Source organism: Streptomyces parvus, assembly GCF_014648875.1.
Lineage (GTDB): Bacteria > Actinomycetota > Actinomycetes > Streptomycetales > Streptomycetaceae > Streptomyces > Streptomyces parvus.
On the sequence record NZ_BMRY01000004.1, the window covers coordinates 57,299 to 114,969 of the forward strand.

The window sequence follows — 57,671 nt, forward strand, 5'->3', positions numbered from 1 at the left end:
GGATCGTGAAGACGTACCGGAAGGCCGGCGAGGACAACAACTACTTCGCCTCTCCCGCGGACGCCGAGATCTTCGAGCACGAGCTGGCCTACGCCCTCCTGCACCAGGTCTTCAGCTTCAACTCGCCGGTCTGGTTCAACGTCGGCACGCCCCAGCCGCAGCAGGTCTCCGCCTGCTTCATCCTGGCCGTCGACGACTCCATGGAGTCGATCCTCGACTGGTACAAGGAAGAGGGCATGATCTTCAAGGGCGGCTCCGGCGCCGGCCTGAACCTCTCCCGTATCCGCTCCTCCAAGGAGCTCCTCTCCTCCGGCGGCAACGCCTCTGGACCGGTCTCGTTCATGCGCGGCGCCGACGCCTCCGCCGGAACGATCAAGTCCGGCGGCGCCACCCGCCGTGCGGCCAAGATGGTCATTCTCGACGTCGACCACCCCGACATCGAGAACTTCATCGAGACCAAGGTCAAGGAGGAGGAGAAGATCCGCGCGCTGCGTGACGCGGGCTTCGACATGGACCTGGGCGGCGACGACATCACGTCCGTCCAGTACCAGAACGCCAACAACTCCGTCCGCGTGAACGACGAGTTCATGAAGGCCGTCGAGTCGGGCGGCAAGTTCGGGCTGCGCGCCCGGATGACCGGTGACGTCATCGAAGAGGTCGAGGCCAAGTCCCTCTTCCGCAAGATGGCCGAGGCCGCCTGGGCCTGCGCCGACCCGGGCATCCAGTACGACGACACCATCAACGCCTGGCACACCTGCCCGGAGTCCGGCCGGATCAACGGCTCGAACCCGTGCAGCGAGTACATGCACCTGGACAACACCTCGTGCAACCTCGCCTCGCTGAACCTGATGAAGTTCCTCAAGGACGACGGCCTGGGCAACCAGTCCTTCGAGTCCGAGCGCTTCGCCAAGGTCGTCGAGCTGGTCATCACCGCGATGGACATCTCGATCTGCTTCGCCGACTTCCCCACGCAGAAGATCGGCGAGAACACCCGCGCCTTCCGCCAGCTGGGCATCGGTTACGCCAACCTCGGCGCCCTCCTGATGGCGACCGGCCACGCGTACGACAGCGACGGCGGCCGCGCGCTCGCCGGCGCCATCACCTCGCTGATGACCGGCACCTCGTACAAGCGCTCCGCCGAACTGGCCGCGGTCGTCGGCCCGTACGACGGCTACGCCCGCAACGCCGAGCCGCACCAGCGCGTCATGAAGCAGCACGCCGACGCCAACGCCAAGGCCGTCCACATCGACGACCTCGACTCCCCGGTCTGGGCCGCCGCCACGGAGGCCTGGCAGGACGTGATCCGGCTCGGCGCGAAGAACGGCTTCCGCAACGCGCAGGCCTCGGTCATCGCGCCCACCGGCACCATCGGTCTCGCGATGTCCTGCGACACCACCGGCCTGGAGCCCGACCTCGCCCTGGTCAAGTTCAAGAAGCTGGTCGGCGGCGGCTCCATGCAGATCGTCAACGGCACGGTGCCGCAGGCGCTGCGCCGCCTCGGCTACCAGCCCGAGCAGATCGAGGCGATCGTCGCCCACATCGCCGAGCACGGCAACGTGGTCGACGCCCCCGGCCTCAAGACCGAGCACTACGAGGTCTTCGACTGCGCGATGGGCGAGCGCTCCATCTCCGCGATGGGCCACGTCCGGATGATGGCGGCCATCCAGCCGTGGATCTCCGGCGCGCTCTCCAAGACGGTGAACCTCCCCGAGAGCGCCACCGTCGAAGACGTCGAAGAGGTCTACTTCGAGGCGTGGAAGATGGGCGTCAAGGCGCTCGCCATCTACCGCGACAACTGCAAGGTCGGCCAGCCCCTCTCCGCCAAGACCAAGGAGAAGGAGAAGGAGGAGGTCGCGGCCAAGGCCGAGGAGACCATCCGCGAGGCGGTCGAGAAGGTCGTCGAGTACCGCCCGGTCCGCAAGCGTCTCCCCAAGGGCCGCCCCGGCATCACCACCTCCTTCACGGTGGGCGGCGCCGAGGGCTACATGACCGCCAACTCCTACCCGGACGACGGTCTCGGCGAGGTCTTCCTGAAGATGTCCAAGCAGGGCTCGACCCTCGCGGGCATGATGGACGCCTTCTCCATCGCCGTCTCGGTCGGTCTGCAGTACGGCGTCCCGCTGGAGACGTACGTCTCGAAGTTCACCAACATGCGCTTCGAGCCGGCCGGCATGACGGACGACCCGGACGTGCGGATGGCGCAGTCGATCGTCGACTACATCTTCCGCCGCCTGGCGCTGGACTTCCTGCCCTTCGAGACCCGCTCGGCCCTCGGCATCCACTCCGCCGAGGAGCGTCAGCGCCACCTGGACACCGGCAGCTACGAGCCGTCGTTCGAGGCGGACGGCCTGGACGCGGACAGCCTGGCCCAGTCGGCCCCGGTCCACGCCGAGCCCCTGAAGGCGGTCCCGGCTCCCGCGGAGCCCGCGGCGAAGGCGGCCCCGAAGACGGCGCACACCTCGGCCGAACTGGTCGAGATGCAGCTCGGCATCAGCGCCGACGCCCCGCTCTGCTTCTCCTGCGGTACGAAGATGCAGCGCGCCGGCTCCTGCTACATCTGCGAGGGCTGCGGCTCGACGAGCGGCTGCAGCTGACCGGACGCGGAAGCGTGTGCGGAACCGCATAAGGCGTAACTGACCCGCGGTTCACGAAGGGGACCGGCCACCGGCCGGTCCCCTTCGGCATGCCACCCCGGGTTGTCCGGAACTGACCGTTGTCAGCCTTCGGCGGCCCGGCTTCCCATCGCCGCGGCGAACGTGTCGGGGTCGCCGTCGTAACCGCGTACGGCCCGCCGGAAGCCCCAGGGGCCCGAGCCGTCCCGGGTGAACTCTCCGACGACCGCCGCGGTCGCCCAGGCCACGTCGGAGAAGTCGTTCTCCGCCAGCTTCGTGTAGCCCTCGGCGATCTCCATCGCCGTGCTCCCTATGGCGCCGAAGGTCTTGTGACCGTCGCGCTGCTGGATGGCGACCCCGACCACCACCCGCCCGTACCGCTCGGCCAGCCGGTTCAGCTCGATGGTCATGACCTCGTCGAAGCCGAAACCCTGGCCGGTCCGGCTGTCCCGGTTCAGCGTGATGGTGCCGTCGGGGGAGCGGCTGTCGAAGTGGACCAGGTAGGCGGGGGTGCCGTACGGATCGTCGGCCGCGTACGTCGCCGCGATGATGTCGAGGTCGTTGGCCGCAGCCCCGTGCGGGCTGGGGTCCCATTTGACCCGCACCTCGACCTTCTCGATGTCCTTGTTCGGAGTGCTCAAGAAACTCCCCTCCCGGCCGACGGCCCACAGACCGTCCTCATCACCCGATACACGACTGACCCGATCATGTACGGAACCGGCCGCCGAACCAACTGCCCCGGAACCGGACGGCGGATTCGGGCCATCCGACGGCCGTGCCCGCGTTCTCAGTGGGGGATCCTGCGCGGCGGGCGCTGCCGGACCCCCTCGCGGAACACCTCGATCGCACTGCTGACCTGGCGCATCAGGTGCGTGTTCTCGATCCGGTCCAGATAGAGGCACCGGCCGGCCAGCCCGTCGAGTTCGAAGGCGAAGTAGAGGGCCATCAGCGGGTTGACGAAAAGCTCGCTCCCTTTGGTGCGCGAGGTGAACTGCACGTCCCCGAACTCCCCCCGTACGGCCGCCGCTATGGAACCGTTGACGATGCTGGGGTGTTCCGGTGTCTGTTCCTGGGCATGCGCGACCGCGTCGAGGAACAGGGCGCCCTCCCGGCTCGTACGGGGCACGGAGAACGCCCCCAGATACGCGCCCGCGCGCTCCAGTGCCGCGATGTTCTCCAGGACCAGGCCATGGCTGACCCCGTGGTAGGCGTCGACCCCGAACCCGATGGACACGACGAGACGTTCGGGCCCCTCGATCCCGGCGAGCGCGGCGACGCTGGTGAGATCCTCCTCCGGGGTGCCGAGTCCCGACTCGTCCCCGCGCATCAGGATGTCCGTGCCCCCGTCCACGAGGACGACCGCTTCGATGTCGTACCGCTCGATCAGCGCCCGGTAGGCGGCGCGCAGCGGCTGGACCCCGACGCGGGCCAGCGCGTGCACCGTGCCCGGGTAGCCGTGCCGGGTGAGCCAGCGGGCGAGGGCACGCTCGGGGAAGTACGGCTGGTGCGGGGAGGTGTCCGGGGTGATCACCGCCAGGTCGGGGGCCGCCCAGGACTCCAGTGGCAGGCCCTCGACCGCGCTGAAGGTGAGATTGGCGAGCTGGACTTCTTTGCCCTGGTGCATCAGCGAGAGCGCCAACGGTAGCCCGGCATAGATGTCGAAGCCCCCTCCCGCACCCGCGACGAGGATGCGCCGGGCGGAGGCGAGCCGGTCGAACAGGGGATGAGCGTGCAGCGTCGTCATGGTGATCATTGTGGGAGCGGAACGACCGGTTCGGGTGCACTCCCCGGGACCGTGACGCGTGCCACGTTCCGCGCCGTACGATGGCGCGGTGCTGGTGAAGTGGATTCGCTGTTCCGTGGTGGACCGTCATGGTTTCGAGCGGGGGCAGCGGAAGTGGGCGGGGCTGGTCGGTGAGCCGGGATTCCGGGGACAGAGCGGCGGGTGGAGCCGAACGCGCCCCGAAGTCGCCCACGTCTTCGCGTTCTGGGAGAACCGCGTCTTCTACGACTCCTTCATGGCCCGCGGGCACGACCGGCTGGCGGCCGGGCAGTCGGGCATGTTCCGTGACATACAGGTCACGCTCTTCGAGCGCCGCTTCGACGTGAAGACGGGTTTCGAGCCCCACTTCGCGGAGGCGGACGTCGTCAGGGTCGCGCACAGCCGGGTGCACGAGGACCGTGCCGAACACTTCATGCTGATGCAGCAGCAGGTCTGGAATCCCGCGATGGCCGGATCGCCCGGCATGCTGCGCGGCGTCTTCGGCGAGGCGCCGGGCAACGAGTTCCTCGCGCTGTCCCTGTGGAAGTCGAGCGCCGAGCGCGGCAAGTACCGCGCGGCCGGGGCCGACCGGCTGGCGGCCCGCGCGCAGACCGAGACGGACGTGATCGAGCTGACGGGCGACGTCGTGGAGCTGGAACCGTCCTGGACGGTGTGACCCGCGCGGTCCCTTGGACGGTGTGATCGCGCGGCACCCCCCCGCCGCCCCGACCGGTCGTGCGGGTCCGATCCGTTCTAGGCTCGGGACATGGCACGACCGCAGCGCATCGTCCTCGTCCGGCACGGCGAGTCCGAGGGCAACGCCGACGACACGGTTTACGAGCGCGAGCCCGACCACGCGCTCCGGCTCACCGCCACCGGTCTGCGGCAGGCCCGGGAGACCGGGGAGGAACTGCGCGAACAGTTCGGCGACGAGCGGGTGAGCGTCTACATCTCGCCCTATCGCCGCACCCACGAGACGTTCCGGGCCTTCGATCTCGATCCGGCACGCGTCCGGGTCCGCGAGGAGCCCCGGCTGCGCGAGCAGGACTGGGGCAATTGGCAGGACCGGGACGACGTACGGCTGCAGAAGGCCTACCGGGACGCCTACGGGCACTTCTTCTACCGCTTCGCCCAGGGCGAGTCCGGCGCGGACGTCTACGACCGGGTCGGGGCGTTCCTGGAGAGCCTGCACCGGAGCTTCGAGGAGACGGAGCACCCGGAGAACGTCCTGCTGGTCACCCACGGACTGACGATGCGGCTGTTCTGCATGCGCTGGTTCCACTGGTCGGTCGCGGAGTTCGAGTCGCTGTCCAATCCGGGCAATGGCGAGACGCGGACCCTGCTGCTGGGTGAGAACGGCCGCTACACCCTCGACCGGCCCTTTCAGCACTGGCGGACCCCTGAACCGTACGGCCGCACCGGTTAGAGTGGCTGTGCGATGACCGCTGATTCTGCTTCCGCGCGGCGCTTCGAACGCGCCCTGGCCAGCCTGCGTGGGCTGTCCGTGGGAGACGCCCTGGGCTCCCAGTTCTTCGTTCCGGCCAACTACCCCCTGCTGAAACAGCGGGCCCTGCCGCCCGGGCCCTGGCAGTGGACCGACGACACCGAGATGGCCTGCTCCGTCCTCGCCGTGCTCGCGGAGCACGGCCGTATCGACCAGGACGCGCTCGCCCGTTCCTTCGCCGAGCACCACGACTTCGACCGCGGCTACGGCCCCGCCGTCAACCGGCTTCTCCGGCTCGTACGGGAGGGCGGCGACTGGCGGGAGCTGTCCGCGGCGCTGTTCAAGGGCCAGGGCTCCTGGGGCAACGGTTCGGCGATGCGCATCGCCCCGCTCGGCGCCTGGTACGCGGACGATCCGGAGCAGGCGACCCACCAGGCCGAGATCTCGTCGTACCCCACCCACCAGCACCGCGAGGCCGTCGTCGGGGCGATGGCCGTGGCCGCCGCCGCGTCGCTCGCCGCCGCTCCCGGCGGGCCGCCGAGCCCCGAGGACCTCCTCGACGGCGTCATCGCGCTCGTGCCCCGCAGCGCCGTCGGCGCGGGGTTGCGCCGGGCCCGCGACATGCTGGACTACCGGGACGCGGGGACGGTCGCCGCGGTCCTCGGCAACGGCCGCCGGACCAGCGCCCACGACACCGTGCCGTTCGCGCTCTGGTCGGCCGCCAGGAGCCTCGGGAACTACGAGGAGGCCTTCTGGGTGACGGCCCAGGCGGGCGGCGACGTCGACACGACGTGTGCCATCGTCGGCGGTGTCGTCGCGTCCGGCGAGACGGGAGCGCCGCCCTCCGGCTGGCTGGCACAGACCGAGGAGCCACCGGCGTGGCTGACCCCGTCCCCGCGCTGACCCATCCGCTCTTCTGCTGAGGACTCCTCTGTCACGGTCCTGCCACAGGATCACTCTGCGTATCTGCGAACGCGAGTTCGGGACTACTCTTTCGGCCACGCCGCCCCTGGTCGATCTTGAGGGCGCGCGCCGAATGAGACACCGGGCCGGGGGTACGGCTGTGGGCCGCGCCCGGAACCGGTGGGGGAGGGGTCCCATGTCAGACCAGCCGTCCGAGGCGCCCAGACCGCCGGAGCGGTCACCGGAAGCCGACACACAACCGGAGCCGCAAGCACCGGCGCCAACCGAGACCACCGAGACGGCCAAGGCCGCCGCGACCGCCGAAACCGCCGCGACCGCCGAAACCGCCAGGACCGCCGAAACCGCCGAGGCCGCCCGAACCACCGCGCCCGCCAGAGCCACCGCGACCGCCGGCACACCGGCAGGCACCCGTACACCGGCAGGAGGGCCCGCCAATCCCTGGCAGCACGGGGCGGGGGCACCCGGAGCCAAGAACAGCACGGGCGAAGGCGTGACAGCCCGGCTCCGGCCACCCCCTCCGCCTCTGATCCGACCCGCCGTGCTCTGGTCGGTCCTGGCCACCAGTGTCCTGAGCGCACTCTTCCTGGGCGACGGACTCGGGGTGAACCTGCTGATCGTGGCGGTGCCCGCCGCGCTGGCGGCGTTCTTCGCCGCACGGTCGGCGGGCCGCCGGCTGCGGCCCTGGACCGTGACCTGGGCGGTCGGCGGCCTCGCGCTGCTCGCCGTCCCCGCGCTCCGCGACGCGGGCTGGCCCACCTTCCTCGCTGTGGTCTCCGCCTTCGCGCTCGGCTCGCTGGCGCTGCACGGCAGCCGGAGCTGGCTGGGTGTACTGATCGGCTCGCTCGGCCTGTTCGACGCGATCGTCCCGGGCATCATCTGGGGTGTACGGGGGATACGCGCCCGCGCCGACGGCTCCCGGGCGCGCTGGGGCGCGGCCCTGCGCACCACGGCGGTGGCCGTCGTGCTGCTGGTGGTCTTCGGAACGCTTTTCGCGAGCGCGGACGCCGCGTTCGCCGATCTGCTGGGCGGCCTCATGCCCGACGCCTCGTTCGCCGAGGGGCCCTGGCGGATCTTCCTGTTCGCGCTGGGTCTGGCCGGCGCGCTCGCCGCCGCGTACACCGCGGCCGCCCCGGTGCGCTGGGACGGGATCACCGTATCGCCCGGAAAACCGCGGGGACGGATCGAGTGGGCCCTTCCGCTGATCGTGCTCAACCTGCTCTTCGCCGCGTTCATCGCCCTCCAGCTCGTCGTCCTCCTCGGCGGCTACGAGAAGGTGCGGGCGGAGACCGGGCTCGACCACGCCGAGTACGCCCGACAGGGCTTCTGGCAGCTCCTGTGGGCCACCCTGCTCACCCTCCTCGTCATCGCCCTGGCCCTGCGCTGGGCCCCGCGCGGCGGCAGCCGGGACCGGACGCTGGTGCGCGCCGTCCTCGGCACCCTCTGCGTGCTCACCCTCGTCGTCGTCGCCTCCGCGCTGCGCCGCATGGACCTGTACGTCGACGAGTACGGCCTGACCCGGCTGCGGATATCCGTGGCCGCGATGGAGCTCTGGCTCGGGGTGGTGCTGGTGCTGATCCTGGCGGCCGGGGTCTTCGGGGCCCGGTTCCTGCCACGGGCCATCGCGGTGAGCGCGGCGGCCGGGGTCCTGGCCTTCGGGCTGCTCTCGCCGGACGGACTGATCGCCGAGCAGAACGTCCAGCGCTTCGAGGCCCGCGAGTCGGCCGGTATCGACATCGACTACGTCAAGGACCTCTCCGCCGACGCCGTACCGGCCCTGGACCGGCTGCCCGAACCGGAACGCTCCTGCGCGCTGCGGATCGTCCAGCGCGAGGTTCTCCACGGCGACACCCCCTGGTACGCGACCAGCTGGGGTGAGGCGCGGGCGAAGGAGATCCTGGAGAAGCGCCCCGTGCAGGGCGACGGCCGTGACTGCTACCGCCTGGGCACGGACGGGGTCCGCGACGGTTACGAGCCGGACGACGACGGCTACGACCCGTACTGAGCAACGGCCTTGGGAGCGGCGGCGCCGCTCCGGCCGGACGCGCCCTCTGAGCCCGCGGGCCCTTCGGGTCCCATGGGTTCAGAGGGCCCGAGGGTTCCCTGAACCTGCTCCTGAACCCGCCCTCGATGGCCGATTCGCAGTACGCACGGCGCCCCGGGGTGTTGCTGCCGTGGCTCTCGGCGTACGCTGGCTGGCGCCATGCCGTACGAACCACCCACGCACACCGTCGAGCGCTCGATCCGCGCTACCACCGGTGCCAGGACCGTCGCCGGTGTCGATGAGGTCGGACGCGGCGCTTGGGCCGGACCCGTCACCGTGTGCGCGGCGATCACCGGTCTGCGTCGGCCGCCCGAAGGTCTCACCGATTCCAAGCTGTTGACCCCGCGGCGGCGCGCCGAACTCGACCCCGTGCTGCGGAGCTGGGTCACCGCCTACGCGCTGGGCGACGCCTCGCCGCAGGAGATCGACGACCTCGGGATGACCGCCGCTCTCCGGCTCGCCGCCGTGCGCGCCCTGGAAGGGCTGCCCGTCCGCCCCGACGCGGTGATACTCGACGGCAAGCACGACTACCTGGGCGTTCCCTGGAAGGTCCGCACTGTGATCAAGGGCGATCAGTCCTGCATCGCGGTCGCGGCGGCCTCGGTGATCGCCAAGGTGCACCGTGACCGGATGATGGCCGAGCTCGGTGCCGCGTCCGAGGACTGCGGCGACTTCGCCTTCGACGCCAATGCGGGATATCCCTCGCCCGTGCACCGGGCCGCGCTGGAGGAGCGGGGGCCCACGGCCCACCACCGCCTTTCCTGGTCGTACCTGGACGCGCTGCCCCGGTGGCAGCACCTGAAGAAGGTCCGTATTTCCGCCGAGGCGGCCGCACTCGAAAGCGGGGGCCAGCTCGGCTTCGAATTCTGATCGCGCACACGCGCCCTTTTTCCCGGCGCCGACGACCTCGGCGTCCGACACCCAGACCACCGTCATGCCTCTGATCTCCGAGGAGCCTCAGATTCCCGAGAGCGCCCAGGGTCCCCGCGTCACTCCGGCCGCCGGCCGCACCACGCCGACCCCTCGTCCCGTACCCGGCCCGCGTTCAGCGGCCACCCCGCGTCCCGGCCGTCCGGGCCCCGGCCCCGCGCGTCCCGCGCCCCCGGCGCAGCGCGCCCACCCCGCCCCCGCTGCTCCGGCCCCCGCCCGTCCGAAGCCGGCGGATAACCCCTCCGCACCGCAGATCCAGCTGATCCCGGCCCCGGTGGCCGGTGCGCTCGACGCTGCTGAGGAAGCCGTCGACCTGCTGCTGGAGTCCGGTCGCGCACCGGGCGACATCCTGGTGCTCACCACCGGCGAACAGCACCCGTGGGCCGCCCACGAGCTGTCCTTCGGCGAAGCCGCGTACTGGGCCCAGCACGACGCCGGCGACGACGTCTTCTTCGCCGATGTCTCGGCGGCCGACCGGGCGGGGGCCCGGCCCGTGGTCGTCGTCGCGGTCAACGGCGACGCCGACCCGACCGTGGCGCGCACCCTGCCCGTCGCCCGTGACCGCGCGGGCGCGCTGTTGATCGTCTGCGGAGACCCGCAGACGATCAACTCCGCACTCGGCGCCGGGGTCTGAAACACACCCCGTCGGTGCCCCGCCCGCCCGTGTGCGGTCGGACCGGGGCACCGGTGAGGGCTGTCAGCGTGCCGCTGTGCGACGCAGTGCCTCCACGGCTCCGCCGCCCGACCGGGTCGGAGCGCTCCGGTGGTCGCTGACGGCGACGGTGTCGGCCAGGAGCGAGGGCTCCGACAGCGAACTGGGCCGCCGCCCGCCCCGTCCCTCGCCGAGCACCTGCCAGCCCCCGCGGGTCAGCGTGATGTACGCGCCGCAGCGCAGGCCGTGCAGGGTGCAGGCGTCACGGAGGCCCCACATCCAGGCGCCGTCCTCCTCGGTCCACCGTTCGTCGCCGTCACGGCAGTAGAGAAGTACCGCCGTACGGACCGGAGTACGGCGGCGCAGATCGTGCGGGACGACCCGCCGCAACTGCGCCAGCAGGGCGTTGCGGAACTCCCAGCCGTCCGCGGCCACCGCCGGCCGGCGGGCGAACGAGGCGCTGGCGGTGAGCCGTTCCTCATGGTCCAGGACCGCGACCACCGCGGTGGCCGGAGTCGGGTGGTGCCGCGAGTGCAGCCCGCTCACGACCTCCCGGGGACTGCGCAGCAGGGGGATGCCCGCCGACGCCCACTCCGCCGGCTCCAGCATCCGGGCAAGGCGGTTGACGGAGTCGGCGGAAACCGAGGACGCCGATGTCGACGTGGCTGAGGACGGGGCGAATCCGAAGGTCACGGTCCTCCCTTCGCTACGCGCCCACGGTGCGGGCAGGGTCGAGTGAGGGCGCGCCGCGGCACAGCCCTTCCGGGCCCGACGAGAACTGTGCGGGGGCGCTTCCCATCCTCCCTGGCCTACCGGCAGGCGGCAACGAGCAATTACCGAGGCTGACGGGAATCAGCCGGAATGACACTGATATCCCTGCCCAGACCTGCCCGGGATGACTCCCCTGTCACCCCTGAACCGCGAGGACCAGCGGAAACACCCCCGGAGCTCCGGCCCGCCGCAGCAGCCGCCCCGCCACCGCCAGGGTCCAGCCGGTGTCCGACAGATCGTCCACCAGCAGAACAGGGCCGTCCGCCGCAGCCAACGCCGCCGCCAGATCCGGCTCCACGACCAGCGTCTCGTGCAACGCCCGCACCCGCTGCGCGCTGTTGGTCTGGGACATCCGCACCTCCTCGGAGCCCGGCGCGTAGGACACCGTCCCGAGCAGGGGCATCCGGCCGATCTCGGAGATGCGCCGGCCGAGCGACTGGACCAGCTGCGGCCTGCGCCGTGAGGCGACGGTCACCACACCGACCGGCCGCGGAGCCGCGTCCGCCGATCCGGAGGCCCAACCGCCCGGCCCCTTCGCCCAGTCGGCGAGCACAGTGACCACGGCGTCCGTGACATCGTCCGGCACCGGAGCGTCCTGAGCCTGTGCCGCCAGCATGGGGCGCAGCCGGTTGCCCCAGCCGATGTCGGAGAGCCGGCCGAGTGCCCGGCCGGCGAAGGACAGTTCGCCCGCGGGGATACGTCCCTTGAGATCGACGCCCACCGCGGGCAGGCCGGTGGGCCACATCTTGCGGGGATCCACTTCGACACCGGGCCGGCCCAGTTCGTGGCGCGCCCCGTCCAGGGCGGCGGTGGAGACCTTGTCGTCGAAGCGGGCGCCCGCGCAGTTGTCACAGCGTCCGCAGGGCGCGGCCGCCTCGTCGTCCAGGCGCAGCCGCAGGAACTCCATCCGGCACGCCGTCGTCGAGGCGTAGTCGCGCATCGCCTGCTGCTCGGCCTCCCGCTGCCGGGCGACCCAGGCGTAGCGCTCGGCGTCGTAGACCCAAGGAGCGCCCGTGGAGATCCAGCCGCCCTTGACGCGCTTCACCGCACCGTCGACGTCCAGCACCTTGAGCATCGTCTCCAGCCGGGTCCGGCGCAGATCGACCAGAGGCTCCAGGGCGGGGAGCGAGACCGGCCGCTCCGCGTGGGCCAGCACATCCAGGGTGCGCCGCACCTGCTCCTCGGGAGGGAAGGCGACGGAGGCGAAGTACTGCCAGATCGCCTCGTCCTCCTTGCCGGGGAGCAGCAGCACCTCGGCGTGCTCCACACCGCGCCCCGCACGCCCGACCTGCTGGTAGTAGGCGATGGGGGAGGAGGGCGAGCCCAGGTGCACGACGAAGCCGAGGTCGGGCTTGTCGAATCCCATGCCCAGCGCGGAGGTGGCGACCAGGGCCTTGACCCGGTTCGCCAGCAGATCGTCCTCGGCCTGCTGCCGGTCGGCGTTCTCGGTCCGCCCGGTGTACGAGGCCACCGCGTGCCCGTTCTGGCGCAGATAGGCGGTGATCTCCTCCGCCGCCGCCACGGTCAGCGTGTAGATGATCCCGGAGCCGGGAAGCTCGCCGAGATGGTCGCCCAGCCAGGCCAGCCGGTGTGCGGCATGGGGGAGTTGCAGCACGCTCAGGCTCAGGCTCTCCCGGTCGAGCGGCCCCCGCAGAACCAGCGCGTCCGTGCCGGCGCCGGTGCCCAGTTGCTCCGCGACGTCCGCCGTCACCCGGGCGTTGGCCGTGGCGGTCGTGGCGAGCACCGGGACACCGGCCGGCAGATCGGCGAGCATCGTCCGCAACCGCCGGTAGTCGGGCCGGAAGTCGTGCCCCCAGTCGGAGATGCAGTGGGCCTCGTCGACCACCAGGAGCCCGGTCGCCGCCGCCAGCTTCGGCAGCACCTGGTCGCGGAAGTCGGGGTTGTTGAGCCGCTCGGGGCTCACCAGCAGGACGTCGACCTCGCCCGCCGCCACCTCGGCCTGGACGCTCTCCCACTCCTCGGTGTTGGACGAATTGATCGTGCGGGCGGTGATCCCTGCCCGGGCCGCCGCCGCGACCTGGTTGCGCATCAGCGCCAGCAGCGGTGAGACGATCACGGTCGGGCCGCTGCCCTGCGCGCGGAGCAGCGAGGTCGCCACGAAGTAGACGGCGGACTTGCCCCAGCCGGTGCGCTGCACCACCAGGGCTCTGCGCTTGTCGGCGACGAGCGCCTCGATGGCCACCCACTGGTCCTCGCGCAGCACGGCCGTACCGCTGTCGTCGCCCACCAGGCGGGCGAGGACGGAGTCGGCCGAGGCCCTGAGCGCTGCACGGTCTGCGTTGGTCATGCACCCATGCAACCCGATGACCACGACAAACCGCGAACGGCGGCGCGAGCCTGTGGATAACGTTATCCACAGGGGTCGCGCGATTCGGCGGCTCGCGGGACCGTCGAGCCATGAACAAGCACCACGAATCCACCGGCCCCGCCGGGGAGCAGCAGATCACCCTGCGCGGCCCCGCCGACCTCGCCGACGCCCTCCCGTATCTCATGGGCTTCTACCCCAACGACAGCGTCGTGATGGTGGCCCTCCACGGCGGCCAGGGCCGGTTCGGCGGCCGCCTCCGCCTCGGAATTCCGCAGGCGCCCGGTGAATGGGGGCCGGTCGCCGACCAGTTGGCCGAGTGCCTGGTCTCCGGGAGCGAGCGGCGCGAAGGACGGCCCGACGCGATCGTGATCTTCCTCTGCCAGGACTCGCCGGACGGTGCGAGCGGCCGGCTGACCATGGAGCGGCTCAGGCCCTTCGCGCAACGTCTGCGCACGGCGTGCGGAGCGCTCGACGTCCCCGTCCTCGAAGCGCGCTGCCTCTCCGACGGCCGCTACTGGTCCTACTGCTGCCCCGACGCACGGTGCTGCCCCGACCAGGGAAACCCCCTGGCCATGCCCGGTACGACGGTGATGGCCGCGGCCGCCACCTACGCGGGCGTCCACGTCCGGGGCACGCTGCGCGACATGGAGGAGCGGCTCCGGCCCTGGCAGGCCCCGGCAGCCGTGCGGGTGCAGGAGAAGGCCCTGGACACGGCCGGACCGGCGCTGCTGCCGAGGCTCCTCGACGAGCGGGCCAGGCGGGAGGTCACGGCTGAGACCCTCCGGCTGGCGCGCAGGCTCATGGACCGGATCGAGGACGCGCAGCCCGCGCCACCCGCGCTCGCGGACGCCGGGGACGACCAGCTGATCGGTTCCGACGAGGCCGCCGCCGTCATCCTCGGGCTCCAGGACCGCGAGACCCGGGACAAGGCGGCTGCCTGGATGGAGGGGCCGGAAGCGCAGTCCGCCCTGCGGTTGTGGCGGACGCTGGCACGGCGCTGCGTCGGACCGTACGGGGAGCATGCCGCCGCCCCGCTCACCCTGGCCGGCTGGGTCTCCTGGTCCACCGGCGACGAACCGGGCGCCCGGGTCGCCCTGTCGCTGGCGCTGCGCGCCGATCCGGACTACACGTTCGCGCAACTGCTGCACCGGGCCTGCAACGAAGGGCTCGATCCGGAGGCCCTGCGCCGGTGCCTGCGCGAGGCGGCCGACGCCGACGCTGATGCCGATGAGGAGCAAGCGGGCGCCCGCGCCGAAGCGACGGAGGTGATGGAGACGACCGCGGGGGCAGGCGCCGGCCGGGGTGCCACCCCTCTGCACGTCCGCAGGGTCCGCGCGCTGCCCGACGGCGGACGGCGGCGGGCGCGCGCTCCGAGGCCTCCGGGCGTGGAGCGGCGGAAGGCGTCACCCGGCTCGACCCGTCCCCGGGTCCCGGCGGCCGGGCGGCGGACGCGCGATGCCCGGCGGTACGGCCGACGCGGCAGCAGGGCGCGGCGGCATGACTGACCGTCCCCTCGACAACGCGCCCCGACCGCACCGGAGTGCCCAGTGCCCCGGCGAATCCGAAGCCGTGGCACCCGGACTGATCACGAGCATGCTGAAGGGAGTGTTTATCGTCAGGCAGACGACTATGATCGCGACATGCCGCCCTACGACCCGTCGACCTTCCCGCCCTTCGCAGTCACCGTCGACCTGGTCGTGCTCACAGTGCGCCGTCACGCGCTCTGCGCGCTGGTCGTCCGTCGCGGAGAGACCCCCTTCCAGGGCCGATGGGCACTGCCCGGTGGTTTCGTCAGGCTGGACGAGGACCTGGGCTCCGCGGCGGCGCGCGAACTCGTCGAGGAGACCGGCCTCTGCGCGCACGATCCGGCGAAACCGGCCGTGGGCAACGGAGCGCATCTGGAGCAGTTGGCCACCTACGGGGATCCGGCGCGCGACCCCCGGATGCGGGTGGTCAGCGTCGCCCATCTCGCCCTCGCACCCGACCTGCCCGCGCCCCGGGCCGGCGGCGACGCCAACAGTGCGCGCTGGGCGCCGGTCGAGGATCTGCTGCACCCGGGCACCGGGCGGGAGGGCGAACAGGCGGCGCCGCTGGCCTTCGACCACGCGCGGATCCTGGCCGACGGGGTGGAGCGGGCCCGCTCCAAGATCGAATACTCTTCGCTGGCCACGGCGTTCTGCCCGCCCGAGTTCACCGTCGGCGAGCTGCGCCGGGTGTACGAAGCGGTGTGGGGCGTGGTCCTCGATCCCCGTAACTTCCACCGCAAGGTCACCGGGACCCCGGGATTCCTGGTGCCGTCCGGCGGGACGACCACGCGTCAGGGCGGACGGCCCGCGCAGCTCTTCCGGGCCGGGGCGGCCACAGTGCTCAATCCGCCGATGCTGCGGCCCGAGGTCTGAGCCACCGGGCGTTCCCCCGTGCCGGGGCCGCGGAACGCCCGTCGGTCCAGCCCTGCACCAAAAGTCTAAAATGTCGCGTTATCTTGCTGCGGTACCCCCTTGCCGCCGAGCGGTCTCACCGTCCGCGAGAGACGCGAGAGAAGCGATGCTCCAGGCCATCGGACTCACCAGCACCCCCCGTCGCGACGGACCGCCCGTCGTGAACGATCTGACCTTCGAGGCCCCTCCCGGCCGGGTCACGGCCCTGCTGGGCGCGCCCGGCTCGGGCAGGACCACGGCCCTGCGGCTGATGCTCGAACTGGACGCCGGGCGGGGCGTCGCCTACTTCCGGGGGCGGCCGCTGCACCGCATCGCCCACCCGGCACGGGAAGTGGGCGTGCTGCTCGGCGATGTGCCCGGCCATCCCTCCCGGACCGTCCGGGGGCAGCTTCGAATGCTCTGCGCGGCCACGGGCGTACCCGCCACCCGGGCCGACGAGGTGCTGGAGGTCGTCGGTCTGGCCGGGCTCGGGGACCAGCGTCTGGGAACCCTGTCGGTGGGGATGGACCGCCGGCTCGGCCTCGCCTCCGCGCTGCTGGGAGACCCGCACACCCTGATCCTGGACGAGCCGGCGGAAGGGCTGTCCCCACGGGAGAACAGCTGGCTGTACGGGCTGCTGCGCGCGCACGCGGCCCAGGGCGGCACGGTCCTCCACACCACCGGCGACCCCAAGGAGGCGGCCCGCACCGCCGATCGCGTCGTCACCATCGGCGGTGGACGCCTCGTCGCCGACCAGGACGTCGCCGACTTCGCCCGCACCCGGCTCCGGGCCCGCGTCGTCGTCCGTACCCCGCACGCCGCCCGGCTGGCGGCCGTGGTCAGCCGGGAGGCCCGAGCGGCGCAGCGCTCCGTCGAGGTGGTCGAGGAGGCGGGCGGGCGGCTGACGGTGTACGGCAGCAACTGCGCGGAGATCGGTGACACCGCCTACCGGCACGGCGTCCCCGTGCACCGGCTCGCCGACGAGATCGGCGACACCGGGCCAGCCGAACCGGCGGCCGGGGGAGCGGAGCGGGGCGACGCGGCCGCCGCCCTCTCCGAACTGCCGCCCCCGATCCGCGTGCGGCCCGCGCGCGGCCCGCTGCGCCCGCTCCGGTACGAACTGCGGCGCTCCCTCGGCGTCCGGACGACGACCATGATCATGGCGGCCGTTCTGGTGGTGTCGGCCGCGATGTCCGTCCTGCTCGCCCGCACCGACGGCACCGCCCTTCCCCGTGTGCTCGCGGCCTGGCCGGCTCTGCTGCCGCTCCCTCCCGCCGTGCTCGGCGCGGGTCTGCTCGGGGCGCTGTCCTTCGGGGACGAGTTCCGCTATCCCGCGCTCGCCGCCGCTCGCGGCACCGTGCCCCGGCGGCTCGGGCTGCTGCTGGCCAAGCTCACCGTGACCGCGACCTTCGCCCTGCTGCTCGCCGCCCTCACCGTGGTGGGCGGAGCGCAGAGTCTCCGGCTCGTGTACGGACCGGACTTGATCGAGATCCCTTCGAACGCCTTCGCGCTGGGAGCGAGTTGGGCCGGTCTGACGGTCGGCTGCGCCTGGGCGGGGCTGCTGGCCGCCGGCGTCTTCCGGGTGGCCGGGGCGGGTATCGCCGCCGTGCTGGCCGTACCGGTGCTCGTCGTTCCGCTGGTGCAGAAGATCTTCGCGGTGCCGTCCGCGCGTTCGGTCGCCGGGCTCCCGGGCCGGCTGCGCGAACTGGCCGGGTGGCAGCTTCCGCAGGAGGCGGACCACTGGATCCTCGTCGTCGCGCGGGTGGTGGCGCAGCCTGTCGGGACCGCGCTCGCCCTGTCGTTGGCAGCCCTGGTCTGCGCGTATCTGTTCACCGGCCTTCGAGGAAAGGCACGTTGGTGATCGCCGCCGCATCACGCCGAGGAGAGGAGTTCCCAACTCCCTGAGAGATGACCGATTTGTGCGAATATGGCGTCAATTGCGGCGTGGGCGCCGATCACCCTTTCGTGTGCTTTTCACCAAAGACCTCAAGGGGTGGGTGAGCCGCGCCGACAAAGGATGCGTGAGTACCCTTGCGCACACCATGATGACCGCCGCCCGCACCGCCGATTCCGGCCTGGCCGGCCCGGGCGAACTCGACCGCTATCCCTATCCGGAGGCGCCGGCCGGCGAGCGCGCCGCGACCCGGTCCTGGGGCGGCGCCGATTCCGAGCTGGGACGGGCGAGCCGGCGGGGCTCGGCCAGCCGGGGGCGCGGTCTCCACGGCCAACTCGTCCAGCAGCTGGGCCAGATGATCGTTTCAGGTGACCTCGGCGCGGACCGCCCCCTCGTGCCCGAGGAGATCGGTCAGCGGTTCGAGGTCTCCCGTACCGTCGTCCGCGAATCCCTTCGCGTCCTCGAAGCCAAGGGGCTGGTCAGTGCCCGTCCCAATGTGGGGACGCGGGTCCGCCCGGTCAGCGACTGGAACCTGCTCGATCCCGACATCATCGAATGGCGCGCCTTCGGTCCGCAGCGGGACGACCAGCGCCGTGAGCTGGCCGAGCTCCGCTGGACCATCGAACCGCTCGCCGCCCGCCTCGCCGCCGGGCACGGCCGGGACGACATCCAGCAGCGGCTCGCCGACATGGTCGAGATCATGGGGCACACGATGGGGCAGGGCGACACGATCACCTTCTCCCGCGCCGACGCCGAGTTCCACGCGCTGCTCATCCAGGCCGCGGGCAACCGGATGCTCGAACATCTGTCCGGCATCGTCTCGGCCGCCCTCCATGTCTCCGGCGGCCCCGTCACCGGCTGTGACCGTCCCGGCGAGACCTCGCTCGCCCACCACGCCCGTATCGCCGACGCCCTGGCATCGGGTGACGCCGGGGCCGCCGAGGCCGCCATGCGTCAACTGCTCGTCGTCCATCCCGACGTCGAACGAGTGGTTCCCGCGCCGCGCGAGCACTGACCGGGGCGGTGCCGCCGGGCCCGATGCCGCCGGACCGCACGGGTCCGGCGGCACAATGGAAGGGGATGCAACCTTTGGTCCCGTTCGTCGCAAATGGGGTGTGACTCGGGCCACGCGGATTGGCCGTAACACTCCTCGAAGCAGCGCGATGACTTAAGAGGTGAGCGCAGCGGAAGGAATACAGCAGCCCTGGGGCGCGCTGTTTCAGTTCTGAGGCCAAACCCGCGCCGTCGACGACATCCCCAGTCGGCGGTCGTCGGTTCCAGCCCCCTCCAGGGCAGGGCCGGAAGCCGTTTCCATCGTTCCGAGAGGTTGTTCGTGTCGGCCAGCACATCCCGTACGCTCCCGCCGGAGATCGCCGAGTCCGAATCTGTGATGGCGCTCATCGAGCGGGGAAAGGCTGATGGGCAGATCGCCGGCGATGACGTGCGTCGGGCCTTCGAGGCTGACCAGATTCCGCCAACCCAGTGGAAGAACGTTCTGCGCAGCCTCAACCAGATCCTCGAGGAAGAGGGTGTGACGCTGATGGTCAGTGCCGCGGAGTCGCCGAAGCGCGCCCGCAAGAGCGTCGCAGCGAAGAGCCCGGTCAAGCGCACCGCCACCAAGACTGTCGCGGCGAAGACCACCGTGACCAGGACCGTCGCGGCCACCGCCGCCCCGGCGGCCGAGAGTGCGGACGCGGTGGCCGACGACACCGTCGCGGCCGCTCCCGCGAAGAAGGCGGCAGCCAAGAAGACCGCCGCCAAGAAGACAGCCGTGAAGAAGACGGCGGCCAAGAAGACCGCCGCGAAGAAGTCCGGCAAGCAGGACGACGAGCTCCTCGACGGCGACGAGCCGGTCGAGGAGGTCAAGGCCGGCAAGGGCGAGGAAGAGGAGGGCGAGGGCGAGAACAAGGGCTTCGTCCTCTCCGACGACGACGAGGACGACGCGCCTGCCCAGCAGGTCGCCGTCGCCGGCGCCACCGCCGACCCGGTCAAGGACTACCTGAAGCAGATCGGCAAGGTCCCCCTCCTCAACGCCGAGCAGGAGGTCGAGCTCGCCAAGCGCATCGAGGCCGGTCTCTTCGCCGAGGACAAGCTGGCGAACGCCGACAAGCTCGCCCCGAAGCTCAAGCGCGAGCTGGAGATCATCGCCGAGGACGGCCGCCGGGCCAAGAACCACCTCCTGGAGGCCAACCTCCGTCTGGTGGTCTCCCTGGCCAAGCGCTACACCGGCCGCGGCATGCTCTTCCTGGACCTGATCCAGGAAGGCAACCTCGGTCTGATCCGCGCGGTCGAGAAGTTTGACTACACCAAGGGCTACAAGTTCTCCACGTACGCCACCTGGTGGATCCGTCAGGCGATCACCCGCGCGATGGCCGACCAGGCCCGCACCATCCGTATCCCGGTGCACATGGTCGAGGTCATCAACAAGCTGGCGCGTGTGCAGCGCCAGATGCTCCAGGACCTGGGCCGCGAGCCCACCCCGGAGGAGCTGGCCAAGGAACTCGACATGACCCCCGAGAAGGTCATCGAGGTTCAGAAGTACGGTCGCGAGCCGATCTCCCTGCACACCCCGCTCGGCGAGGACGGCGACAGCGAGTTCGGTGACCTCATCGAGGACTCCGAGGCCGTCGTCCCGGCGGACGCGGTCAGCTTCACGCTCCTCCAGGAGCAGCTCCACTCGGTGCTCGACACGCTCTCCGAGCGTGAGGCCGGCGTGGTCTCGATGCGCTTCGGTCTCACCGACGGTCAGCCGAAGACGCTCGACGAGATCGGCAAGGTCTACGGCGTGACGCGTGAGCGCATCCGTCAGATCGAGTCGAAGACGATGTCGAAGCTCCGGCACCCGTCGCGCTCCCAGGTGCTCCGCGACTACCTGGACTAGAACGCGGAAGGCGGCCCGCCGAAGGGCGGAACGCCGAGAGTTCACCGGCCGAGGGCCCGGAACCCCCCAGGGGATCCGGGCCCTCCGGCGTGTCTCCGGGGCCGGACACGGACTGTCTGGATCACGCTGGGTGAAACGGTTTGTCGCCTCAGTGTCAGGAGCCTCCATGCCCCGTCCCGTCGTCCGTGCCCTGACCGGGGCGCTCGCCCTGACCGCCACCACGGCCGTGCTGCCCCTCGCCGCCCCCTCCGCGGCGGTCGCGGAGAGCATCATCGTCGGCGGGCAGCCCGCCCCCGTGGCGGACAGCCCCTGGGTCGTGGCGCTGTCGAGCCGGGACCGTTTCGGAGACACACGCTCCGGGCAGTTCTGCGGCGGGGTGGCCGTGGCGCCCACGAAGATCCTGACGGCCGCCCACTGTCTGAGTGACGAGGCGCTCGGCGGACCGGCGAAGCGGGTGAAGGACCTGCTGGTCATCGCCGGCCGGGAGCGGCTGAGCGATTCCGGCGGCCGGGAGATCCCGGTCCGGCGCATCTGGGTGAACCCCGCCTACGACCCGGTCTCCAACGCGGGCGACCTCGCGGTGCTGACCCTGTCCCGCGCCCTGCCGAAGAGCGCGACCATCCCGATGGCCGGGAGCGGGGACGCCGCCTACCGGGCCGGGACCGCCGCCGACGTCTACGGATGGGGCGATACGACGGGCAGCGGCACCTACGCCTCCGTGCTGCGCTCCGCCCGGGTCCAGGTCCTGCCGGACGGCGACTGCGCGCGGGCCTACCCGGGCGGCCGGGAGGGTACGTACAAGGCCTCGGCGATGCTCTGTGCGGGCGAACCCGCGGGGGGCCGGGACGCGTGCCAGGGCGACAGCGGCGGGCCGCTGGTGGCCCGTGGGCGGCTCATCGGCCTGGTGTCCTGGGGCAGCGGCTGCGGGCGGCCGGGCAGCCCCGGGGTGTACACCCGGGTCGCCGCCGCCCTGGACTGGGCCGCGGGCCGCATCTGAGCGACGCCTGGCCGCCTCGGAGCCGTACGGCCCCGTGACCGGCAACGAGAACGGGCGGCTCCCCCCGGTGGGGGAGCCGCCCGTCGGCCGGTCCTGGACCGGCCCCTGGCTCGTCGTGAATGCGAGGTGTCAGTGTTGGTCCTCGTCGGCAGCAGCCGTCTGTACGGCGGTCAGCCGATCCGTCTCATCCTGTATTTCCGCGGCGATCTTCTTGAGTTCCGGCTCGAACTTGCGCCCGTGGTGGGCGCAGAAGAGCAGTTCACCGCCGCTGATCAGGACGACGCGCAGATAGGCCTGGGCGCCGCAACGGTCACAGCGGTCTGCTGCGGTCAGCGGGCTCGCGGGGGTCAGAACAGTAGTCACGTCGCCTCTTCTCTAGCTCGACGAGCTGTCGTACCAGGGTCAACATCCAACCAGGCCGAAAACGTTCCCGCTCGTGGCTTTTCTTCGAAACTTCTTCTCGGTGTGGCTGTCTGTTGCCGGTTGGCGGCGAATGTGCCGTATGCGGAGCGCTACGGTTTCGCATTGCTTGTCTAGGGGGTGGGTCCCGCCGGCCGGCTTGCCGGTTTGTTCATGAGGACGTGCCCGGAGCCTAAATGGTTCATGCGTCGAAGGGAACGTGATGTGCACGTCACTCCAACGAATGATCGAACATCCATGCGAGCCTGGATGAGGCTCGACTAGCATGAGGATTCCCCGAGGGTGGCGTTACAACCGCTCTACCAGGCCTCTGTAGGCTCTCAGCGGCAACCGACGCCCAGCCCGATACCCACGGGGGCCCCAGATGAAATTCAGCGAGGAGCGAACCGCGTGACCGCCGAAACGTCCGTGCCGTCCACCGCGATGCTGGCCGCAGCAGGAGGCGACCGGGACAGCTCCAACTACACCGCGCGGCACCTCCTCGTCCTCGAAGGGCTGGAAGCGGTCCGCAAGCGCCCCGGCATGTACATCGGGTCCACCGACAGCCGTGGCCTGATGCACTGCCTCTGGGAGATCATCGACAACTCCGTCGACGAAGCCCTCGGCGGCTACTGCGACCAGATCGAGGTCATCCTCCACGACGACGCCTCCGTCGAGGTCCGGGACAACGGCCGTGGCATCCCGGTCGACGTCGAGCCCAAGACGGGTCTCTCCGGCGTCGAGGTCGTCATGACCAAGCTGCACGCCGGAGGGAAGTTCGGCGGCGGCTCCTACGCCGCCTCGGGCGGTCTCCACGGCGTCGGCGCCTCCGTGGTCAACGCCCTCTCCGCCCGTCTGGACGTCGAGGTCGACCGCAGCAGCGCGACCCACTCCATCAGCTTCCGGCGCGGCGTCCCCGGCATGTTCACCGAGCAGGGGCCGGACAGCCCGTTCGACCCGGCCAACGGCCTGCGCAAGGGCAAGCGCGTCCCCAAGACCCGCACCGGTACCCGGGTGCGGTACTGGGCGGACCGCCAGATCTTCCTCAAGGACGCCAAGCTCAACCTGGAAACGCTCTACCAGCGGGCCCGCCAGACGGCCTTCCTCGTCCCCGGCCTCACGATCATCGTCCGGGACGAGCGGGGGCTCGACGGCGAGGGCAAGACGGAGGAGACGTTCCGCTTCGACGGCGGGATCAGCGAGTTCTGCGAGTACCTGGCCCCGGACAAGGCCGTCTGCGACGTGCAGCGCCTGAGCGGCACGGGCACCTTCAAGGAGACCGTCCCGGTCCTCGACGACCGCGGCCACATGACCGCCACCGAGGTCACCCGCGAGCTCGGCGTCGACATCGCCCTGCGCTGGGGCACCGGCTACGACACGACCGTACGGTCGTTCGTGAACATCATCGCCACCCCCAAGGGCGGCACCCACGTCACCGGGTTCGAGCGCTCGCTGACCAAGACGGTGAACGAGGCCCTGCGCTCCGCCAAGATGCTGCGCGTCGCCGAGGACGACGTCGTCAAGGACGACGCCCTCGAAGGGCTCACCGCCGTCGTCACCGTGCGGCTCGCCGAGCCGCAGTTCGAGGGGCAGACCAAGGAGGTGCTCGGCACCTCGGCGGCCAACCGGATCGTCGCCAATGTCGTCGCCAAGGAGCTCAAGTCCTTCCTGACCTCGACGAAGCGGGACGCCAAGGCCCAGGCCCGGGCGGTGCTGGAGAAGGCCGTCGCCGCCGCCCGCACGCGGATCGCGGCCCGGCAGCACAAGGACGCGCAGCGCCGCAAGACCGCGCTGGAGTCCTCCTCGCTGCCCGCCAAGCTCGCCGACTGCCGCAGCGACGACGTCGACCGCAGCGAGCTGTTCATCGTCGAGGGGGACTCGGCGCTCGGCACCGCCAAGCTGGCCCGGAACAGCGAGTTCCAGGCGCTGCTGCCGATCCGGGGCAAGATCCTCAACGTCCAGAAGTCGTCCGTCTCCGACATGCTGAAGAACGCCGAGTGCGGCGCGATCATCCAGGTCATAGGAGCCGGTTCCGGGCGGACCTTCGACATCGACGCCGCCCGCTACGGCAAGGTCATCATGATGACCGACGCCGATGTCGACGGCTCTCACATCCGCACCCTCCTGCTGACCCTCTTCCAGCGCTACATGCGCCCGATGGTCGAGGCGGGACGGGTCTTCGCCGCGGTGCCCCCGCTGCACCGGATCGAGCTGGTCCAGCCCAAGAAGGGCCAGGACAAGTACGTCTACACCTACTCCGACAACGAGCTGCGCCAGACCCTCCTGGAGTTCCAGCGCAAGAACATCCGGATCAAGGAGTCGATCCAGCGCTACAAGGGCCTCGGCGAGATGGACGCCGACCAGCTGGCCGAGACGACGATGGACCCGCGCCACCGCACACTGCGGCGCATCAACATCGGCGACCTGGAATCCTCCGAGCAGGTCTTCGATCTGCTGATGGGCAACGAGGTCGCGCCCCGCAAGGAGTTCATCACCAGCTCCGCGGCCACCCTGGACCGCTCGCGCATCGACGCCTGACCCCAAGGTCCCGCCGCACGGCCCCCGCCCCGGTTCCGCCGGAGCGGGGCCGCTGCGTTTCCCCGGGGCTCCCCGGGGAAACGCGCAGCCGTCCCGGATATCTGTCACCTGAAGGGGTGAAGTCGGGCGAATGACGCGCCCGGGATCCTCCCGAACCGCCCATCGTTGGCCGTGCGGCCGAAAAGGTCCGCGGATCAGGGGAGTTGTTCGGTGGAGAAGGAAGCAGGGCCTCAGACCGCGGGAGTGCGGCTCGATGACCCGTGGGACGACGTACCGGCCCCCGGCCGGGGCGACCAGGACGGTACGCGAGGTGCCGCGGCCCTCGACGCGTCCGGGGCGGCGGAGCCGGACCCCCGGCCCAGCGCGGCCGACATCTATCTGGAAGTGCACCGCAGCGACGCCTTCCGCGAGGTGCGCCGCCGCTACCGCCGCTTCGTGGCCCCCGCCGCAATCGCCTTCCTGCTCTGGTATCTCGCCTACGTGGTCGCCGCGACCACCGCCCCCGCCCTGATGGCCCGCCCGGTCGCCGGAGCCGTCAACGTTGCGATGGTGGCGGGGCTCGGCCAGTTCCTCACCACGTTCCTGCTCACCTGGGCGTACGCACGGCACGCGCGGCTGCGCAGGGACCGGGCGGCGCTCGATCTGCGCTGGGACACCCAGGAGATGACGAGAGGGATCGGACGGTGACAGGAGACCACCAGGCCCTCGCCCTGCTGCTGTTCAGCGCGTTCATCGCGGTGACGCTCTTCATCACCACCTGGGTCAGCCGCAACCGGCAGGGCTCCGCCGAGGAGTTCTACGCCGGCGGACGCCTGTTCTCACCCATGGAGAACGGATTCGCCATCGCCGGCGACTACATGTCGGCGGCCTCCTTCCTCGGCATCTCCGGGCTGATCGCCCTCTTCGGCTACGACGGCATGCTCTACTCGGTCGGCTTCCTCGTCGCCTGGCTGGTCGTTCTGCTGCTCGTCGCCGAACTCGTCCGCAACTGCGGCCGGTTCACTCTGGCCGATGTGGTCGCCGCGCGGATGGCGGAGCGCCCGGTGCGTACCGCCGTCGGCACCTCCTCCGTCACCGTCTCCGTGCTGTATCTGGTCGCCCAGATGGTCGGCGCGGGCAGCCTGGTGGCTCTGCTGCTCGGCGGGACGAGCGACGCGGCCCGGTCCTGGACCGTCGTCGGGGTCGGCGCGCTCATGGTGATCTACGTGTCCTTCGGCGGTATGCGCGCCACCACCTGGATCCAGATCGTCAAGGCCGTCCTGCTGATGGCCGGAGCGCTCGCGCTCACCGTGCTCGTCCTGGTCCACTTCCACGGGAACATCAACAGCCTGCTCAACACCGCGGCCGAACGCAGCGGCCACGGCAAGGACTTCCTCGCCCCCGGCCTGCGGTACGGCGGGGACTGGACCTCGCGCTTCGACTTCATCAGCCTGGGTGTGGCCCTGGTCCTCGGCACGGCGGGGCTGCCGCACATCCTGTCGCGCTTCTACACCGTGCCCACCGCCCGCGCCGCACGCCGGTCCGTCGTCTGGTCCATCGGCCTGATCGGCAGCTTCTACCTGATGACGATCGTGCTCGGATTCGGTGCCGCCGCGCTCGTCGGCTCCGCCGAGGTCCGTGCGTCGAACGCGGCGGGCAACACCGCGATCCCGCTGCTGGCCCTCGATCTGGGCGGCGGCGAGGGCTCGACCGGTGGAACGATTCTTTTCGCCGTGGTCGCCGCCATCGCCTTCGCCACCATCCTGGCCGTCGTCGCGGGCATCACGCTCGCCTCGTCCGCCTCGGTCGCCCACGACCTCTACGCCTCGCTCCGCCGCCCCGGGCGCAAGAAGCGCAGCGAGGTCGCCGTGGCGCGTACCGCCGCCGCCGGGATCGGTGCGGTGGCGATCGGTCTCGGGCTGCTCGCCCAGGACCTCAACGTGGCGTTCCTCGTCGGCCTCGCCTTCGCCGTGGCCGCCTCCGCGAACCTCCCGGTCCTGCTCTACTCGCTGTTCTGGCGCAACTTCACCACCCGGGGCGCGGTCTGGGCGGTGTACGGCGGGCTGGTCCCGGCGGTCGTCCTGGTGCTGGTCTCACCCGTCGTCTCGGGCAGCCCGACATCCCTGTTCCCCGGCGTCGACTTCCAGCTCTTCCCCCTGGAGAACCCCGGCCTGGTCTCGATCCCGCTGGGCTTCCTGGCCGGCTGGATCGGTACGGTCATCTCGCCCGAGCCGCCCGACGAGGCCAAGCACGCCGAGGCCGAGGTGCGGGCGCTGACGGGGGCCGGGGCGGCGTAGAGCCGGGAGAGGCCTCGGGCGGTGTCTCAGCCCGCGGCCCAGGCGTACCGGTGTTCCGGGCGGCCCGTCTCCCCGTACCGCAGGGTCAGCCGCACCTTGCCGGTGCGCTCGAGGAGTTTCAGATAGCGCTGGGCGGTCTGCCGGCTCATCCCCGCGCTGTCGGCGATCTCCTGCGCGGACAGCGGGCCGTCCGCGCCGCGCAGGGCCCCCCGGACGAGCTCGGCCGTGGTGGGGGAGTGGCCCTTGGGCAGGGCCGGCTCGCCCGTCGCCCACAGCGCGCCGAAGAGCCGGTCCACCTCCGCCTGCTCGGCCTCCCCGCCCCCGTCGAGTGTCTGCCGCAGTGCCGCGTACGCCTCCAGCTTCGCGCGCAGACCGGCGTACGTGAACGGCTTCACCAGGTACTGGAGCGCACCGTGCCGCATCGCGTCCTGCACGGTCGCGACGTCCCGGGCGGCCGTCACCATGACCACGTCGACCTGACGGCCGAGGCGGCGCAGCTCCCGGACGACGGCGAGGCCGTTGCGGTCGGGCAGATAGTGGTCCAGCAGGATCAGGTCCACCGGGACCTCCTCGACCCTCGCCAGCGCCTCGGCCGCCGAGTGGGCCTGCGCGGCCACCCGGAAGCCGGGGACCTTGGCGACGTACGCCGCGTTGATCTGCGCCACCCGGACGTCGTCGTCGACGATGAGGACCTCGATCACCGCTGCTCTCCCGTCGTCGCCGGACGCGTGGGGTGCGGCGCACCGGCCGGGGATTCGGCGGCGGGCTCCGCCAGCGCCTCCGGAAGGACGACCGTGAACACCGCGCCGCCGCCGTCCGCCCCGGACACCGTCACACTGCCTCCCTGGCGCTCGGCGAGCCGCCGTACGAGGGCGAGCCCGAGGCCGCGTTTGCCGTGCGCCGGGACGTCCTTGGTGGACCAGCCCTCCGTGAAGATCGACGCGTGCTGGTCCTGCGGGACGCCGGGGCCGCTGTCGCGTACTGACAGGACCACCGTACGTCCCTCGGTCCGCAGCCCGATCTCGATCCGGGCCCCGTCCGATCCGGCCGCCGCGTCCGTGGCGTTGTCGACGAGGTTGCCCACCACCGTCACCAGACCCCGGGGATCGACCACCCGGTCCGGCAGCAGCGTGCCGGGAGCCAGCCGCAGCGAGACACCGCGCTCGGCGGCGACCGTCGTCTTGCCGACGAGGAGGGCGGCCAGCAGCGGGTCCTGGACCTTCTCCGTGACCTGCTCGGCCGTCGCCCGGTGCACACCCACCACCTCGGTCACGAACTCCATCGCGTCCTCGTGCATCTCCAGCTCCAGCAGCCCCAGCAGGGTGTGCAGCCGGTTCGCGTGCTCATGGTCCTGGGCGCGCAGGGCGTCGATCAGCCCCGTGGTGGAGTCGAGCTCGCGGCCCAGGTGCTCCAGCTCGGTGCGGTCGCGCAGGGTCACCACGGCTCCGCCGTCGTCCGTGGGCATCCGGTTGGCCAGCAGCACCCGGCTGCCCCGTACCGCCAGCAGGTCGTCGCCGACCACCCGCCCCGCCAGCACGTCCGTGGTCCTGCCGTCGCCCAGCACCTCCTCCAGCGGGCGGCCCGCCGCCTCCGGGCCCAGCCCCAGCAGCCGCTGCGCCTCGTCGTTCAGCAGCCGGAGGCGGCCGGCCCCGTCGAGGGCGACGACCCCTTCGCGGATGCCGTGCAACATGGCCTCGCGTTCGGTCAGCAGCGCGGAGATGTCGGAGAACGCCAGGTCATGGGTCTGCCGCTGCAAGCGCCGGGAGATCAGATACGCGGCGAGCGCTCCGACGGCCAGGGCCCCGCCCGCGTACGCGAGCAGCCCCGGGATCGCCGCGAGGAGCCGGGCGCGGACACTGTCGTACGCGATACCCACGGACACCGCGCCGATCACCTCGCCGGACGGGCCGAACAACGGCACCTTGCCCCGCGCCGAGCGGCCGAGGGTGCCGCTGTCGATCTCCATCACCTCACGGCCGCGCAGCGCCTCGCCGGGGTCGGTGGAGACGACGGCGCCGATCCGGTGGGTGTCGGGATGCGACCAGCGCACCCCGCGCTGGTTCATGACGACGACGTACTCCGCGCCGGTCGCCCTCCTGACCCGCTCGGCGGCCGACTGGACCGGGCCCCCGTCCGACGGGTCCGTGCTGCTCAGGTTCGCCACGATGTCCGGGTCGGCGGCGGTGGACTGGGCGATGGCCAGGGCGCGACGCATCGCCTGGTCGTCCAGCTGCTCGCTGAGCGGGGCCAGGAAGAGGCCGGTGACCAGGATCGTCACACCGGTGATGATGGCCAGCTGCATCAGCAGGACCTGGGAGAAGACCCGCTGGGGCCAGCCGAACCGGCGCGGACCCCGGCCGGGGGTCGGTGGGGCGTTCATCGTAGAGACGGTAAGGGCCGGGCGGCCGGGGCGGAAATCCCGTCGCGCGGAGCCCGGGAATTCGGGCGTCCGGTCCGCGCGGCTCCTGCCTCCCCCTTGCTTACAGCCGCCGCGTCTGTGAGCGTTTCAACGCTGCCTCCCCGAGAGTGACGGCGCTGCCCTCGTGAGCGTTCCGAGGGAGTTCGCCATCAACGCAATCTTCTTGCGTTTTTTGCGCTAATCTTGCGTTCATGACGCGACGACTTGCTCAAGTGGCCCAGAAGGTGGGAGTCAGCGAGGCGACGGTCAGCCGGGTGCTGAACGGCAAGCCGGGCGTCTCCGACGCCACCCGGCAGGCCGTCCTCTCCGCGCTGGACGTCCTCGGCTACGAACGCCCGACCCAGCTGCGCGGCGAACGCGCCCGGCTGGTCGGCCTGGTCCTGCCCGAGCTGCAGAACCCGATCTTCCCGGCCTTCGCCGAAGTGGTCGGCGGTGCGCTCGCCCAGCAGGGGCTGACCCCGGTGCTCTGCACCCAGACCAAGGGCGGCGTCTCCGAGGCCGACTACGTCGAGCTGCTCCTCCAGCAGCAGGTCTCCGGTGTGGTCTTCGCGGGCGGCCTCTACCACCAGGCCGACGCCCCGCACGACCACTACAAGGTGCTCGCCGACCGCAAGATCCCCGTCGTGCTGATCAACGCGGCCATCGAACACCTCGGCTTCCCCAGCGTCTCCTGCGACGACTCCGTCGCCGTCGAGCAGGCCTGGCGTCATCTCGTCTCGCTCGGCCACGAGCGCATCGGACTCGTCCTCGGCCCCTCGGACCACGTGCCCTCGCAGCGCAAGCTCGCCGCCGCCCGGGTGCTCGCCGAGGAGACCGGCACGAGCATCCCCGACGAGTGGGTGGCCCGGGCCATGTTCTCGCTGGAAGGCGGGCAGGCCGCCGCGACGCGGCTGCTGGAGCGGGGCGTCACCGGCATCATCTGTGCCAGCGACCCGCTCGCGCTGGGTGCCGTGCGCGCCGTCCGCCGCCGGGGGCTCTCGGTGCCCGGCGACGTGTCCGTCGTCGGCTACGACGACTCGGCCTTCATGAACTGCACCGAGCCGCCCCTGACCACCGTCCGCCAGCCCATCGAGGCCATGGGGCGCGCGGCCGTGGAACTGCTCTCGGTGCAGATCGGCGGGCGGGCCGTGCCCTCGGACGAACTGCTCTTCGAGCCGGAGCTGGTGGTGCGCGGGTCCACCGCCCAGCCGCCGCGCGGGAATTCCCTGTGATCCGTAGCTAATTTGCGCTGTCCGGCCCTTGGTCCGGACCTGATCCGTCCCGAGGGAAGGGCTGCGGGGGCCGGGGACCGGTGTACTGCCCGTTCGGCCGGATGCGGAGCGGGCGCTCCCCGTACTCCTCCAGCGCGTGGGCGACCCAGCCCGCCGTACGGGACACCGCGAACACGGTCTCGCCCGCGTCCGCCGCCATCCCCCGGGAGACCGACAGGACCGCCAGCGCCAGGTCGACGTTGGCGTGCAGCGGAGCGTGCCGCGCCGTCGTGGCCACCACCTCACGGGCCGCCGCCAGTGCCCCGGCCGCCTGCGGAACCTCCGCCAGCAGCTCGAACAGAACGGTCGCCCGGGGGTCCTCGCCCCGGTAGATCCGGTGGCCCAGCCCGGGCACCCGCCGGCCCGTCCGCAGATGGTCGGCGACCACCGGGACCGCGCTGCCCCGGTCCACCGCTTCCCGGAGCAGCCGGTGCGCCAGGCCGCTCGCCGCACCGTGCAGCGGCCCCTCCAGCACGCCGAGACCCGCCGAGATCACGGCGTACGGATGGGCCCGCGCGGAGGCGGCGACCCGGGCGGCCAGGGTGGAGGCCGCCAGGTCGTGGTCGATCAGCAGCGCCAGGGCCGCGTCCAGCACGGCGAGGGACGGGGCGTCGGCTGGCTCCGGGGTGAGCCGTGACCACAGCTCCGCCGCCAGCGGCCCCCCTTCGGCCGCCGGACCGCCCAGCACCGGCAACGCGCCCACCAGCGTCGGGATCAGGCCGCGCGCACTGTTCAGCACCGCCTCCGGCGACAGGTCGAAGCGCAGCGGATCCGTGGCCGCGGCAGCCGTCACCGCCACCCGCAGCCGGTCCGTCGACCCGCTGTGCGCGGGCAGCGCCTCGACCGCCCTGCGGGCCGCCGCGAGGGTCCCGGCGGGCGCGGCGAACCGGGCGCCGGGCCGTGGCTCCCCCGTCCACAGCCACTCGGCGACCTCCTCGTAGCCGTAGCGCCGGGCCAGCTCCGTCGCGTCGACCCCGCGAAAGTAGCAGCGGTCGTCCTCGATGAGCGTGATGCCCGTCCGGAAGGCCAGGTCGCCCCCGGCCGGGGACGGGTCCCGGCGCCCCGAACGCCGCGCCAGCGCCCGGACCTCCTCGGCGTCGAACGTGCTGCCCCGCCCCCCGGCCGCCCGCACGCTGCTGAGCTGGCCCCGGCTGACGTAGGCGTACACCGTCTCCGGCTTCACGCCCAGCAGTTCGGCCGCCTGCCGGGTGGTGAGCCGGGGGGCGTCGTGCCGCTCGGGCCCTGGTTGATCCGTCATGGAAACCACCGTATCCACTCCGCACATGCATTGATTCAATCAACATTGACAGATCTTCTGTCAAGCATGGACAGTCGAATCAATGTTGCATGCACGGAGGAGAGAGCAGCCATGACCACCACCCCCGTCGCCCCCGCCGTCCCCCGTGGCCTCGCCGGTGTCGTCGTCACCGACACCGCCCTGGGTGACGTCCGTGGCCGCGAAGGCTTCTACCACTACCGCCAGTACTCGGCGATCGAGCTGGCGCAGACCCGCTCCTTCGAGGACGTGTGGTACCTGATGTTCCACGGGGAGCTGCCCGACCGGACCGAGGCCGCCGACTTCGCGGCCCGTACGGCGGGCCTGCGCACGCTCCCCGCCGATGTGACCGGGGCCCTGCCCGCCATCGCCCGCGCGAGCGCCGTCCCGGGCCCCCTCGCGGGCCTGCGCACCGCGCTCTCCCTGCTCGGCGCCTCGGCCGGCTTCCGCCCGGTGTACGACATCGACGCCGGGCGCCGACGCGAGGACGCGCTCGCCGTCTGCGCGGCCGTGCCCACGATCCTGACCGCCCTCCACCGCCTCGGCCAGGGACTGGAGCCGGTCGCACCCCGCGCGGACCTGCCGCACGCCGCGAACTACCTGTACATGCTGACCGGCTCGGAGCCCGGGCCCGAGCAGGTCCGGGCGATCGAGCAGTACCTCGTCTCGACCGTCGACCACGGATTCAACGCCTCCACCTTCACCGCCCGCGTCGTCGCCTCCACCGGAGCCGACCTGGCCGCCTGCCTGGTGGCGGCGGTCGGTGCGCTCTCCGGGCCGCTGCACGGCGGAGCGCCCAGCCGGGCCCTGGACACCCTGGACGCCATCGGCACCCCGGACCGGATCGACGGCTGGATCCGCGAACAGGTCCTCTCCGGCCGCCGCATCATGGGCTTCGGCCACCCCGTCTACCGCACCGAGGACCCGCGCTCCCGGATGCTCAAGTCGATCGCCCAGGGCTTCGGCGGCCCGCTCGTCGACTTCGCCGTGGAGGTGGAGGCCCAGGTCGAGGCGATCCTCGCCGAGCTCAAGCCGGGCCGGGAGCTGCACACCAACGTGGAGTTCTACGCCGGGGTGGTCATGGAGCTGTGCGGGCTGCCGCGCGCGATGTTCACCCCCACTTTCTGCGCGGCGCGGATGATCGGCTGGAGCGCCAATATCCTGGAGCAGGCGGAGGACTCGAAGATCATCCGCCCGGCGGCCCGCTACGTCGGCGCGACCCCGCCGCAGCCGGTCCCGGCACCCTGACGACGCTCCCAGGAAGGCCCCCCGTTTGATCCCGCCGCCCCGTACCCCGCAGATCCCGGTCGTCGTCCTGGCGGGCTTCCTCGGCTCCGGCAAGACCACGCTCCTGAACCATCTGCTCCGCAACCGGGCGGGCACCCGGATCGGCGTGATCGTCAACGACTTCGGGGCCATCGAGATCGACGCCATGACCGTGTCGGGGCAGGTCGGCTCGACGGTCTCGCTGGGCAACGGCTGCCTGTGCTGCGCCGTGGACGCGAGCGAACTCGACACCTTCCTGGAGACGCTGACCCGGCCGTCCGCCCGGCTGGACGTGATCGTCATCGAGGCGAGCGGACTGGCCGAACCCCAGGAACTCGTCCGCATGCTGCTGGCCAGCGAGAACCCGCACATCCTGTACGGAGGCCTCGTGGAGGTCGTCGACGCGGCGGAGTTCGACGCCACCCGTCAGCGGCACCCGGAGCTGGACCGCCATCTCGCCGTCGCCGACCTCGTCGTCCTGAACAAGACCGACCGGGTGGAGGAGGACGAGCGGGAGCGGCTGCGGGCGACGGTCGCGGAGCTGAGCGGCCCCGCCGCCGTGATCTCCGCCGAGCACGGCCGGATCGATCCCGAGCTGCTCTTCGATCCCGCGCTGCGGCCGGACGGCGAGGAGATGGCGGGGCAGCTGAGCTTCGAGGACCTGCTGCGCCAGGAGGAGTGCGACGAGCACGAGGAGTGCGACGGCCACGGGCACGCCGTCCACCTCCACGCGGCCTACGAGAGTGTCGACTTCACCGCCGACGTGCCGATGGACCCGCGCCGCTTCATGGCCTTCCTCGACTCCCGGCCCGAGGGCCTCTACCGGATCAAGGGGTTCGTCGACTTCGGCGCGGGGGACGGGGACAACTCCTACGTGCTGCACGCGGTCGGCCGGTTCCTGCGCTTCGCCCCCCGGCCGTGGGCGCGCGGCGAACAGCGCCTCACCCAGCTCGTCATGATCGGCGCGGGCATCGACGCCGACGCGCTGACGGCCGGGCTCGCCGCCTGCCGCGCGGAGCCGGAGCCCGACGCCGCTGACACCGAACGCGCCATGTGGGGCGTGCTCCGTTACGTGCCGGAGCCCGCCCGCGAAGGGGACGCGGAGGCCGATGGAGCCGACGTACGGGAAGCGGCCGTGGAGGCGTAGCGAGGAGCGGCCGCGGGGGCGTGACACCCTCGCGGCCGCTCCCCACCGCACGCAGGCGGCGTCGGCCGTACGGCAGCGTCAGTACAGCGGCGGTCCCGCGATCACGGCCACCTTCTCCAGCAGCGGCGTGCCCGAACCGTCCCGCCTCGGGTCCGGAGCCGGCAGCTTCGCCGGGGTGCCGTTCTGCTGGGCGGCCCGGGCCGGGACGGGACCCGCCCAGGCGAAGACCAGGACGTCCTCGCCTTTCAGGAACCGCTGGCAGCGCACGCCGCCGGTGGCCCGGCCCTTGCGCGGATACTGGTCGAACGGGGTGAGCTTGGACGTCAGCACCGAATCGTCCAGCGTGCCGTGCGATCCGGCCACCGTGAACACGACCGCGTCGGCCGCCGGGTCCACCGCCGTGAACGACAGCACCTCGGCCCCGGCCGCCAGCTTGACGCCCGCCATGCCTCCGGCGGGCCGCCCCTGCGGACGCACCGAAGCCGCCGGGTAGCGGAGCAACTGGGCGTCGGACGTGATGAACACCAGGTCCTCCTCGCCCGTCCGCAGCTCGGTCGCGCCCACGATGCGGTCACCGTCCTTGAGGGTGATGACCTCCAACTCGTCCTTGTTGGCCGGGTAGTCCGGCACGACGCGCTTCACCACGCCCTGGAGTGTGCCGATCGCGAGCCCCGGAGAGTCCTCCACGAGCGTCGTGAGGCAGATCAGCTCCTCGTCCGCCTCCAGCGTGAGGAACTCGGAGATCTGCGCCCCGCCCGAGAGATTCGGCTCCGCGTGCGTGTCCGGCAGCTGCGGCAGGTCGATCACCGAGAGCCGCAGCAGCCGGCCGGTCGACGTGACCGCCCCGACGTCGCCCCGGGCCGTCGCCGCCACCGCCGACACGATCACGTCGTGCTTGGTCCGCCGGGCGTCCTCGGAGATCTCGACGGGCTCCGCGTTCGCCGTACGGGCCAGCAGGCCCGTCGAGGAGAGCAGCACCCGGCACGGGTCGTCCGCCACCTCCAGCGGCACGGACGCGATCTGCGAGCCGGCCGACTCCAGCAGCACCGTCCGCCGGTCCGTGCCGAACTTCTTCGCCACGGCCGCCAGCTCCGAGGAGACCAGCTTGCGCAGCTCCGCGTCCGACTCCAGGATCGCGGTCAGCGCGTCGATCTCGCCGTTCAGCTTGTCGCGCTCGCTCTCCAGCTCGATCCGGTCGAAGCGGGTGAGGCGGCGCAGCGGGGTGTCCAGGATGTACTGCGTCTGGATCTCGCTCAGCGAGAAGTGCGCCATCAGGCGCTCCTTCGCCTGCGCGGAGTTGTCGCTGTCCCGGATGATCCGGATGACCTCGTCGATGTCGAGGAGGGCGACGATCAGCCCCTCGACCAGGTGCAGCCGGTCGCGCCGCTTGGTGCGGCGGAACTCGCTGCGCCGGCGCACGACCTCGAAGCGGTGGTCGAGATAGACCTCCAGCAGCTCCTTGAGGCCCAGGGTGAGCGGCTGGCCGTCGACCAGCGCCACGTTGTTGATGCCGAAGGACTCCTCCATCGGCGTCAGCTTGTAGAGCTGCTCCAGCACCGCTTCCGGCACGAAGCCGTTCTTCACCTCGATGACGAGGCGCAGTCCGTGCGCCCGGTCGGTGAGGTCCTTGACGTCGGCGATGCCCTGGAGCTTCTTCGCCGAGACCAGGTCCTTGATCTTGGCGATCACCTTCTCCGGGCCGACGGTGAAGGGCAGTTCGGTGACGACGAGGCCCTTGCGGCGGGCGGTCACGTTCTCCACGGAGACGGTGGCGCGGATCTTGAACGAGCCGCGGCCCGCCGTGTACGCGTCCTTGATGCCGGTGAGTCCGACGATCCGGCCGCCGGTGGGCAGGTCGGGTCCCGGGACGAAGCGCATCAGCGTCTCGACGTCGGCGCCCGGGTGCTTGATCAGGTGCCGGGCGGCGGCGATGACCTCGCCCAGATTGTGCGGGGGCATGTTGGTGGCCATGCCCACGGCGATCCCGGAGACCCCGTTGACCAGGAGGTTCGGGTAGGCGGCGGGGAGGACGGCCGGCTCGCGCTCCTGGCCGTCGTAGTTCGACTGGAAATCGACGGTGTCCTCGTCGATCGCCTCGGTCATCAACGATGTGGCGTCGGCCATCCGGCACTCGGTGTACCGCATGGCGGCCGGCGGGTCGTCGTTGCCGAGGGAGCCGAAGTTGCCGTGTCCGTCGACCAGGGGGAGGCGCATCGAGAACGGCTGCGCCATGCGGACCAGGGCGTCGTAGATCGAGGCGTCGCCGTGCGGGTGCAGCTTGCCCATGACCTCGCCGACGACCCGGGCGCACTTCACATAGCCGCGGTCGGGGCGCAGTCCCATCTCGTTCATCTGGGACACGATGCGGCGGTGCACCGGCTTCATGCCGTCGCGGGCGTCGGGCAGGGCCCTGGAGTAGATCACCGAGTACGCGTACTCGAGGAAGGAGCCCTGCATTTCGTCGACGACGTCGATGTCGAGGATCTTCTCCTCGAAGTCGTCCGGAGGCGGGGTCTTCGTGCTACGGCGGGCCATCGCGGCTGCGACTCCTTCACGGATTCTGTTCGGGCGACCTGAGCTTGTTCGGGACAACACGAGCTGCTGACGCGGTCCATTGTGGACCGCCCCGCTGACAACGCCGACCTCGACCCGTCCGAAGGGCTGTCCCGAGGACGGTCCGAAGCCGCCCGGGCGGTACGCCGTCGAGGGCGTTCGCGACACCATCGACGGAAACATCCACCGAACGGGAACTTCGCCAGGTGCCGGTGCGCTTGCTTAGAGTGGCAGGTCTGGCAGGAAGTCCAGTATCGCGATCGAAGGGACGTACATGCCCATGGGTCACACGGCCACCGCACAGGCCGGCTCCGGCGGCTTGACAGCGACCGAGCACCGCCTGGCCAACGGCCTGCGTGTGGTGCTCTCCGAGGACCATCTGACCCCGGTCGCCGCGGTCTGCCTCTGGTACGACGTCGGCTCGCGCCACGAGGTCAAGGGACGCACCGGCCTGGCTCACCTCTTCGAGCACCTGATGTTCCAGGGCTCGGGCCAGGTCAAGGGGAACGGTCACTTCGAGCTCGTCCAGGGAGCCGGCGGCTCGCTCAACGGAACGACCAGCTTCGAGCGGACCAACTATTTCGAGACCATGCCCACCCACCAGGTGGAGCTCGCCCTGTGGCTCGAAGCCGACCGGATGGGCTCCCTCCTCGCCGCGCTCGACGAGGAGTCCATGGAGAACCAGCGCGACGTCGTCAAGAACGAGCGCCGTCAGCGTTACGACAACGTGCCCTACGGCACCGCGTTCGAGAAGCTGACCGCCCTCTCCTACCCCGAGGGCCACCCCTATCACCACACCCCGATCGGCTCCATGGCCGACCTGGACGCGGCCACGCTGGAGGACGCCCGCGCGTTCTTCCGTACGTACTACGCGCCCAACAACGCGGTGCTCTCGGTGGTCGGCGACATCGACCCCGAGCAGACCCTCGCCTGGATCGAGAAGTACTTCGGCTCCATCCCCTCCCACGACGGCAAGCAGCCGCCGCGCGACGGGACGCTGCCCGAGATCATCGGCGAGCAGCTGCGCGAAGTGGTCCACGAGGAGGTTCCGGCGCGCGCCCTGATGGCCGCCTACCGCCTCCCGCACGACGGCACCCGCGCCTGCGACGCCGCGGACCTGGCGCTGACCGTGCTGGGCGGCGGAGAGTCCTCCCGGCTGCATAACCGCCTGGTCCGCCGCGACCGTACGGCCGTGGCGGCGGGGTTCGGCCTGCTGCGGCTCGCCGGGGCGCCCTCGCTGGGCTGGCTGGACGTGAAGACGTCCGGCGGCGTCGAGGTGGAGACGATCGAGGCCGCCGTCGACGAGGAGCTGGCCCGGTTCGCCGCCGAGGGGCCCACCCCCGAGGAAATGGAGCGGGCCCAGGCGCAGTTGGAGCGCGAGTGGCTCGACCGGCTCGGCACGGTCGCCGGCCGCGCCGACGAACTGTGCCGTTACGCCGTCCTGTTCGGCGACCCGCAGCTCGCCCTGACCGCCGTGGGCCGCGTCCTGGACGTCACCGCGGAGGAGGTGCGCGCGGCGGCCGCGGCCGCCCTGCGCCCCGACAACCGGGCGGTGCTGGTCTACGAGCCCGTCGAGCCGGCCGACGAGGCCGCCGAGGGTGAAGACGGCACCGAGGGCACCGACGCGCACGAGGGGGCGGCCAAGTGAGCGACGCCGCCGTCACTGGAGTAGCCATGGAGTTCCACCCGCAGCCCACGCCCGGCACGGCCCGCCCGTGGGCCTTCCCGGCGCCCGAGCGCGGCGCTCTGCCCAACGGGCTGACCGTGCTGCGCTGCCACCGCCCCGGCCAGCAGGTCGTCGCCGTGGAGATCTTCCTGGACGCGCCTCTGGAGGCCGAGCCCGAGGGCCTCGACGGCGTGGCCACGATCATGTCGCGGGCGCTCTCCGAGGGCACCGACAAGCACAGCGCCGAGGAGTTCGCCGCCGAGCTGGAGCGCTGCGGCGCCACGCTCGACGCGCACGCCGACCACCCCGGGGTCCGGGTCTCCCTGGAGGTCCCGGCCTCCCGGCTGGCCAAGGCCCTCGGCCTGGTCGCCGAGGCGCTGCGGGCCCCCGCCTTCGCCGAGAGCGAGATCGAGCGCCTGGTGGGCAACCGCCTCGACGAGATCCCGCACGAGCACGCCAACCCGTCCCGGCGCGCCGCCAAGCAGCTCTCCAAGGAGCTGTTCCCGGCCACCGCCCGGATGTCCCGCCCGCGTCTGGGCACCGAGGAGACGGTCCGGCGGATCGACGCGGCCGCCGTGCGCGCCTTCTTCGACGCCCACATCCGCCCGTCCACCGCGACCGCCGTGATCGTCGGCGACCTGACCGGCATCGACCTGGACGCGCTGCTGGCGGAGACCCTCGGCGACTGGTCGGGCACCACCGCCCAGGCCCGCCCGGTGCCGCCCATCACCGCGGACGACACCGGCCGCGTGGTCATCGTGGACCGCCCCGGCGCGGTCCAGACCCAGCTGCTGATCGGCCGTATCGGCGCCGACCGGCACGAGCGTGTGTGGCCCGCGCAGGTGCTCGGCACGTACTGCCTGGGCGGGACCCTCACCTCCCGGCTGGACCGGGTGCTGCGCGAGGAGAAGGGCTACACCTACGGCGTCCGCGCCTTCGCCCAGGTGCTGCGCTCCTCCGGCCCCGACTCGGGCGGCGCGGCGATGCTCGCGATCAGTGGCTCGGTGGACACCGAGTCCACCGGACCGGCCCTGGACGACCTCTGGAAGGTCCTGCGGACGCTGGCCGCCGAGGGGCTGACCGACACCGAGCGCGAGACGGCCGTGCAGAACCTGGTGGGCGTCGCCCCGCTGAAGTTCGAGACCGCCGCGTCCGTCGCGAGCACGCTGGCCGACCAGGTCGAGCAGCACCTCCCCGACGACTACCAGGCCCACCTCTACGCCCGGCTCGCCGAGACGGGCACCGTGGAGGCGACCGCCGCCGCGGTCAACGCCTTCCCGGTCGACCGGCTGGTCACGGTCCTCGTCGGGGACGCCGCGCGGATCGCGGAGCCGGTGAAGGCCCTCGGTATCGGAGAGGTGACCGTCGTCACCGGCTGACGCCACCGCGGCGCACGGCCGCCCGCTGTGCGGCCACTGCCGCGAACAGGACCCCGACGGACAGGATTTCGTCGGGTTCCTGTGTTTTTGTCTGTTTGATCCGCTTCACACCTTTTATGGGAGTGGTTGCCTGTCTGCCCTGTGGGATGCGCGACAAATCCCCTTGTCCGTTTGGTGATGGGAAGTCGCCCCGCCTAGCGTCGGCCCGGCTGTCCGTCACCCGTATGCCGCAGCCGCGGCGCCGGGCAGTCATCGCCGAGTCCCCGTCAGGCGCGAGCCTGGGGAGCCGGGGACCCACGCAGTCCCTGGGGTGAATCGGAGTCCCGAGCCGCGAACCGGCGCGGGGATCCGTAGGAGACCTTCCTGCTCCGAACCCGTCAGCTAACCCGGTAGGCGAGAAGGAAGGAAAGGAACCAGCTCCTCCATGGCGTTCACCCGTGCCACCGGGAAGCACCGTGCCCCGAGCCGCCTCACGCGCCGGAGCGCCCAGGCCGCCGGCATCGCGGCCCTGGCCACCACCGGAGTCCTCGGCTCGCTGTCCTCCCCGGCCCTCGCCGCGGACACCGAGGCCGCCAAGGTCGCCGACACCGGCCTCACCCAGGCCCTCTCCCTCGACGCCACCCTCGCCGAGCAGATCGACGCGCAGGCCCACGCCCAGCAGCGGCAGGCCGACGCGGTCGCCAAGGCGAAGGCCAAGGCCGCCGCCGAGGCCCGCGAGAAGGCCGCCAAGGCCAAGGCGAAGGCCGAGGCCGAGCGCAAGGCCGAGGCCCGCGCCAAGGAGATCCGCGAGGAGAAGGCCCGCGCCGCCCGCGCCGCCGAGCGCGCCCGGCTGAACGCGTTCCACCTCCCGGTCGCCGGCTCCCACGTCACCACCGGCTACAACGCCGGCGGCTCCCTCTGGTCCTCCGGCAGCCACTCCGGCGTGGACTTCCGGGCCGCCTCCGGCAGTTCCGTCGTCGCGGTCGGCGCCGGCACGGTCGTCGAGGCGGGCTGGGGCGGCGCGTACGGCAACAACATCGTGCTCCGGATGGCCGACGGCACGTACACCCAGTACGGCCACCTCTCCTCGATCGGCGTCTCCGTCGGCCAGAGCGTCTCCTCCGGCCAGCAGATCGGCCTCTCCGGCTCCACCGGCAACTCCACCGGCCCGCACCTGCACTTCGAGGCCCGCACCACCCCCGACTACGGCTCCGACATGGACCCCGTCGCCTACCTGCGCTCCCACGGTCTGAACGTCTGACCCCACCCCGCGCGATCCACCGTCCGAAGGCCCCGGCATCCGCCGGGGCCTTCGGTAATTCCCGCGTGAAGATATCCCTGGATTCCGGCCCGCCATCGGAAATTCCGACGGATTGTCATAGAGTCACGGAACAGACGTCGGGCGGCCGCGTTTCGCGGGGATCAAGGCGGAGGTTCGGATATGCGCATTCCCGCGCATTCGGTATGCACGGCGATCCGTGACGACATCGTCTCCGGTGTCTACGAGCGCGGCAGCCGCCTCACCGAGGAGTTGCTGGCACGCCGCTACGGGGTCTCCCGCGTCCCGGTCCGCGAGGCGCTGCGCACGCTGGAGTCCGAGGGGTTCGTGGTCACCCGCAGGCACGCCGGCGCCTGTGTCGCCGAGCCCACCGTGCAGGAGGCGGCCGACCTCCTGGAGGTGCGGATGCTCCTGGAGCCGCTGGGGGCGGCCCGTGCCGCCCAGCGCCGCACGGAAGCCCATCTCAAGGTGCTCCGCGGTCTGGTCAGGCTGGGCCAGGAGCGGGCCCGCCGGGGCGAGGGCGAGGATCTGCGCTCCCTGGGCGGCTGGTTCCACGAGACCCTGGCCCAGGCCTCCGGCAGCCCCGGGCTCATCGCGCTGCTCACCCAGCTCCGCCACAAGATCGCCTGGATGTACGCGGTCGAGCAGCCGGCCCGCCCGGTCGACTCCTGGGCCGAGCGCGGCGCGATCGTGGACGCCGTGGCGCGCGGCGACGCGGAGCGGGCGAGGGCGCTCACCGCCCAGCACGCGGAACGCTCCACCGCCGAGCACCGGCTCCGCCGGCCGGATCTCCCGGGGCGCCGCACCGGCCCAGTTCCCCCGGTGAGAAGTTCGCAACACGGCGTAAACACGGCGAGTGTCCGGCATTAACAGAAGTGCCGTATACAAAGAGAAGTAATTTAGGGGCGCTATTTCGTGCTGCCCGCATTATCGAGGTGCGGCTCTTTCCGGGATCTTTCCCGATTCCCGGAAACGCGAGAGCCGTGACCCGTGAAGGGATCACGGGTCACGGCTCTCGCACGGGTCGTATCCGGACGGACCGGAGACGGAGGGGTCAGACGGTCTCCGGAAGCTCTTCCAGGCCCTCGGCAACCAGCTTCGCCAGCCGGTCCAGAGCGGCCTCGGCGTCGTCCGCGTCGGACGAGAGCACGATCTCCTCGCCGCCCTGCGCGCCCAGACCGAGCACGGCCAGCATGGAGGCGGCGTTGACCGGGTTGCCGTCGGCCTTGGCGATCGTCACGGGGACGCCGGAGGCCGTGGCGGCACGGACGAAGATGGAAGCGGGGCGGGCGTGCAGGCCCTCGGCCCAACCGACGTTTACGCGGCGCTCAGCCATGGTTCTGCCCTTCACATATCAACGGTTGTCTAGACCAGTCTCTCATGCGGTGCGTGGTGCTGTGCCCGGTCTCCGGTCCGGTCGTAGGCTTTGGCCATGGAGCCCACGCCGGAACAGAGTCCGCATCACGCGTACCCCGACCACTGGGAAGCGGACGTGGTCCTCCGCGACGGGGGCACCGCGCGCATCAGGCCGATCACCACGGACGACGCCGAGCGACTGGTCAGCTTCTACGAGCAGGTGTCCGACGAGTCGAAGTACTACCGCTTCTTCGCCCCGTATCCCCGTCTATCCGACCGGGACGTGCACCGCTTCACCCATCACGACTACGTCGACCGGGTCGGACTGGCGGTCACGATCGGCGGCGAGTTCATCGGGACCGTCCGCTACGACCGCATCGACGACACGGGCCGCCCCGCCTCCGCCCCCGCCGACGAGGCCGAGGTCGCCTTCCTCGTCCAGGACGCCCACCAGGGCCGCGGCGTCGCATCGGCGCTGCTCGAACACATCGCCGCGGTCGCCCGCGAGCGCGGCATCCGGCGCTTCGCCGCCGAGGTGCTCCCCGCCAACAACAAAATGATCAAGGTGTTCCGGGACGGCGGGTACACCCAGCGCCGCAGCTTCGAGGACGGCTCCGTCCACCTCACCCTCGACCTCGAACCCACCGAGAAGTCCCTCGCCGTCCAGCGCGGCCGCGAACAGCGCGCCGAGGCCCGCTCGGTGCAGCGCCTCCTCGCCCCCGGCTCCGTCGCGGTCATCGGCACCGGCCGCACCCCCGGCGGCGTGGGCCGCACGGTCCTGCGCAACCTCCTCGCCGCCGGCTACACCGGCCGCACCTACGCCGTGAACCGCGCCTTCGACGAGGGCCTCGCCACCCTCGACGGCGTCCCCGCCCACCGCTCGCTCGGCGAGATCGACGAACAGGTCGACCTCGCCGTCATCGCCGTCCCCGCCCACCGCGTCCCCGAGGCCGTCGCCGACTGCGGCGAGCACGGCGTCCAGGGCCTGGTCGTCCTCTCCGCCGGATACGCCGAGCGGGGCGCCGAGGGCCGCGAGCTCCAGCGCGAACTCGTCCGCCAGGCCCGCTCGTACGGCATGCGGATCATCGGCCCGAACGCCTTCGGCATCATCAACACCGCCGAGACCGTCCGGCTGAACGCCTCCTTGGCCCCCGAGTCGCCCGCCCGCGGCCGGATCGGCCTGTTCACCCAGTCCGGCGCGATCGGCATCGCCCTGCTCTCCGGCCTCCACCGGCGCGGTGCGGGCCTGTCCTCGTTCATCTCGGCGGGCAACCGGGCCGACGTCTCCGGCAACGACTTCCTCCAGTACTCCTTCGAGGACCCCGACACCGACGTCGCGCTGCTCTACCTCGAATCGCTCGGCAATCCCCGCAAGTTCACCCGTCTCGCCCGCCGCACCGCCGCCGTGAAGCCCGTCGTCGTGGTGAAGGGCGCCCGGCACAGCGGCACCAATCCGCCCGGCCACGCCGTCCCGGTCAGCCGCATCCCCGACACCACGGTCTCCGCGCTGATGCGCCAGGCCGGTGTCATCCGGGTCGACACCGTGACCGAGATGGTCGACGCCGGACTCCTGCTGGCGGGCCAGCCCCTCCCGGCCGGCCCCAGGGTCGCCATCCTCGGCAACTCCGAGTCCCTCGGCCTCCTGACGTACGACGCCTGCCTCGCCGAGGGGCTGCGCCCGCGCCCTCCGATCGACCTCACCACCGCCGCCTCCCCGCAGGACTTCCGCGACGCGCTGGCCGAAGCGCTGGCGGACGGGACCTGCGACGCCGTGATCGTCACCGCCATCCCGTGGGTGGGGGAGAACGGGGAGGCCGAGACCGGCGACGGCCAGGTCCTGGCCGAGGCCCTGACCAAGGCGGTGGCCGGGGGGTCGGCCAAGCCGGTGGCCGTCGTCCACGTCGAGATCGGCGGCCTCGCCGAGGCACTGGCCGCCGCGAGCAGCACGGCGGCCCCCCGTCCCCGTACGGTGACCCCCGCCGCCCAGCCGCGAGCGGCCACCACGGCCACGACGGCCCGGGCCACGACCGCCGGCACGCCCGCACCCCAGGGAGCCGCCCCGGCCGCGCCCGCCGCCCCTGAAGCGGCCACCACCTTCGAAGCGACCACCGGCCCCGGAGCGACCACCGGCCCGGAAGCCGCCACAAGCCACGAAGCCGCCACCAGCCAGGAAGCCACACCCCGCCCCGGCCGTATCCCCGCCTACCCCGCAGCCGAACGGGCCGTACGCGCCCTCGCCGAGGCCGTGAAGTACGCCCAGTGGCGGCGGCAGGCGGCCGTGCCCGGCAAGATCCCCGAGTTCCTCGACGACACCATCGACGAGGCCGGGGCCGCCGCCCTGATCGAGGCGCAGCTCGCCACCGCCCCCGACCCGCGCGGGCGCCCGCTCAGCCACGACGAGGCCCGTGAGCTGCTCGGCCACTACGGCATCGACGTACGCCCGACCCTCCCCGCCTCCGATCCCGAGGCGGCCGTCGCCGCGGCGGCCCGGCTCGGCTACCCGGTGGCCCTCAAGACCACCGCACCCCACCTGCGCCACCGCGCCGACCTCGGCGGGGTCCGCCTCGACGTCGCCGACGAGGAGGCGCTGCGCCGGGCGTACGGAGAGCTCACCGACCTCCTCGGCAAGCCCGCTGAACTGCTCCCCGTCGTCCAGGCGATGGCCCCGCGCGGTGTGGACACCGTCGTGCGGGCCTCCATCGACGCGGCCGCCGGGGCGATTCTCTCCTTCGGCCTCGCGGGCGCGCCCTCCGAACTGCTCGGCGACACCGCGCACCGGCTGGTCCCCGCCACCGACCGGGACGCCGCCGAACTGATCCGGTCCATCAGGGCGGCCCCGGTGCTGTTCGGCTGGCGCGGCTCGGCCCCGGTGGACACGGCCGCGCTCGAAGAGCTGCTGCTGCGGCTGTCCCGGCTGGTCGACGACCACCCGGAGGTGGTCTCCGTCGCCCTCGAACCCGTCGTCGTCGCCCCGCAGGGGCTCACCGTGCTCGGCGCGAGCGTCCGGCTGGCCCCGCCGCCCGCCCGGAGCGACGTCGGGCCCCGCCGCCTTCCGAACTACTGAGACCCGTCGGCCGGTGGCCACCGGGGCGTCCCCGGCAGTCACCGGCCCGCCGTAGGATGGTGCTCATGGCAAAGACCGGTACGACGACCAAGGGGCTGCGCGCGGCGATCGAGCGCAGCGGCTACTACCCGGCCCTCGTGGCCGAGGCGGTGGAGGCCGCCGTCGGCGGGGAGCCGGTCGCTTCGTACCTGGTCCACCAGGAGACCACGTTCGACTCCAACGAGGTCCGCCGTCATGTGACGGTCCTCGTCCTGACCGAGCACCGGTTCATCGTCAGCCACACCGACGAGCAGGCCGCCGACACCAGCTCCCCGACGCCGTACGCCACCACCTCCACCGAGTCGGTGAAGCTGGAGCGGATCTCCTCCGTCGTCGTCAGCCGCGTGGTGGCCAACCCGGAGAAGTACGTCCCGGGCACCCTGCCCCGCGAGGTCGTCCTGACCATCGGCTGGGGCGCGGTCTCCCGTATCGACCTGGAGCCCGCCGCCTGCGGCGACACCAACTGCGAGGCCGACCACGGTTACACCGGCAGCTCCACCGCCGACGACCTGAGCCTGCGGGTCAGCGAGGCCGGCGACGGCCCCGACGCCGTGCGCCAGACCCTCGCCTTCGCCCAGGCGCTCTCCGAGGCCACGGCCGCCACCGCGGCGAGTGGCCGCTGATGGCCCAGCCCGCCTGGCAGGACCCCGAGCCGCTGGCCCTCGACACCGCGCCCGTGCCGGAGTACGGCAGCGGTTCGCTCGCGGACCTGCTGCCGACGCTCGCCGCCGGACTGGAGGTGCCGGGCTTCTCCGCCCCGATCTCCGAGCTGACCCCAGCGGACCGCAACTGCGTCTTCCTGATCGACGGCCTCGGCTGGGAGCAGATCAAGGCCCACCCGGACGAGGCCCCCTTCCTGCACTCCTTGCTCCCCACCTCGCGCGGAGGCACCGGCCGCCCGCTCACCGCCGGCTTCCCCTCCACCACCGCGACCTCGCTCGCCTCCGTCGGTACGGGGCTGCCGCCCGGCGAGCACGGCCTCCCCGGCTACACCGCGCGCAACCCGCGGACCGGCGAGCTGATGAACCAGCTCCGCTGGAAGCCGTGGACCGAGCCGAAGGCCTGGCAGCCGTACCCCACGGTCTTCCAGCTCGCCGACGCCGCGGGCGTCCACACCGCGCAGGTCTCCGCGCCGATGTTCGAGCAGACCCCCCTCACCAAGATCGCGCTCAGCGGCGGCTCCTTCCTCGGCCGGCTCTCCGGCGAGGACCGGATGGACGTCGCCGCCCAGCGCCTCGCCGCGGGCGACCGCTCGCTCGTCTACACGTACTACAGCGAGGTCGACGGCAAGGGCCACCGCTTCGGCACCGACTCCGACGCCTGGCGCGGCCAGCTGATGTACGTCGACGGGCTCGCCCGACGCCTCGCCGAGCAGCTCCCGCCGCGCTCCGCGCTCTACATCACCGCCGACCACGGCATGATCGACATCCCGTTCGACGAGCAGTCCCGGATCGACTTCGACGAGGACTGGGAGCTGAGCGCCGGCGTCGCCCTCCTCGGCGGCGAGGGCCGCGCCCGCCACGTCTACGCGGTCCCCGGCGCCCAGGCCGACGTCCTGGCCGTCTGGCGCGAGGTCCTCGGCGAGCAGTTCTGGATCGCGAGCCGGGACGAGGCCATCGCCGCCGGCTGGTTCGGCCCGACGATCGACGAGCGGGTGTACGGGCGGATCGGCGACGTGGTCGCCGCCGCCCACGACGACGTGATCATCACGGCCTCCGTCAACGAGCCGCACGAGTCGGCGATGGCGGGCGTGCACGGCTCCCTGACCCCCGTGGAACAGCTCGTCCCGCTCCTCGAAGTACGCTCGTAACCCTTCCTGTCGTACCGCCCCCTCCGAAAGGTGCTCGACCCCTCATGCCCGAGCTGGTGTTCTTCTCCGGAACCATGGACTGCGGAAAGAGCACGCTGGCCCTGCAGATCGGTCACAACCGCTCGGCCCGCGGCCTCCAGGGCGTGATCTTCACCCGGGACGACCGCGCGGGGGAGGGCAAGCTCTCCTCCCGGCTCGGCCTGGTGACGGACGCCGTCGAGGCAGAGGAGGGCATGGACCTGTACACGAACATCGTGGACCGGGTCAGCCGGGGCGGCCGGGTCGACTACGTGATCGTGGACGAGGCCCAGTTCCTCGCCCCGGACCAGATCGACCAACTGGCCCGCGTGGTCGACGATCTGAAGCTCGACGTCTTCGCCTTCGGCATCACCACGGACTTCCGCACCAAGCTGTTCCCGGGCTCCCAGCGGCTGATCGAACTGGCCGACCGCATAGAGGCCCTCCAGGTCGAGGCGCTCTGCTGGTGCGGGGCCCGCGCCACGCACAACGCCCGGACGGTCGGCGGGGTGATGGTGGTCGAGGGGGAGCAGGTCGTCGTCGGGGACGTCGACCGGCCGGCCACGGAGATCGGCTACGAAGTGCTCTGCCGCCGCCACCACCGCCGCCGGATGACCAGCGCCGCCGCGAAAGCAGGCGCGCTGTCACCGGACGTGCTGCCGGTCTCCGCCGGGTGATTCCCGGCGGAGACCGGCAGCACGTCAGGCGACGACGCCGACCCCGGAGTCGCTCCGGGGCCCGTTGCTCGGCATGAGCTGCGGACAGCGTGTCCAGAGCTCCTTGCCCGGCGTGCTCCTGCCGCTTGTGCCCGGCTTCTTGTAGGCGCGGGTCAGGTACTTCCGCCGGCACACGCGTGAATGACCGCGCCGCAGGAGTCGCAGGAAGTCCCGCGCGCGGGCGATGCCGACGGTGAAGCTTCCGGCTCCCTTGTTGCCAACAGCGTTGCACAGCAAGCCTGATGGGGGCGGAGTGAGTTCTGTTGCCCTTCCCTGATCTCCCCTCGCTATACTCGGCCGGGTTAAGTTCGACCACGCCGGAGAGTCCGTCGAGAACCCGGATGTTCGAATTCCGGATCCCCCTTTCGGTGCGGTCCGGGAAGAGTTGTGTGTGGTAGCGGTGGAGGTGTTTTCGGTGTTGATGACGGGGAAAATTCTTCGGTTCGACGAGGTTCGCGGGTATGGGTTCATCGCCCCCGACGAGGGCGACGAGGACGTGTTCATGCACGCCAACGACCTTCTTGAGGAGAAGTACCTGTACCAGTCCGGCCGGCGGGTCGAGTACTTCCTGGAGTCGGGCGACAAGGGGCCCAAGGCGGGCGAGATCCGCCTGGTGCGGCAGGCCGCCGCACCGGCGTCCCGGGTGCTCAGGAACAGCGCGGCGGCCCCGCAGACGGAGCACGACGAGGAGGCCGACTGCGACATCCTGACCGCGCCGGACTTCCAGAACGAGGTGACCGAGGCGCTCATCGAGGCGGACGGCACCCTGACCGCCGCACAGTTGCAGCACGTGCGGCAGCGTCTGCTCCGACTGGCCCAGGCACATGGCTGGGTCGACTCGGTCTGACCCTCCCGCACCGCCGACGTGGTGACGCCGGGCCGCCCCTCGCGGGCGGCCCGCCGGAGGGTGTGACGGATCGTCGGACGGCGGAGGTCAGCCTCCCGTGGACCGGACGATCGTGAACACGGCTCCCTCCGGGTCCGCGACCGTCGCCAGCCTGCCGCTCGACCCCTCGCGCGGCGGCTGGAGGACCCGCCCGCCCAGCTCCACCACCCGGGCCGCGGCCCGGTCGGTGTCGGCGACCTCGAAGTACGTCATCCAGTGCGGCCCGCGGTCGCGCGGCAGCGCGTGGCCGACCCCGTGGAGGGCCGCCACCGCCACGTTGTCCAGATGCAGCGTCTGGTAGTCGAAGTCGGCCGAGAGCACCGCCTCCGTCTCGTAGCCGAAGACCGTCTGGTAGAACTTCGCGACCATCGAGGTTTCCCGCGTCACCAACTCGTTCCAGACGGGCGTCCCGGGTCTGCCCGTCGTCGTCCTGCCGACGTGGCGCAGGCCCTGCCAGATGCCGAAGACCGCCCCGCCCGGGTCGGAGGCGATCGCCAGCCGCCCGGCGTCCCCCGCGTCCAGCGGTCCCACCGCGACCGTCCCGCCGCAGGAGCGGATGGCCTCCGCCGTGGCGTCGGCGTCGTCCGTGGCGAGGTAGGTGGTCCAGGCGATCGGGAGATGCCGGTCGGGCGGCAGCTGGCCGATGCCCGCGACCTCCTCGCCGTGCAGCAGCCCGCGGACGTAGGGGCCCAGTTGTTCGGGGCCCGGCCGGAACTCCCAGTCGAACAGGGCTCCGTAGAACTCCTGGGTCGCGGTCAGGCCGTGCACGATCAGACTCACCCAGCAAGGTGTTCCGGGCGTGCGCCGGGCGGGGGCCTCGGTCATCGTCTTCTCTCTCCTCGGACCGTTGTGGTGGCCGTGCGGGGGAACGGGACAGGGACGCCGCCCCGGGTCAGGACGTGGTCCGCGTGCCCCGTGCAGATGCTTGCACCCCCCGGCGCGGGAGGCGCACCGGCCGCGCCGCGTCGTCCCGGTTCCCGGCGAAGGACGGCCGGATTCCCGCCGGCCGTCCCGTCCGATGCTGTTACGGGTGCCGGCCCCGCTGCGCGAGGATGGCACCCATGAAGCCCATCATCACCGCATCCGAATGCGCGAGCGAGTCGGCCGGGACCCGGCCCCCGGTGCTCCTGGACGTCCGCTGGCAGCTCGGCGGCCCGAACGGCCGCCCCGACTACGAGGCCGGCCATCTGCCCGGCGCGGTCTACGTCGACCTCGACGCGGAGCTGGCCGGACCGGCGGGCGACGGCGGCCGCCACCCCCTCCCGGACCCGGAGGCCTTCGGTGCCGTGATGCGCCGGGCCGGGGTCGGCCAGGACACCCCCGTCGTGGTGTACGACGGCGGGCAGGGCTGGGCGGCGGCCCGCGCCTGGTGGCTGCTGCGCTGGACCGGGCACCGGGACGTCCGGGTCCTGGACGGCGGGCTCGCCGCCTGGACCGGAGACCTCACCACGGAGATCCCGCGCCCCGCCGAGGGCGATTTCCGGCCGAAGCCGGGGGCCCTGCCCACCCTGGACGCGGAAAGCGCGGCGGCCTTCGCCCGGTCGGGTCTGCTGCTGGACGCGCGGGCGGCCGAACGCTACCGGGGCGACGTGGAGCCGATCGACCGCGTCGGCGGCCACATCCCCGGGGCCGTCTCCGCGCCGACCACCGAGAACGTCGACGTGGACGGCCGCTACCTTCCGGCCGAGCGGCTGGCCGCCCGGTTCGCCGGCCTGGGGGCGGAGAACAGCACCGAAGGCGTGGGCGTCTACTGCGGATCCGGAGTCTCCGGCGCGCACGAGGTGCTGGCCCTGGAGATCGCCGGCTTCACCGGTGTCCTCTACCCGGGCTCCTGGTCCGAGTGGTCCTCGGACCCCTCCCGGCCGGTCGCCACGGGGCCCGAGCCCCAGTAGGCCGGCGGCGCCGGACCGCGGCGAAGAAGCGGGGCCCGTACGCCATCGCGTACGGGCCCCGCTCCCACCGGTGGTCATCCCCGGTCAGTCCTGCTTCTTGCGCCGGGTGCCGAAGACGATCTCGTCCCAGCTCGGCACGGCGGCCCGGCGGCCCGGCCGGACCCCGTCCGCCTCCGCCTGACGGTCCGTCGTTCCGGTCAGCCGGTCGCGATGACCGGCCACCGCCCGGGGCATCAGCACATCCGCGTACGCGGACCCCGCACCGGCCGAAGCGGCGGCGGCCGGCGGCTCGTCCGCCTCCGCCTCCTCCGCCGGCTCCAGCGCGGGCGGCTCGGGCTGCGTGGGCCGCTCCGGCACGACCATGTCGCCCCGGAAGCTGGGCACCGCCTCCAACAGGCTGGTCAGCGAGTCACGCTCACCGCCCGAGGCGCTGCTCACGTACTCCTCGGGCTCGGCGACCGGCGTGGGCCGCTCGATCTGTCGGTCCAGGGCCCGGTCCAGCGGGCGCTCGCGGTCGGCCTGCCGGTCGAGGCTCCGGTCCAGCGGCCGGTCGCGCGGCAGCCGGGCGATCCGGGGCACGAACGGGAAGCTGGGCTCCGGCGCTGCGACGTCGTCGGTCTCGCCGATCAGCGAGCGCGCCTCGTCGTCGAGCGCCTGGACCAGCCGCCTCGGCGGGTCGTACGACCAGCTCGCCGAGTGCGGTTCGCCCGCGACCCGGTAGACGAGGAGGACTTCCCAGGTGCCGTCGTCACGGCGCCACGAGTCCCACTGGACGGTTTCCTTGTCGGCGCCGCGCAGCAGGAGACGTTCCTGCACCGCCTCGCCGAGCTGGGGGCCGGTGTTCTCGCCGGGACGGCGCACAGGAGTCTTCCGGGCCCGCTCGGCCATGAAGGCGCGCTCCGCGAGCACGGGGCCCTCGAAGCGGCGTACACGGTCGACGGGGATGCCCGCGAACTGGGCGACCTCCTCCGCGGAGGCACCGGCCCGTATACGGGCCTGGATGTCGCGGGGCCGGAGGTGGCTCTCCACCTCGATCTCGATCTGGCCGAGCCGGGCGCGGTCGTTGCGCACGGCGGCGCGCAGCCGCTCATCGATCGGAAGCGTGTACTCCGTGCTGTCCGCAGCCTTGAGCACCAGTCGTGTGCCGTCGTTGGAGACGGCCACGACACGCAGTTCGGGCATGGGGACCTCCCGGGTGGTGCCTGCCGACGTCACGTGCGTCGCTGCTTCCGCTAGTCGAGTGTGACCTGCCCGGGTGCAGCCTGCCACAACCTTGCCAATATGCCCGGCGTGTCGGGCGCTCGCCCGGGTGCGCCCGCCTAGGGTGCCGCCGTCGGCCCCCTCCGGTAGCTGCGGATTCCCACGTCGGAGTCCGCCCCAGGGCTCGTCACAGTACTCCATTCGGGCCACCGGGGTGGACCGGCGCGCCGCCGAAGTTCTCACCGGCTGCGGGAGTTGAGGTACCCAGTTCTCCGCGAAATGCCCCTGATGCGTGTTGTGCTTCACACAATCACCAGAATCGGAACTATCCACTTCGCTCATTTGTCCCTTCCTGGTGCATGGTGGGAGAGATGTCAAGCAGGGGCTGGTAATGGTTCAGAAGCCGGAAAGTGACGTAGAACCTAAGGAAAGGCGCATAGATCTGAGTCTCCCGCAGGTCGCCGGGAGCGCCGTGGCGGCCGTCGCGGCAGCGGTGCTGGCCTCGCAGTTGGGCGTGTACGGCACGATCGCCGGCGCGGGCGTGATGAGCGTCGTCGCCACCTGCGGCGGCTCGGTCTTCCAGCACTTCTTCCGCCGCACCGGCGAGCAGATCCGTGAGGTGACGGTCCAGGTGACCCACCCGGAGGGTCGCCAGGTGACGGTGCACACCAAGGAGACGACGCCCGCCGGGCGCAGAGCCGCGGCGCAGCGGACGGAGCCGGAGCCGGCGGGGCCGCGGCCGGCGGAAGACGCCACCACGGTGCTTCCCACGGTCGGTCCGGGCACGGTCCCGCACGTCGTCCCGGACGCGGAGAGCACGCAGTTGCTGAGGCCGGTCGACACGGACCGGACGCAGCTGCTGAACCTCGGCGACGAGCGGACCCGGATGCTCCGCGTCCCGCCGGCCGGAGGCCCCGGAGCCCTGGGTGCCGGAGCCGACGCCGACCGTACGCAGATGATCCCGCGCGCCGACGACCGTACGCAGATGCTCCCGCAGGCCGGAGGGGACCGGGCGGCCGTCCCCGACGACGCGTTCGGCGAGGGAGTCACCCACGGCACCCGGCTGCGCGGCTGGAAGCGCCCCGCGCTCGCGGCCACCGCGGTCTTCGCGGTCTCCATGGCCGGGATCACCGCGTTCGAGCTGATCTCGGGCAACGACCTCAGCGGCGGCCAGGGCACCACCCTCAGCTCCGTCGTGCGCGGCGGCGGCGACCGGGACTCCGGACCCGCCGACCCCGCCCCCTCCGGAGACACCGGCACGGACGGGGGAGCGGACGAGCAGTCCCCGACCCCGGGCGACGGCACCGGATCCGCCCCCGCCACGGACGGCGGCGACGGCGGCGCCACGAGCCCGGACCCCGGCAAGGGCACGGGCGGTGAGAACCCGACCACCGGGCCCACCCCCACCCCGGCGCCCTCCGGATCCGCCGGCGAGCCGACGCCCGAGCCGACGAAGCCCACCCCGTCGAACTCCGGTGACACCGGCACCGGCGAACCCTCGACCGGCACCGGCGTCGCTCCCGGGCAGGGCGAGCAGGCCCCGCCCGGCGCCGACGCCGAGTGACCCATCGGCGCACCGCGCACAGCACATCGGCCCCGGCCCCCTCCGCAAGGAAGAGGACCGGGGCCGACGGCGTGACGGAACGGTGCCGGACTCAGTCGCCGAGCACGCGCCGCAGATAGTCGTTGCCGAACAGACGGTCCGGGTCGAGCCGGTCGCGCAGTGCGGTGAACTCGCCGAAGCGCGGGTAGACCTCCGACAGGTAGCCCGCGTCCCGCGTGTGGATCTTGCCCCAGTGGGGCCGGCCGGCGTGCGCCGTCATGATCCGCTCGACCGCCGTGAAGTACGAGCGGTGGGGCGTGCCCTTGTAGAGGTGCACGGCGATGTACGCGCTGTCCCGGCCCGACGCGGTCGACAGGGCCATGTCGTCGGCCGGAGCGGTGCGCACCTCGACCGGGAAGCTGATCTTCAGCGGTGACCGCTCGACCATGGCCTTCAGCTCCCGCAGCACCGTGACCGCCTGCTCGCGCGGAACGGCGTACTCCATCTCCACGAACCGCACCCGGCGCGGGCTGGTGAACACCTTGTACGGGATGTCGGTGTACGTACGTGCCGACAGCGCCCGGCTGGAGAGCCTGGCGATCGAGGGGATCGTCGCCGGGACCGCGCGCCCGAGCGAGCAGGCCACCTGGAACACCCCGTTGGACAGCAGCTCGTCGTCGATCCAGCTGCTCACCCGGCCGGGCGGGGCGGCCGGACCGGCGCTGCGGTTGTTGCGCTTGGTGTTGCAGTTCCCGGTGTGCGGGAACCAGTAGAACTCGAAGTGCTCGTTCTCGGCCACGAGTTGATCGAAGTCCGAGGTGACCCGGTCGAAGCCCATCGGCTCCTCACGGGCCGTCAGCAGGAAGATCGGCTCCACGGCGAGGGTGATGGCGGTGACCACCCCGAGGGCGCCGATCCCGACCCGGGCCGCGGCGAAGATCTCCGGGTTCTCCTCGGCCGAGCAGACCATGACCGTGCCGTCGGCGGTGACCAGCTCCAGCGCCCGGATCTGGGCGGATATGGAGGCCGATTCGCGGCCCGTGCCGTGCGTGCCGGTGGAGGTCGCCCCGGCGATCGTCTGCTCCATGATGTCGCCCATGTTCGTCAGCGACAGGCCCTCGCGGGCGAGAGCGGTGTTGAGCCGCTTGAGCGGAGTGCCCGCCTCCACCGTCACGGTCATCGCCGCACGGTCGATGTCCCGGATCCCGGTGAGCAGATCGGGGCGGATCAGCACCCCGTCGGTGGCGGCCGCCGCGGTGAAGGAGTGGCCCGAACCGACCGGCTTCACCTTCAGGCCGTCCGCGTGCGCCCGGCGCACCACGTCCGCGAGCTCGTCCACGGACGCGGGTGACTCGGTACGGGCGGGCCGGGCGGTGACGGTGCCAGCCCAGTTACGCCACGCGCTCGTCGTCCGTGCGTAGGTCTCGGTCATCTTCCCCGCGCCCTCCCGTCGCAGCCGGCCCGGCCAGCCGGCGATATCCCAGGAACGCCACCGCCGCCGCGAGCGCTCCCGCCACGACGGGCACCGCGTACCCCGACTTCGCCCCGGCGGCGTCGACCACCCAGCCGGCGGCCGAGGAGCCGAGCGCCACTCCGACCGCGAGCCCGGTACTGGTCCAGGTCATGCCCTCGGTCAGCTTGGTGCGCGGTACGTGCGCTTCGACGAGGGCCATGGTGGTGACCATCGTCGGTGCGATGGCGAGGCCCGCGACAAAGAGCGCCACGGCCAGCAACGGAAGGTTCCCGGCCAGTAGGAGGGGGATCATACTCACGGCCATCGCGCCGACACCCACCAGCCACCTGGTCGCGGCGTTCCCCTTCAGGTGCAGCAGCCCGAACACGGCCCCCGCGAGACACGAGCCGAGCGCGTAGACGGCCAGCACCAGGGAGGCCGCTGCCTTGTGACCGCGCTCCTCGGCGAAGGCCACGGTCACCACGTCGACACCCCCGAAGATCGCACCGGTCGCGACGAAGGTGGCCACCAGGACCTGGAGCCCGCGCGAGCGCAGCGCCGAGCTCCCGGTGTGCTGCGACTTCGGGTGCGGCATCGGCTCGGTGGCGCGCTGCGCGGTCAGCCAGAAGACGCCGACCAGCAGGAAGGCGGCGGCGATCAGCGGCCCCGCCTCCGGGAACCACGCGGTGGACAGGCCGATGGAGATGATCGGGCCGAAGATGAAGCACACCTCGTCGACGATCGACTCCCACGAGTACGCGGTGTGCAGATCCCGGCCGGAGCCGCGGTAGATCTCCGCCCAGCGGGACCGGACCATCGACCCCACGCTCGGCACACAGCCCGCGCCCACCGAGAAGACGAACAGCGTCCACTCCGGCGCCCCCTGCTGGGCGCAGACCAGCAGACCCGCCACCGCCGCCACCGCGACCAGCGTGACCGGGCGCAGCACCCGGCGCTGCCCGTAGCGGTCGACGAGCCGGGAGACCTGGGGGCCGCAGACGGCGGCCGACATCGCCAGGGTCGCCGACAGGGCCCCGGCCAGCCCGTAGCGGCCGGTGAGCTGGGAGATCATCGTGACGACGCCGATGCCCATCATGGACAGCGGCATCCGGCCGAGGAAGCCCGCGGCGGAGAACCCCTTGGTTCCGGGGGCGGAGAAGATGGCGCGGTAGGGGCTGGGCAAGGGGTACTCCGGTCATGCCTGTCAGGCGTATAGCTGGCCCATACAGCTTACGGGCGGCCGGAGGCCCGGAACGCCGAATTCCGGGCGGACCGGGAAGTGGCTCCGGCGGGTTCGCCATCGGCCGTTTCCCGCTTTCCCGACGGACCGTCGGATGTCGGTTGCCGCCCTGCCGGAGGCGGGTGGCAGGATCGACGGCATGTCCGATCTGCGCGATCCCGCTCCCTACGACGCCCTGCTGCTGCTCTCCTTCGGTGGTCCCGAGGGCCCGGACGACGTGGTCCCGTTCCTGGCGAACGTGACCCGCGGCCGCGGCATCCCCGAGGAACGCCTCAAGGAGGTCGGCAAGCACTACTTCCTGTTCGGCGGGGTCAGCCCGATCAACGCGCAGAACCGCGCCCTGCTCGACGCCCTGCGCAAGGACTTCACCGACCACGGCCCGGACCTGCCGGTCTACTGGGGCAACCGCAACTGGGCCCCGTATCTGACCGACGTCCTGCGCGAGATGACCGCCGACGGACACCGCAGGATCGCCGTCCTCGCCACCAGCGCCTACGCCTCCTACTCAGGCTGCCGCCAGTACCGCGAGAACCTCGCCGACGCGCTGGCCGCCCTGGAGGCGGAGGGCCTGGACGTGCCGCGCGTGGACAAGCTGCGCCACTACTTCAACCACCCCGGCTTCGTGGAGCCCATGGTGGACGGGGTGCTGGCCTCCCTCGCCGATCTGCCCGCGGACGTCCGCGCGGGCGCCCACATCGCCTTCACCACGCACTCCATCCCGACCTCCGCCGCCGACGCCTCGGGCCCCGTGGAGGCGCACGGCGAGGGCGGCGCGTACGTGGCCGAGCACCTCGACGTGGCCCGGCTGATCATCGAGGCGGTGCGGGCGGAGACCGGCGTCGAGCACCCCTGGCAGCTCGTCTACCAGTCCCGCAGCGGAGCCCCGCACATCCCGTGGCTGGAGCCCGACATCTGCGACCACCTGGAAACCCTTCACGGCGAGGGCGTCCCGGCGGTCGTGATGGCGCCCATCGGCTTCGTCTCGGACCACATGGAGGTGCTGTACGACCTCGACACCGAGGCCACCGCCAAGGCCGCCGAGCTCGGACTGCCGGTCCGCCGCTCCGCCACGGTGGGCGACGACCCGCGCTTCGCCGCCGCCGTGCGGGACCTGGTCCTGGAGCGCGCCGCGAGCGAGCGCGGCCGGGTGGTCGAGCGCTGCGCGCTGGGGTCGCTGGGGCCCTCCCACGACCTCTGTCCCGTCGGCTGCTGCCCCGCCAGGGCCCCGAAGCCCGCCGCGGCGGGAGCCGACAGCCCGTACGCGTAGCCCGCAGGACCGCCCGTACCACCACCCGACCGTGCGCACCGATCACCAGGGAGCACCGTGACCGACCCCCTCCTGTCCGAACTGCTCGACCTCGCCCTCGAAGCCG

General features: G+C 72.0%; 46 protein-coding genes and 1 riboswitch (2 of these 47 running past the window's edge). Of the genes, 32 read left to right on the forward strand and 14 right to left on the reverse strand.

Annotated elements, in window-relative coordinates; translation table 11 throughout:
- Nucleotides 1–2,594 carry the 3' portion of a vitamin B12-dependent ribonucleotide reductase gene (locus IE140_RS13930; RefSeq protein WP_109180340.1) on the forward strand. The gene continues 304 nt to the left of window position 1, outside the view, so only the last 2,594 of its 2,898 coding nucleotides appear in the window; its start codon lies off the left edge, out of view; its stop codon occupies nt 2,592–2,594.
- 122 nt (nt 2,595–2,716) lie between these two features.
- On the opposite strand, the gene IE140_RS13935 is transcribed toward IE140_RS13930, so the two are convergent.
- Both IE140_RS13935 and IE140_RS13940 read right to left on the reverse strand, forming a co-directional pair.
- Entirely contained in the window at nt 2,717–3,253 is a 537-nt protein-coding gene (locus IE140_RS13935; protein ID WP_150195102.1) for a TerD family protein, read from the reverse strand.
- A 146-nt stretch (nt 3,254–3,399) separates the two neighbouring features.
- Nucleotides 3,400–4,356 carry a DUF1152 domain-containing protein gene (locus IE140_RS13940; protein WP_150195099.1) on the reverse strand — a complete coding sequence of 319 codons (957 nt, stop codon included), beginning with the start codon at nt 4,354–4,356 and terminating at the stop codon, nt 3,400–3,402.
- A gap of 88 nt (nt 4,357–4,444) precedes the next feature.
- On the opposite strand from IE140_RS13940, the gene IE140_RS13945 reads away from it, so the two are divergent.
- The 6 genes from IE140_RS13945 to IE140_RS13970 all read left to right on the forward strand — a co-directional run bounded on the left by IE140_RS13945 (nt 4,445) and on the right by IE140_RS13970 (nt 10,347).
- A complete protein-coding gene (locus IE140_RS13945; protein WP_167533490.1) occupies nt 4,445–5,050 on the forward strand; it encodes a YdbC family protein in 606 nt (201 codons plus the stop codon).
- 90 nt (nt 5,051–5,140) lie between these two features.
- Nucleotides 5,141–5,800 carry a histidine phosphatase family protein gene (locus tag IE140_RS13950; RefSeq protein ID WP_032767606.1) on the forward strand — a complete coding sequence of 220 codons (660 nt, stop codon included), beginning with the start codon at nt 5,141–5,143 and terminating at the stop codon, nt 5,798–5,800.
- Nucleotides 5,801–5,812: 12 nt separating this feature from the next.
- On the forward strand, nt 5,813–6,721 hold the full coding sequence (locus IE140_RS13955) for an ADP-ribosylglycohydrolase family protein (RefSeq protein ID WP_128806300.1): 909 nt from the start codon (nt 5,813–5,815) through the stop codon (nt 6,719–6,721).
- A gap of 196 nt (nt 6,722–6,917) precedes the next feature.
- On the forward strand, nt 6,918–8,744 hold the full coding sequence (locus tag IE140_RS13960) for a DUF4153 domain-containing protein (RefSeq protein ID WP_150195096.1): 1,827 nt from the start codon (nt 6,918–6,920) through the stop codon (nt 8,742–8,744).
- A gap of 198 nt (nt 8,745–8,942) precedes the next feature.
- Nucleotides 8,943–9,653 carry a ribonuclease HII gene (rnhB, locus tag IE140_RS13965; protein WP_032767610.1) on the forward strand — a complete coding sequence of 237 codons (711 nt, stop codon included), beginning with the start codon at nt 8,943–8,945 and terminating at the stop codon, nt 9,651–9,653.
- 64 nt (nt 9,654–9,717) lie between these two features.
- On the forward strand, nt 9,718–10,347 hold the full coding sequence (locus tag IE140_RS13970; protein ID WP_189460404.1) for a hypothetical protein: 630 nt from the start codon (nt 9,718–9,720) through the stop codon (nt 10,345–10,347).
- Between the two features lie 63 nt (nt 10,348–10,410).
- On the opposite strand, the gene IE140_RS13975 is transcribed toward IE140_RS13970, so the two are convergent.
- A complete protein-coding gene (locus IE140_RS13975; protein ID WP_088575276.1) occupies nt 10,411–11,058 on the reverse strand; it encodes an SIR2 family NAD-dependent protein deacylase in 648 nt (215 codons plus the stop codon).
- 214 nt (nt 11,059–11,272) lie between these two features.
- Nucleotides 11,273–13,444, reverse strand: a complete 2,172-nt coding sequence (locus IE140_RS13980) for a RecQ family ATP-dependent DNA helicase (protein WP_150196639.1) — start codon at nt 13,442–13,444, stop codon at nt 11,273–11,275.
- 110 nt (nt 13,445–13,554) lie between these two features.
- Here IE140_RS13980 and IE140_RS13985 point away from each other — a divergent pair, with 110 nt between their 5' ends.
- From IE140_RS13985 to IE140_RS14010, 6 genes are all read left to right on the forward strand, one after another.
- On the forward strand, nt 13,555–14,970 hold the full coding sequence (locus tag IE140_RS13985) for a DUF4192 domain-containing protein (protein WP_150196638.1): 1,416 nt from the start codon (nt 13,555–13,557) through the stop codon (nt 14,968–14,970).
- 135 nt (nt 14,971–15,105) lie between these two features.
- Nucleotides 15,106–15,864, forward strand: coding sequence for an NUDIX hydrolase (locus tag IE140_RS13990; RefSeq protein WP_010063447.1), 759 nt, complete (start codon nt 15,106–15,108; stop codon nt 15,862–15,864).
- A 145-nt stretch (nt 15,865–16,009) separates the two neighbouring features.
- Entirely contained in the window at nt 16,010–17,743 is a 1,734-nt protein-coding gene (locus tag IE140_RS13995; protein WP_150196637.1) for an ATP-binding cassette domain-containing protein, read from the forward strand.
- 160 nt (nt 17,744–17,903) lie between these two features.
- Entirely contained in the window at nt 17,904–18,791 is an 888-nt protein-coding gene (locus IE140_RS14000; protein ID WP_189460406.1) for a FadR/GntR family transcriptional regulator, read from the forward strand.
- A gap of 318 nt (nt 18,792–19,109) precedes the next feature.
- Nucleotides 19,110–20,657 (forward strand): RNA polymerase sigma factor, encoded by a 1,548-nt coding sequence (locus IE140_RS14005; protein WP_010072368.1) that lies wholly within the window; start codon nt 19,110–19,112, stop codon nt 20,655–20,657.
- A 166-nt stretch (nt 20,658–20,823) separates the two neighbouring features.
- A complete protein-coding gene (locus IE140_RS14010; RefSeq protein ID WP_150196635.1) occupies nt 20,824–21,654 on the forward strand; it encodes a S1 family peptidase in 831 nt (276 codons plus the stop codon).
- Nucleotides 21,655–21,783: 129 nt separating this feature from the next.
- On the opposite strand, the gene IE140_RS14015 is transcribed toward IE140_RS14010, so the two are convergent.
- On the reverse strand, nt 21,784–22,017 hold the full coding sequence (locus IE140_RS14015; protein ID WP_006128079.1) for a DUF7455 domain-containing protein: 234 nt from the start codon (nt 22,015–22,017) through the stop codon (nt 21,784–21,786).
- Between the two features lie 447 nt (nt 22,018–22,464).
- Between IE140_RS14015 and IE140_RS14020 the strand changes: the two genes are divergently transcribed.
- From IE140_RS14020 to IE140_RS14030, 3 genes are all read left to right on the forward strand, one after another.
- Nucleotides 22,465–24,591 (forward strand): DNA gyrase/topoisomerase IV subunit B, encoded by a 2,127-nt coding sequence (locus tag IE140_RS14020; protein ID WP_093444136.1) that lies wholly within the window; start codon nt 22,465–22,467, stop codon nt 24,589–24,591.
- 243 nt (nt 24,592–24,834) lie between these two features.
- The gene (locus IE140_RS14025) at nt 24,835–25,278 is read left to right on the forward strand and encodes a DUF485 domain-containing protein (RefSeq protein WP_150196641.1); all 444 of its coding nucleotides are present in this window, start codon (nt 24,835–24,837) and stop codon (nt 25,276–25,278) included.
- Entirely contained in the window at nt 25,275–26,867 is a 1,593-nt protein-coding gene (locus tag IE140_RS14030) for a monocarboxylic acid transporter (protein ID WP_150196634.1), read from the forward strand. The genes IE140_RS14025 and IE140_RS14030 overlap by 4 nt, the downstream gene beginning before the upstream one ends.
- 26 nt (nt 26,868–26,893) lie before the next feature.
- Here IE140_RS14030 and IE140_RS14035 read toward each other — a convergent pair whose 3' ends face one another.
- On the reverse strand, nt 26,894–27,568 hold the full coding sequence (locus IE140_RS14035) for a response regulator (RefSeq protein ID WP_088575284.1): 675 nt from the start codon (nt 27,566–27,568) through the stop codon (nt 26,894–26,896).
- Nucleotides 27,565–29,247, reverse strand: a complete 1,683-nt coding sequence (locus tag IE140_RS14040) for an ATP-binding protein (RefSeq protein WP_150196633.1) — start codon at nt 29,245–29,247, stop codon at nt 27,565–27,567. The genes IE140_RS14035 and IE140_RS14040 overlap by 4 nt, the downstream gene beginning before the upstream one ends.
- Before the next feature lie 230 nt (nt 29,248–29,477).
- On the opposite strand from IE140_RS14040, the gene IE140_RS14045 reads away from it, so the two are divergent.
- Nucleotides 29,478–30,497, forward strand: a complete 1,020-nt coding sequence (locus IE140_RS14045; protein ID WP_150196632.1) for a LacI family DNA-binding transcriptional regulator — start codon at nt 29,478–29,480, stop codon at nt 30,495–30,497.
- A gap of 7 nt (nt 30,498–30,504) precedes the next feature.
- On the opposite strand, the gene IE140_RS14050 is transcribed toward IE140_RS14045, so the two are convergent.
- The gene (locus IE140_RS14050) at nt 30,505–31,794 is read right to left on the reverse strand and encodes a citrate synthase (RefSeq protein WP_150196631.1); all 1,290 of its coding nucleotides are present in this window, start codon (nt 31,792–31,794) and stop codon (nt 30,505–30,507) included.
- A 111-nt stretch (nt 31,795–31,905) separates the two neighbouring features.
- On the opposite strand from IE140_RS14050, the gene IE140_RS14055 reads away from it, so the two are divergent.
- On the forward strand, nt 31,906–33,060 hold the full coding sequence (locus IE140_RS14055) for a citrate synthase/methylcitrate synthase (protein ID WP_189460408.1): 1,155 nt from the start codon (nt 31,906–31,908) through the stop codon (nt 33,058–33,060).
- 28 nt (nt 33,061–33,088) lie between these two features.
- Nucleotides 33,089–34,225, forward strand: coding sequence for a CobW family GTP-binding protein (locus tag IE140_RS14060; protein WP_150197537.1), 1,137 nt, complete (start codon nt 33,089–33,091; stop codon nt 34,223–34,225).
- Nucleotides 34,226–34,303: 78 nt separating this feature from the next.
- Here the strand turns inward: IE140_RS14060 and IE140_RS14065 are convergent, their stop codons facing one another.
- Nucleotides 34,304–36,760, reverse strand: coding sequence for a DNA gyrase/topoisomerase IV subunit A (locus tag IE140_RS14065; protein WP_093444131.1), 2,457 nt, complete (start codon nt 36,758–36,760; stop codon nt 34,304–34,306).
- 292 nt (nt 36,761–37,052) lie between these two features.
- Between IE140_RS14065 and IE140_RS14070 the strand changes: the two genes are divergently transcribed.
- The 4 genes from IE140_RS14070 (at nt 37,053) to IE140_RS14085 (ending at nt 41,951) form a co-directional block, all read left to right on the forward strand.
- Complete coding sequence (locus tag IE140_RS14070; protein WP_032781039.1) at nt 37,053–38,426, forward strand: M16 family metallopeptidase; 1,374 nt, start codon at nt 37,053–37,055, stop codon at nt 38,424–38,426.
- A gap of 26 nt (nt 38,427–38,452) precedes the next feature.
- Nucleotides 38,453–39,823 carry a M16 family metallopeptidase gene (locus tag IE140_RS14075; protein WP_150197536.1) on the forward strand — a complete coding sequence of 457 codons (1,371 nt, stop codon included), beginning with the start codon at nt 38,453–38,455 and terminating at the stop codon, nt 39,821–39,823.
- Between the two features lie 243 nt (nt 39,824–40,066).
- Nucleotides 40,067–40,233, forward strand: a riboswitch (cyclic di-AMP (ydaO/yuaA leader).
- Between the two features lie 14 nt (nt 40,234–40,247).
- Entirely contained in the window at nt 40,248–41,063 is an 816-nt protein-coding gene (locus IE140_RS14080) for a M23 family metallopeptidase (RefSeq protein ID WP_109180355.1), read from the forward strand.
- 180 nt (nt 41,064–41,243) lie between these two features.
- Nucleotides 41,244–41,951 (forward strand): GntR family transcriptional regulator, encoded by a 708-nt coding sequence (locus tag IE140_RS14085; RefSeq protein ID WP_006128095.1) that lies wholly within the window; start codon nt 41,244–41,246, stop codon nt 41,949–41,951.
- A gap of 184 nt (nt 41,952–42,135) precedes the next feature.
- Here the strand turns inward: IE140_RS14085 and IE140_RS14090 are convergent, their stop codons facing one another.
- The gene (locus tag IE140_RS14090) at nt 42,136–42,417 is read right to left on the reverse strand and encodes an HPr family phosphocarrier protein (RefSeq protein ID WP_032767773.1); all 282 of its coding nucleotides are present in this window, start codon (nt 42,415–42,417) and stop codon (nt 42,136–42,138) included.
- 96 nt (nt 42,418–42,513) lie between these two features.
- Here IE140_RS14090 and IE140_RS14095 point away from each other — a divergent pair, with 96 nt between their 5' ends.
- From IE140_RS14095 to IE140_RS14115, 5 genes are all read left to right on the forward strand, one after another.
- Nucleotides 42,514–45,501, forward strand: coding sequence for a bifunctional acetate--CoA ligase family protein/GNAT family N-acetyltransferase (locus tag IE140_RS14095; protein WP_189460410.1), 2,988 nt, complete (start codon nt 42,514–42,516; stop codon nt 45,499–45,501).
- Between the two features lie 65 nt (nt 45,502–45,566).
- Nucleotides 45,567–46,163, forward strand: coding sequence for a DUF5998 family protein (locus tag IE140_RS14100; protein ID WP_032767640.1), 597 nt, complete (start codon nt 45,567–45,569; stop codon nt 46,161–46,163).
- Nucleotides 46,163–47,350, forward strand: a complete 1,188-nt coding sequence (locus tag IE140_RS14105; protein ID WP_150195671.1) for an alkaline phosphatase family protein — start codon at nt 46,163–46,165, stop codon at nt 47,348–47,350. The genes IE140_RS14100 and IE140_RS14105 overlap by 1 nt, the downstream gene beginning before the upstream one ends.
- Nucleotides 47,351–47,394: 44 nt before the next feature.
- Entirely contained in the window at nt 47,395–48,045 is a 651-nt protein-coding gene (locus tag IE140_RS14110; RefSeq protein ID WP_032767644.1) for a thymidine kinase, read from the forward strand.
- A 460-nt stretch (nt 48,046–48,505) separates the two neighbouring features.
- Complete coding sequence (locus tag IE140_RS14115) at nt 48,506–48,931, forward strand: cold shock domain-containing protein (protein WP_093444156.1); 426 nt, start codon at nt 48,506–48,508, stop codon at nt 48,929–48,931.
- Between the two features lie 87 nt (nt 48,932–49,018).
- Here IE140_RS14115 and IE140_RS14120 read toward each other — a convergent pair whose 3' ends face one another.
- Nucleotides 49,019–49,795: a VOC family protein gene (locus IE140_RS14120; RefSeq protein WP_150195669.1), complete on the reverse strand. Its 777-nt coding sequence runs from the start codon at nt 49,793–49,795 to the stop codon at nt 49,019–49,021.
- 236 nt (nt 49,796–50,031) lie between these two features.
- Here IE140_RS14120 and IE140_RS14125 point away from each other — a divergent pair, with 236 nt between their 5' ends.
- Nucleotides 50,032–50,862 carry a sulfurtransferase gene (locus tag IE140_RS14125; RefSeq protein ID WP_150195667.1) on the forward strand — a complete coding sequence of 277 codons (831 nt, stop codon included), beginning with the start codon at nt 50,032–50,034 and terminating at the stop codon, nt 50,860–50,862.
- Between the two features lie 84 nt (nt 50,863–50,946).
- Here the strand turns inward: IE140_RS14125 and sepH are convergent, their stop codons facing one another.
- Nucleotides 50,947–52,044, reverse strand: coding sequence for a septation protein SepH (sepH, locus tag IE140_RS14130; protein WP_093444124.1), 1,098 nt, complete (start codon nt 52,042–52,044; stop codon nt 50,947–50,949).
- Between the two features lie 409 nt (nt 52,045–52,453).
- Between sepH and IE140_RS14135 the strand changes: the two genes are divergently transcribed.
- Complete coding sequence (locus IE140_RS14135) at nt 52,454–53,626, forward strand: hypothetical protein (protein ID WP_373296162.1); 1,173 nt, start codon at nt 52,454–52,456, stop codon at nt 53,624–53,626.
- A gap of 91 nt (nt 53,627–53,717) precedes the next feature.
- On the opposite strand, the gene IE140_RS14140 is transcribed toward IE140_RS14135, so the two are convergent.
- Both IE140_RS14140 and IE140_RS14145 read right to left on the reverse strand, forming a co-directional pair.
- Nucleotides 53,718–55,037, reverse strand: a complete 1,320-nt coding sequence (locus tag IE140_RS14140) for a D-arabinono-1,4-lactone oxidase (protein ID WP_032767652.1) — start codon at nt 55,035–55,037, stop codon at nt 53,718–53,720.
- Entirely contained in the window at nt 54,997–56,241 is a 1,245-nt protein-coding gene (locus tag IE140_RS14145) for an MFS transporter (protein ID WP_150195662.1), read from the reverse strand. The genes IE140_RS14140 and IE140_RS14145 overlap by 41 nt, the downstream gene beginning before the upstream one ends.
- A 196-nt stretch (nt 56,242–56,437) precedes the next feature.
- Here IE140_RS14145 and IE140_RS14150 point away from each other — a divergent pair, with 196 nt between their 5' ends.
- Both IE140_RS14150 and IE140_RS14155 read left to right on the forward strand, forming a co-directional pair.
- On the forward strand, nt 56,438–57,565 hold the full coding sequence (locus IE140_RS14150; RefSeq protein ID WP_150195673.1) for a ferrochelatase: 1,128 nt from the start codon (nt 56,438–56,440) through the stop codon (nt 57,563–57,565).
- A gap of 57 nt (nt 57,566–57,622) precedes the next feature.
- Nucleotides 57,623–57,671 carry the 5' portion of an inositol monophosphatase family protein gene (locus tag IE140_RS14155; RefSeq protein WP_032781027.1) on the forward strand. The gene runs 752 nt beyond the window's last position, so only the first 49 of its 801 coding nucleotides appear in the window; the start codon lies at nt 57,623–57,625; the stop codon falls past the right edge of the window.

Bases quoted from the DNA above. Each gene is read 5' to 3' on its own strand.
- IE140_RS14080 (WP_109180355.1), top strand. From the start codon at position 40,248: ATGGCGTTCACCCGTGCCACCGGGAAGCACCGTGCCCCGAGCCGCCTC.
- IE140_RS14150 (WP_150195673.1), top strand. From the start codon at position 56,438: ATGTCCGATCTGCGCGATCCCGCTCCCTACGACGCCCTGCTGCTGCTC.
- IE140_RS13940 (WP_150195099.1), bottom strand. From the start codon at position 4,356: ATGACGACGCTGCACGCTCATCCCCTGTTCGACCGGCTCGCCTCCGCC.
- IE140_RS14050 (WP_150196631.1), bottom strand. From the start codon at position 31,794: ATGACGGATCAACCAGGGCCCGAGCGGCACGACGCCCCCCGGCTCACC.
- IE140_RS13990 (WP_010063447.1), top strand. From the start codon at position 15,106: ATGCCGCCCTACGACCCGTCGACCTTCCCGCCCTTCGCAGTCACCGTC.
- IE140_RS14090 (WP_032767773.1), bottom strand. From the start codon at position 42,417: ATGGCTGAGCGCCGCGTAAACGTCGGTTGGGCCGAGGGCCTGCACGCC.
- IE140_RS13955 (WP_128806300.1), top strand. From the start codon at position 5,813: ATGACCGCTGATTCTGCTTCCGCGCGGCGCTTCGAACGCGCCCTGGCC.
- IE140_RS14135 (WP_373296162.1), top strand. From the start codon at position 52,454: ATGGTTCAGAAGCCGGAAAGTGACGTAGAACCTAAGGAAAGGCGCATA.
- IE140_RS13980 (WP_150196639.1), bottom strand. From the start codon at position 13,444: ATGACCAACGCAGACCGTGCAGCGCTCAGGGCCTCGGCCGACTCCGTC.
- IE140_RS14055 (WP_189460408.1), top strand. From the start codon at position 31,906: ATGACCACCACCCCCGTCGCCCCCGCCGTCCCCCGTGGCCTCGCCGGT.
- IE140_RS13960 (WP_150195096.1), top strand. From the start codon at position 6,918: ATGTCAGACCAGCCGTCCGAGGCGCCCAGACCGCCGGAGCGGTCACCG.
- IE140_RS14110 (WP_032767644.1), top strand. From the start codon at position 47,395: ATGCCCGAGCTGGTGTTCTTCTCCGGAACCATGGACTGCGGAAAGAGC.
- IE140_RS14070 (WP_032781039.1), top strand. From the start codon at position 37,053: ATGCCCATGGGTCACACGGCCACCGCACAGGCCGGCTCCGGCGGCTTG.
- IE140_RS14085 (WP_006128095.1), top strand. From the start codon at position 41,244: ATGCGCATTCCCGCGCATTCGGTATGCACGGCGATCCGTGACGACATC.
- IE140_RS14140 (WP_032767652.1), bottom strand. From the start codon at position 55,037: ATGACCGAGACCTACGCACGGACGACGAGCGCGTGGCGTAACTGGGCT.
- IE140_RS14100 (WP_032767640.1), top strand. From the start codon at position 45,567: ATGGCAAAGACCGGTACGACGACCAAGGGGCTGCGCGCGGCGATCGAG.
- IE140_RS14105 (WP_150195671.1), top strand. From the start codon at position 46,163: ATGGCCCAGCCCGCCTGGCAGGACCCCGAGCCGCTGGCCCTCGACACC.
- IE140_RS14120 (WP_150195669.1), bottom strand. From the start codon at position 49,795: ATGACCGAGGCCCCCGCCCGGCGCACGCCCGGAACACCTTGCTGGGTG.
- IE140_RS14045 (WP_150196632.1), top strand. From the start codon at position 29,478: ATGACGCGACGACTTGCTCAAGTGGCCCAGAAGGTGGGAGTCAGCGAG.
- IE140_RS14010 (WP_150196635.1), top strand. From the start codon at position 20,824: ATGCCCCGTCCCGTCGTCCGTGCCCTGACCGGGGCGCTCGCCCTGACC.
- IE140_RS14125 (WP_150195667.1), top strand. From the start codon at position 50,032: ATGAAGCCCATCATCACCGCATCCGAATGCGCGAGCGAGTCGGCCGGG.
- IE140_RS14115 (WP_093444156.1), top strand. From the start codon at position 48,506: ATGACGGGGAAAATTCTTCGGTTCGACGAGGTTCGCGGGTATGGGTTC.
- IE140_RS13995 (WP_150196637.1), top strand. From the start codon at position 16,010: ATGCTCCAGGCCATCGGACTCACCAGCACCCCCCGTCGCGACGGACCG.
- IE140_RS14065 (WP_093444131.1), bottom strand. From the start codon at position 36,760: ATGGCCCGCCGTAGCACGAAGACCCCGCCTCCGGACGACTTCGAGGAG.
- IE140_RS14040 (WP_150196633.1), bottom strand. From the start codon at position 29,247: ATGAACGCCCCACCGACCCCCGGCCGGGGTCCGCGCCGGTTCGGCTGG.
- sepH (WP_093444124.1), bottom strand. From the start codon at position 52,044: ATGCCCGAACTGCGTGTCGTGGCCGTCTCCAACGACGGCACACGACTG.
- IE140_RS13970 (WP_189460404.1), top strand. From the start codon at position 9,718: ATGCCTCTGATCTCCGAGGAGCCTCAGATTCCCGAGAGCGCCCAGGGT.
- rnhB (WP_032767610.1), top strand. From the start codon at position 8,943: ATGCCGTACGAACCACCCACGCACACCGTCGAGCGCTCGATCCGCGCT.
- IE140_RS14075 (WP_150197536.1), top strand. From the start codon at position 38,453: ATGGAGTTCCACCCGCAGCCCACGCCCGGCACGGCCCGCCCGTGGGCC.
- IE140_RS13985 (WP_150196638.1), top strand. From the start codon at position 13,555: ATGAACAAGCACCACGAATCCACCGGCCCCGCCGGGGAGCAGCAGATC.
- IE140_RS14095 (WP_189460410.1), top strand. From the start codon at position 42,514: ATGGAGCCCACGCCGGAACAGAGTCCGCATCACGCGTACCCCGACCAC.
- IE140_RS13950 (WP_032767606.1), top strand. From the start codon at position 5,141: ATGGCACGACCGCAGCGCATCGTCCTCGTCCGGCACGGCGAGTCCGAG.